Annotated in this window: 50 protein-coding genes, 5 pseudogenes and 2 riboswitches (1 of these 57 only partly in view); of the genes and pseudogenes, 25 read left to right on the top strand and 30 right to left on the bottom strand. The window is 68.7% G+C overall.

The window, feature by feature from the left end:
* The 19 genes and pseudogenes from JL106_RS00275 to JL106_RS22310 form a co-directional block, all read right to left on the bottom strand.
* Positions 1-741 carry the 5' portion of an LLM class flavin-dependent oxidoreductase gene (locus JL106_RS00275; protein ID WP_205258668.1) on the bottom strand. It extends 438 nt beyond the left edge of the window, so 741 of the gene's 1,179 nt are visible here — the first part of the coding sequence; its start codon is at positions 739-741; its stop codon lies off the left edge, out of view.
* Positions 742-926: 185 nt separating this feature from the next.
* Positions 927-1,733 (bottom strand): citryl-CoA lyase, encoded by an 807-nt coding sequence (locus tag JL106_RS00270; protein WP_205258667.1) that lies wholly within the window; start codon positions 1,731-1,733, stop codon positions 927-929.
* A gap of 74 nt (positions 1,734-1,807) precedes the next feature.
* On the bottom strand, positions 1,808-3,064 hold the full coding sequence (locus JL106_RS00265) for a cytochrome P450 (protein ID WP_205258666.1): 1,257 nt from the start codon (positions 3,062-3,064) through the stop codon (positions 1,808-1,810).
* A 30-nt stretch (positions 3,065-3,094) separates the two neighbouring features.
* Entirely contained in the window at positions 3,095-4,300 is a 1,206-nt protein-coding gene (locus tag JL106_RS00260; protein ID WP_205258665.1) for a CaiB/BaiF CoA transferase family protein, read from the bottom strand.
* A gap of 25 nt (positions 4,301-4,325) precedes the next feature.
* On the bottom strand, positions 4,326-5,150 hold the full coding sequence (locus JL106_RS00255; RefSeq protein ID WP_205258664.1) for an SDR family NAD(P)-dependent oxidoreductase: 825 nt from the start codon (positions 5,148-5,150) through the stop codon (positions 4,326-4,328).
* Positions 5,147-7,051, bottom strand: coding sequence for an AMP-binding protein (locus JL106_RS00250; protein ID WP_205258663.1), 1,905 nt, complete (start codon positions 7,049-7,051; stop codon positions 5,147-5,149). Before JL106_RS00250 ends, JL106_RS00255 begins: the two co-directional genes overlap by 4 nt.
* 6 nt (positions 7,052-7,057) lie before the next feature.
* Positions 7,058-7,813 (bottom strand): SDR family NAD(P)-dependent oxidoreductase, encoded by a 756-nt coding sequence (locus tag JL106_RS00245; RefSeq protein WP_205258662.1) that lies wholly within the window; start codon positions 7,811-7,813, stop codon positions 7,058-7,060.
* The gene (locus JL106_RS00240; protein ID WP_205258661.1) at positions 7,803-8,546 is read right to left on the bottom strand and encodes an ABC transporter ATP-binding protein; all 744 of its coding nucleotides are present in this window, start codon (positions 8,544-8,546) and stop codon (positions 7,803-7,805) included. The genes JL106_RS00245 and JL106_RS00240 overlap by 11 nt, the downstream gene beginning before the upstream one ends.
* Positions 8,530-9,282 (bottom strand): ABC transporter ATP-binding protein, encoded by a 753-nt coding sequence (locus tag JL106_RS00235; protein ID WP_205258660.1) that lies wholly within the window; start codon positions 9,280-9,282, stop codon positions 8,530-8,532. Before JL106_RS00235 ends, JL106_RS00240 begins: the two co-directional genes overlap by 17 nt.
* Complete coding sequence (locus tag JL106_RS00230; RefSeq protein ID WP_205258659.1) at positions 9,279-10,340, bottom strand: branched-chain amino acid ABC transporter permease; 1,062 nt, start codon at positions 10,338-10,340, stop codon at positions 9,279-9,281. Before JL106_RS00230 ends, JL106_RS00235 begins: the two co-directional genes overlap by 4 nt.
* Positions 10,340-11,212, bottom strand: coding sequence for a branched-chain amino acid ABC transporter permease (locus JL106_RS00225; RefSeq protein WP_205258658.1), 873 nt, complete (start codon positions 11,210-11,212; stop codon positions 10,340-10,342). The genes JL106_RS00230 and JL106_RS00225 overlap by 1 nt, the downstream gene beginning before the upstream one ends.
* 45 nt (positions 11,213-11,257) lie before the next feature.
* On the bottom strand, positions 11,258-12,448 hold the full coding sequence (locus tag JL106_RS00220) for an ABC transporter substrate-binding protein (protein ID WP_205258657.1): 1,191 nt from the start codon (positions 12,446-12,448) through the stop codon (positions 11,258-11,260).
* Positions 12,449-12,604: 156 nt separating this feature from the next.
* On the bottom strand, positions 12,605-13,366 hold the full coding sequence (locus JL106_RS00215) for an enoyl-CoA hydratase/isomerase family protein (RefSeq protein WP_205258656.1): 762 nt from the start codon (positions 13,364-13,366) through the stop codon (positions 12,605-12,607).
* Positions 13,363-15,198: an acyclic terpene utilization AtuA family protein gene (locus JL106_RS00210; RefSeq protein WP_205258655.1), complete on the bottom strand. Its 1,836-nt coding sequence runs from the start codon at positions 15,196-15,198 to the stop codon at positions 13,363-13,365. The genes JL106_RS00215 and JL106_RS00210 overlap by 4 nt, the downstream gene beginning before the upstream one ends.
* 208 nt (positions 15,199-15,406) lie before the next feature.
* Complete coding sequence (locus tag JL106_RS00205) at positions 15,407-15,637, bottom strand: ferredoxin (RefSeq protein WP_205258654.1); 231 nt, start codon at positions 15,635-15,637, stop codon at positions 15,407-15,409.
* Between the two features lie 2 nt (positions 15,638-15,639).
* The gene (locus tag JL106_RS00200) at positions 15,640-16,878 is read right to left on the bottom strand and encodes a cytochrome P450 (protein ID WP_205258653.1); all 1,239 of its coding nucleotides are present in this window, start codon (positions 16,876-16,878) and stop codon (positions 15,640-15,642) included.
* 39 nt (positions 16,879-16,917) lie between these two features.
* Positions 16,918-18,162, bottom strand: a complete 1,245-nt coding sequence (locus JL106_RS00195; protein WP_205258652.1) for a cytochrome P450 — start codon at positions 18,160-18,162, stop codon at positions 16,918-16,920.
* A gap of 662 nt (positions 18,163-18,824) precedes the next feature.
* Positions 18,825-18,947, bottom strand: a pseudogene (locus JL106_RS00190) (transposase); the annotation flags it as partial.
* A gap of 39 nt (positions 18,948-18,986) precedes the next feature.
* A pseudogene (locus tag JL106_RS22310) lies at positions 18,987-19,243 on the bottom strand (transposase); the annotation flags it as partial.
* Between the two features lie 1,126 nt (positions 19,244-20,369).
* Between JL106_RS22310 and JL106_RS00180 the strand changes: the two are divergent.
* Together JL106_RS00180 and JL106_RS00175 are read left to right on the top strand one after the other, a co-directional pair.
* The gene (locus JL106_RS00180; RefSeq protein WP_205258651.1) at positions 20,370-20,771 is read left to right on the top strand and encodes a hypothetical protein; all 402 of its coding nucleotides are present in this window, start codon (positions 20,370-20,372) and stop codon (positions 20,769-20,771) included.
* Between the two features lie 57 nt (positions 20,772-20,828).
* Positions 20,829-21,326: a hypothetical protein gene (locus JL106_RS00175; RefSeq protein WP_205258650.1), complete on the top strand. Its 498-nt coding sequence runs from the start codon at positions 20,829-20,831 to the stop codon at positions 21,324-21,326.
* A 176-nt stretch (positions 21,327-21,502) separates the two neighbouring features.
* Here JL106_RS00175 and JL106_RS00170 read toward each other — a convergent pair whose 3' ends face one another.
* The 3 genes and pseudogenes from JL106_RS00170 to JL106_RS00160 form a co-directional block, all read right to left on the bottom strand.
* Entirely contained in the window at positions 21,503-21,961 is a 459-nt protein-coding gene (locus JL106_RS00170; RefSeq protein ID WP_205258649.1) for a hypothetical protein, read from the bottom strand.
* A gap of 576 nt (positions 21,962-22,537) precedes the next feature.
* Positions 22,538-23,056 (bottom strand): annotated as a pseudogene (locus JL106_RS00165) (lyase family protein); the annotation flags it as partial.
* 213 nt (positions 23,057-23,269) lie between these two features.
* Complete coding sequence (locus JL106_RS00160) at positions 23,270-25,042, bottom strand: oleate hydratase (RefSeq protein ID WP_205258647.1); 1,773 nt, start codon at positions 25,040-25,042, stop codon at positions 23,270-23,272.
* Between the two features lie 285 nt (positions 25,043-25,327).
* On the opposite strand from JL106_RS00160, the gene JL106_RS00155 reads away from it, so the two are divergent.
* A complete protein-coding gene (locus tag JL106_RS00155; RefSeq protein ID WP_205258646.1) occupies positions 25,328-26,986 on the top strand; it encodes an NAD-dependent malic enzyme in 1,659 nt (552 codons plus the stop codon).
* 44 nt (positions 26,987-27,030) lie between these two features.
* On the opposite strand, the gene JL106_RS00150 is transcribed toward JL106_RS00155, so the two are convergent.
* On the bottom strand, positions 27,031-27,921 hold the full coding sequence (locus JL106_RS00150; RefSeq protein WP_205258645.1) for a helix-turn-helix domain-containing protein: 891 nt from the start codon (positions 27,919-27,921) through the stop codon (positions 27,031-27,033).
* Positions 27,922-28,082: 161 nt separating this feature from the next.
* Between JL106_RS00150 and JL106_RS00145 the strand changes: the two genes are divergently transcribed.
* Positions 28,083-29,147: an NAD-dependent epimerase/dehydratase family protein gene (locus tag JL106_RS00145; protein ID WP_407940059.1), complete on the top strand. Its 1,065-nt coding sequence runs from the start codon at positions 28,083-28,085 to the stop codon at positions 29,145-29,147.
* A 112-nt stretch (positions 29,148-29,259) separates the two neighbouring features.
* Here the strand turns inward: JL106_RS00145 and JL106_RS00140 are convergent, their stop codons facing one another.
* Positions 29,260-30,075, bottom strand: a complete 816-nt coding sequence (locus JL106_RS00140) for an SDR family NAD(P)-dependent oxidoreductase (protein WP_205258643.1) — start codon at positions 30,073-30,075, stop codon at positions 29,260-29,262.
* 70 nt (positions 30,076-30,145) lie between these two features.
* Here JL106_RS00140 and JL106_RS00135 point away from each other — a divergent pair, with 70 nt between their 5' ends.
* Positions 30,146-30,772: a TetR/AcrR family transcriptional regulator gene (locus tag JL106_RS00135; protein ID WP_328840822.1), complete on the top strand. Its 627-nt coding sequence runs from the start codon at positions 30,146-30,148 to the stop codon at positions 30,770-30,772.
* Positions 30,773-31,459: 687 nt separating this feature from the next.
* Here the strand turns inward: JL106_RS00135 and thiG are convergent.
* From thiG to thiO, 3 genes are all read right to left on the bottom strand, one after another.
* The gene (gene thiG, locus JL106_RS00130) at positions 31,460-32,254 is read right to left on the bottom strand and encodes a thiazole synthase (protein WP_205258642.1); all 795 of its coding nucleotides are present in this window, start codon (positions 32,252-32,254) and stop codon (positions 31,460-31,462) included.
* Between the two features lie 62 nt (positions 32,255-32,316).
* Entirely contained in the window at positions 32,317-32,517 is a 201-nt protein-coding gene (thiS, locus tag JL106_RS00125) for a sulfur carrier protein ThiS (RefSeq protein ID WP_205258641.1), read from the bottom strand.
* Positions 32,514-33,587, bottom strand: a complete 1,074-nt coding sequence (gene thiO / locus JL106_RS00120) for a glycine oxidase ThiO (RefSeq protein WP_236006412.1) — start codon at positions 33,585-33,587, stop codon at positions 32,514-32,516. The genes thiS and thiO overlap by 4 nt, the downstream gene beginning before the upstream one ends.
* A gap of 72 nt (positions 33,588-33,659) precedes the next feature.
* Positions 33,660-33,769, bottom strand: a riboswitch (TPP riboswitch).
* Between the two features lie 82 nt (positions 33,770-33,851).
* On the opposite strand from thiO, the gene thiE reads away from it, so the two are divergent.
* From thiE to JL106_RS00105, 3 genes are all read left to right on the top strand, one after another.
* On the top strand, positions 33,852-34,580 hold the full coding sequence (gene thiE / locus JL106_RS00115; protein ID WP_205258639.1) for a thiamine phosphate synthase: 729 nt from the start codon (positions 33,852-33,854) through the stop codon (positions 34,578-34,580).
* 832 nt (positions 34,581-35,412) lie between these two features.
* Entirely contained in the window at positions 35,413-35,733 is a 321-nt protein-coding gene (locus JL106_RS00110) for an ArsR/SmtB family transcription factor (protein ID WP_205258811.1), read from the top strand.
* Complete coding sequence (locus JL106_RS00105; protein ID WP_205258638.1) at positions 35,733-36,572, top strand: cation transporter; 840 nt, start codon at positions 35,733-35,735, stop codon at positions 36,570-36,572. The genes JL106_RS00110 and JL106_RS00105 overlap by 1 nt, the downstream gene beginning before the upstream one ends.
* A gap of 264 nt (positions 36,573-36,836) precedes the next feature.
* Here the strand turns inward: JL106_RS00105 and JL106_RS00100 are convergent.
* Together JL106_RS00100 and JL106_RS00095 are read right to left on the bottom strand one after the other, a co-directional pair.
* Positions 36,837-37,126, bottom strand: a pseudogene (locus JL106_RS00100) (IS3 family transposase); the annotation flags it as partial.
* Between the two features lie 170 nt (positions 37,127-37,296).
* Positions 37,297-37,980, bottom strand: a complete 684-nt coding sequence (locus JL106_RS00095) for a GntR family transcriptional regulator (protein WP_205258637.1) — start codon at positions 37,978-37,980, stop codon at positions 37,297-37,299.
* Positions 37,981-38,279: 299 nt separating this feature from the next.
* Positions 38,280-38,388, top strand: a riboswitch (SAM riboswitch).
* Positions 38,389-38,698: 310 nt separating this feature from the next.
* On the opposite strand from JL106_RS00095, the gene JL106_RS00090 reads away from it, so the two are divergent.
* The 13 genes and pseudogenes from JL106_RS00090 to JL106_RS00030 all read left to right on the top strand — a co-directional run.
* Positions 38,699-39,685, top strand: coding sequence for an ABC transporter permease (locus tag JL106_RS00090; protein ID WP_205258636.1), 987 nt, complete (start codon positions 38,699-38,701; stop codon positions 39,683-39,685).
* Positions 39,682-40,566 (top strand): ABC transporter permease, encoded by an 885-nt coding sequence (locus tag JL106_RS00085; protein ID WP_205258635.1) that lies wholly within the window; start codon positions 39,682-39,684, stop codon positions 40,564-40,566. The genes JL106_RS00090 and JL106_RS00085 overlap by 4 nt, the downstream gene beginning before the upstream one ends.
* Entirely contained in the window at positions 40,563-42,299 is a 1,737-nt protein-coding gene (locus JL106_RS00080; protein ID WP_205258634.1) for a dipeptide ABC transporter ATP-binding protein, read from the top strand. Before JL106_RS00085 ends, JL106_RS00080 begins: the two co-directional genes overlap by 4 nt.
* Entirely contained in the window at positions 42,296-43,885 is a 1,590-nt protein-coding gene (locus JL106_RS00075) for an ABC transporter substrate-binding protein (protein ID WP_205258633.1), read from the top strand. Before JL106_RS00080 ends, JL106_RS00075 begins: the two co-directional genes overlap by 4 nt.
* Positions 43,886-43,951: 66 nt before the next feature.
* A complete protein-coding gene (locus tag JL106_RS00070; protein WP_205258632.1) occupies positions 43,952-45,325 on the top strand; it encodes an NtaA/DmoA family FMN-dependent monooxygenase in 1,374 nt (457 codons plus the stop codon).
* A complete protein-coding gene (locus tag JL106_RS00065; protein ID WP_205258631.1) occupies positions 45,322-46,032 on the top strand; it encodes a class II aldolase/adducin family protein in 711 nt (236 codons plus the stop codon). The genes JL106_RS00070 and JL106_RS00065 overlap by 4 nt, the downstream gene beginning before the upstream one ends.
* Positions 46,029-47,225, top strand: coding sequence for an aminotransferase-like domain-containing protein (locus JL106_RS00060; RefSeq protein ID WP_205258630.1), 1,197 nt, complete (start codon positions 46,029-46,031; stop codon positions 47,223-47,225). The genes JL106_RS00065 and JL106_RS00060 overlap by 4 nt, the downstream gene beginning before the upstream one ends.
* Entirely contained in the window at positions 47,222-48,157 is a 936-nt protein-coding gene (locus JL106_RS00055) for an LLM class flavin-dependent oxidoreductase (RefSeq protein WP_205258629.1), read from the top strand. The genes JL106_RS00060 and JL106_RS00055 overlap by 4 nt, the downstream gene beginning before the upstream one ends.
* A gap of 13 nt (positions 48,158-48,170) precedes the next feature.
* On the top strand, positions 48,171-49,529 hold the full coding sequence (locus JL106_RS00050) for an LLM class flavin-dependent oxidoreductase (RefSeq protein WP_205258628.1): 1,359 nt from the start codon (positions 48,171-48,173) through the stop codon (positions 49,527-49,529).
* Complete coding sequence (locus tag JL106_RS00045; protein WP_205258627.1) at positions 49,526-50,239, top strand: GNAT family N-acetyltransferase; 714 nt, start codon at positions 49,526-49,528, stop codon at positions 50,237-50,239. Before JL106_RS00050 ends, JL106_RS00045 begins: the two co-directional genes overlap by 4 nt.
* Positions 50,236-51,621, top strand: a complete 1,386-nt coding sequence (locus JL106_RS00040) for an NtaA/DmoA family FMN-dependent monooxygenase (RefSeq protein ID WP_205258626.1) — start codon at positions 50,236-50,238, stop codon at positions 51,619-51,621. The genes JL106_RS00045 and JL106_RS00040 overlap by 4 nt, the downstream gene beginning before the upstream one ends.
* Before the next feature lie 136 nt (positions 51,622-51,757).
* Positions 51,758-52,747: an aldo/keto reductase gene (locus tag JL106_RS00035; protein WP_205258625.1), complete on the top strand. Its 990-nt coding sequence runs from the start codon at positions 51,758-51,760 to the stop codon at positions 52,745-52,747.
* Positions 52,748-52,753: 6 nt separating this feature from the next.
* Positions 52,754-52,936, top strand: a pseudogene (locus tag JL106_RS00030) (IS256 family transposase); the annotation flags it as partial.
* A 116-nt stretch (positions 52,937-53,052) separates the two neighbouring features.
* On the opposite strand, the gene JL106_RS00025 reads toward JL106_RS00030, so the two are convergent.
* Positions 53,053-53,709 carry a TetR/AcrR family transcriptional regulator gene (locus JL106_RS00025; protein WP_205258624.1) on the bottom strand — a complete coding sequence of 219 codons (657 nt, stop codon included), beginning with the start codon at positions 53,707-53,709 and terminating at the stop codon, positions 53,053-53,055.
* 121 nt (positions 53,710-53,830) lie between these two features.
* Between JL106_RS00025 and JL106_RS00020 the strand changes: the two genes are divergently transcribed.
* The 4 genes from JL106_RS00020 to JL106_RS00005 all read left to right on the top strand — a co-directional run bounded on the left by JL106_RS00020 (position 53,831) and on the right by JL106_RS00005 (position 57,298).
* On the top strand, positions 53,831-54,841 hold the full coding sequence (locus JL106_RS00020) for a hypothetical protein (protein ID WP_236006387.1): 1,011 nt from the start codon (positions 53,831-53,833) through the stop codon (positions 54,839-54,841).
* A complete protein-coding gene (locus tag JL106_RS00015; protein WP_205258622.1) occupies positions 54,838-55,905 on the top strand; it encodes a GAF and ANTAR domain-containing protein in 1,068 nt (355 codons plus the stop codon). Before JL106_RS00020 ends, JL106_RS00015 begins: the two co-directional genes overlap by 4 nt.
* Positions 55,906-56,448: 543 nt before the next feature.
* On the top strand, positions 56,449-56,883 hold the full coding sequence (locus JL106_RS22305) for a GAF domain-containing protein (protein ID WP_205258621.1): 435 nt from the start codon (positions 56,449-56,451) through the stop codon (positions 56,881-56,883).
* On the top strand, positions 56,813-57,298 hold the full coding sequence (locus tag JL106_RS00005; protein ID WP_205258620.1) for a GGDEF domain-containing protein: 486 nt from the start codon (positions 56,813-56,815) through the stop codon (positions 57,296-57,298). Before JL106_RS22305 ends, JL106_RS00005 begins: the two co-directional genes overlap by 71 nt.
* Positions 57,299-57,402: the final 104 nt, after the last annotated feature.

Raw genomic sequence — 57,402 nt, 5'->3', positions numbered from 1 at the left:
CTCGAGGCTCTCGGCGATGTGCATCGGGCCCATCAACCGCCAGGTCGACCGGTCGGCGGGCTGACCGTACTCACGCGCCTCGGTCTCCAGCACGTCCCAGTGCGTGGCCAGCCGGTCGACGGCGGCGGGATCGGTCGCGGCCAGCGACAGCAGGCTCAGCCCGAGGCGCCCCGCGAGCTTGGGGCCGGTGGGTGAGATCACCGCGGTGACGGCGATGTCGAACTTGGAGTAGGGACGCAGCTGCAGCGCACCCTCCCGGAGGGTGAACCAGTCGGACTCGTGGGTGACGGTCTCGCCGGCGAACAGCCGCAGCATCACGCCGAGCGCCTCCTCCATCCGATCGCGCTGCGTCGCCGGATCGATGCCGAGCATGGCGGCGTCCTGGAGGAGCTGACCGGGTCCGACACCGAGCATGACTCGGCCACGGGTCATGTGGTCCAACTGGACGATCCGGTCGGCCAGCACGAACGGATGGTGGTAGGGCAGGGACGACACGCCGGTGCCGAGCATGATCTGCTTGGTCCGCTCGGCCGCGGCCGCGATCATCAGCTCAGGAGAGGCGATGGTCTCCACGCCACTGGAGTGGTGCTCCCCGAACCAGACCTCGTGGAAGCCGAGGGCATCGAGGTGGTCGACCAGCTCGAGGTCACGACGCATCGCCAACGTCGGATTGATGCCGACCAGGTGGTACGGACCGAGGAAGACGCCGAAGCGCATACCTTCCGCCTTCGCGAACCCCATGTTCCAGTCTCCTCACGGCACGCCCGGTGACCACCCACGCTGGCGGCCCGAACATGCACGAACGTTCGTTCATCTTACGCGACTGTGCTACTCCCGTCAAAGTGCCCTCCGACGGGACCGGCCGGGCTGCGTGATACCCATCCGGTGTCGTGGATCGAGATCGTGCGCCGGGCACCAGACCCGGATCAGGCGGACCGGGTCACCGCACGGGCTGGCGCCCCCTGGTAGCTGACCTCGTCGTCGGTGGCCAGCAACCGGAAGCCCTTGGCCGTCTCGAGCTCCTCGAGGGCATGCGCCGAGAGCCCGGCGGCCCGGGCGACGAAATTGATCGCCCGGATGATGTCCGGCGGCATCCCGATGTCGATCGCCACACAGGCGATGGCGCCGTCGACGTTCATCGGGATGGGCCGGCCCTTGCGCTCGGCGATGACGGCCTCGGCGGCAAGGCCGACAGCCAGGGCATTGCCGTCGACACCCAGCTCGAAGGCGTACTCGATCAGCCGGCGCGCCCGTGGGTCGCCCTCGGGGTGCAGCGGCTGGCCGTAGCCGGGGATCCGCTCGCCGCGCTGGACGTAGTGCTCGACGAACGACTCGGCGGCTTCCCGGGCCTGCGGTGCATCCACGGTCACCGGGCCCTCGAGTCCGGCCATCGCCCGGAGCAACCCGTTGCCCATCTCGATGCCGACGCCGCCCTGGACGTCGCCGAAGGTCAGGATCCCGGCCGCGACCGCCGCCTGCAGCGGACTCCCACAGGAGGCGACGGTCCGGGTGATGGCCGAGGACGGCGTGATCCCGCGATCACACGCCGAGATCATCAGGGCGTTCAGCGCCCGGCCGGCCGCGGGTGACGGCAGCTCCCCCACCGTCAGCAGGTAGAAGACCTCGGCGAAGTCGACGTTCCTGGACAGGTCGGACAACTCGTATCCGCGGATCCGCACCCCCTCGGCGGATGCCTCGGTGATCTTGGTCTGCCAGCGCGGTTGCGTGGTCATCGACCGTGGACTCCCTTCGCGTGGATGGGTCGGGGCGCACGCGGCGGTGCACCCAGGACGAGAATTCGCGCCGGTCAACGGCGTTCGAGCCCGACCGGATCGAGCGCCACCGGGTAGGCGCTCCAGTGCATCGGTCGCGTGTGGGTCGTGGCGGGCACCGGGACCAGGTCGGGATGCGGGCGGACGCCGGCCTGGAACAGTGCGTGCACCATTGCGGGCACCAACCCGTACGGCCGGCCCCGCCGGTTCTCGGCACTGGCCAGGATCCCCGCCGCGACCCGCTGACCCATGCACTGGTGCATCCCGAGGCCGAAGCTCAGTCCGACCGGCCGGGCGCCGTTCGGCGTCGGACGGTAGGGATCGAACCGGTCGGCGTCGGCACCGAAGATGGCCGGGTCGTGGTTCACCTTGGTCGCGTCGATGTGCACGATGGTGCCCACGTCCAGCGTCGAGCCACCGCGGGTGACCACCGGCTCGGTGACCTGCCGCAGGATGTCCGGCGACGGTGGGTACAGCCGCAGCGCCTCGAGCACGAACCGCTGCACCAGGCCTTTGTCGGCGACGAGCCGGTCACGGTCCTCGGGATGGCGCTCCAGCCAGTCGAACGTCAGGTGCATGGTCCGCAGCAACGTCGAGGTCGAGCTGTTGCTCCCGGCCATGACGTAGACGGCGATCTCGTGCAGCACCGTCTCGTCGTCGAGACCGATCCCGTCACCACGGGCCAGCACCGCGGTGAGCACGTCAGCGTTGGTCCTCGGGTCATCGGGACCGTCGTACCCGGCCAGCAGCCGGCGGCGGCGCTCGATCGCCGGCTGCAGGAACTCGATGTCGAAACATCGCAGCGCCTCGGCCGCGTCCCGCCGGACCTCCTCCGGGTCACGGGTGGTGTGAGCGATCACCAGCGCCTCGGAGAAGGCCCCGATGAAGCTCGAGAGTCGCTTGATGTCAGCCGTGTCCGCGACGTCGACGCCAGCCGCGGCGGCCGCCGTGGTGATCATCCATTCCACACCGGTGACGGCCAGGTCGGCCTCACCGTCATCGATCCGCGGCGCGAGGATGATGGGGATGGTCCCCGGGAAGATGTCGTTCTCGAAGGCGCTGATGGCCGCGAGCGAGAACACGGGGGTCTCGAGCTGCCGCCGAGCCCGGTGTTCGTCGCCGTGCAACGTGACCAGGCTCCGGTCCATCAGGTAGGACCCGTCGTAGAGGGCCTGGCGCAGCGACGGTGTCTGCAGCAGCTCGCTGGCCTCGGCCCACGTGTCCACCTCGTGGACCGGCGGTCGCGCCGCGGATGGATCGGTCCGGATCGACGCAGCATCGTTGCTCGTCATCGCTCGTCTCCTCAGCAGAACCGGTGTCGGTCAGATGATGCCGCGGGCACGGAGCTCGGCGAGCTCGGCCGGGGTCCGTCCAGGGAGCTGCAGGAAGACCTCGTCGCTGTGTTCCCCGAGGGAAGGCGGCGGATCCTGCCGCGCGGCGTCATAGTCGGACCACAACAGCGGCGTACGCACCGACCGGACCGGTCCCGCAGCGGGATCCTGCAGTTCGAAGAAGATCTCACGAGCGGCCGCGTGTTCGGCGTCGTCGACCTCGTCGATGGTCTGGATGGAGCCGGCCGGCAGGCCCTGCGCGGCGAAATGGGCCACGACCTCGTCACGGGTCCGCTGCATCGTCCACTGCTCGGCCTCCACCTTGATCAGGTCGTGGAAGCGCTGCGCCCGTTGCAGGGTCGTGGCCAGCCGTGGATCGGTCACCAGATCGTCCCGGCCGATCGCTGCGCAGAACCGTTGCCACATCGCGTCGGTCGGAATCACGACCGAGACGGCCCCGTCCTTGGCCCCGATGATGCCCAGCGGCGAGTACAGGTCGACACCGGGCTTGGGCACGTACCCGGTGAGGGCGTGCAGCAGCAGCGGGCGCTCGACGAGCGAGACCATGGTGTCGTACATCGCCTGGTCGATGAACGTCCCGTGCCCGCTCGTCGCCCGGCCGACCAGCGCGAAGCCGATGGCCAGTGCGCCGAACACCCCTGTGTAGATGTCGGCCATCGCCGCGGACCCGAGCGTCGGCTCCCCGCCGGGCTGGCCCACCACCGAGGCGAAGCCCGACATCGCCTGCACGGTGGCATCGAAGGCCCGCAGGTCGGTGTACGGACCGGCGTGGGTGTCCATCCGCCCGTACCCGCTGATCGCGCAGTAGATCAGGCCGGGGTTGGAGGTGCGAAGGTCGTCGTATGCGATGCCGTACTTCTTCATGGCACCGGGATGCAGATTCTCGATGATGACGTCGGCGGTGTCGGCCAGGTCCCGGAACAGCTGCACGCCCTCGGATTCGGCCAGATTGAGGGTGACGCTCTTCTTGTTGCGGTTGTACCCGATGAAGCCGCCGCTGGTGGTGCGGCCGTCCTTGACGTAGAGCGGGTCGTAGTGGCGGCGAGGATCGCCGACCCCGACCCGTTCGACCTTGATCACCTCGGCGCCCTGGTCGGCCAGCACCATCGCACAGTAGGGCGCGGCGATGTACTGCCCGACTTCGAGCACCCGGATCCCGGTCAGTGGTCGTGCCATGAATGACTCCCGTGGGTGGACATGATCAGTCCTCGTCGGAACTGCGGATGGGGCTCGAGGTCAATGCGCCGCCGTTGACGAAGATCGTCTGACCGGAGACGTAGGAGGCGTCCGAGCTGGCCAGGAACGCCACCACGGCCGCCAGTTCGGACGGTCGGCCGACCCGGCGGAGCGGCGTCCTGGCAGCGACCGCGCGGTGTTGCTCGTCAGGATCGCGCCCGTTGCCGGACGCGATGGTGTCGGTCATGGGCGTGGCGAAGAATCCGGGACCGACCGCATTGACCCGGATGCGTTGCGGGCCGAGTTCGATCGCCAACGTGGCGGTGAGGCCCATGACGCCTGCCTTGGCCGCAGCGTAGTTGGCCTGACCAGCGCTGCCCAGAGCGGACCGACTGGCGATGTTGACGATGGAGCCACCGCCGAGCTCGATCATGCCGGGCACGAACGCGCGGGACAGGTAGAACATCGCGGTCAGGTTGACCTGCACCACCGCATCCCAGGCTTGGTCGGTCAGCTCGAGCAACGGTGCGTCGCGCAGGATTCCGGCGTTGTTGACCAGGACGTCGATGGGGCCGCCATCGCGGAGCACCCGGTCGCGGAGGTCGGCGACCGCGGTCGGGTCGGACACGTCGCAGGTCAGCGCGACGGCGTTGCCGCCGGTCCCGACGATGCGCTCGCGGGTGTGCGCGCCGGCCGCGCAGTCGCGATCGACGACCAGGACCTGCGCGCCCTCCGCGGCCAGCCGCTCGGAGATCGCCGCGCCCAACCCACTCCCGGCCCCGGTGACCAGGGCCCGTCGCCCGCGGAACCGCGTCGCCTGCACCGGCTGGTGATCGATGGCGACAGTCATCGCGTGTGCAGCTCCTGACGGATCCGCTCGAGCACCGCCGGGTCCTCGATGGTGGGCGGGACGTCGACCGCCGCCCCGTCATGCAGGTCCCGCAGCACCTTCCGCAGGATCTTCCCCGATCGGGTCTTGGGCAACGCCTGATGCACGGTGGTGGTCCGGAAGGACGCGACCGGCCCGATGCGGTCGCGCACCAGCGCGACCAGCTCCGTCCGCAGTTGTTCACGGTCGACGGCCGGCTCCGAACGGATCGTGATGAATCCGTGCGGCAGCTGCCCCTTGAGCTCGTCGTGCACGCCGACCACCGCGGCTTCGACGACAGCAGGATGCCCGGTCAACACCGCTTCGATCGCTCCGGTCGAGAGTCGGTGGCCGGCAACGTTGATCACGTCGTCGGTCCGACCCATGACCTGCAGGTAGCCGTCTTCGTCCACGAACCCTCCGTCGCCCGTGGCGTAGTACCCCTCGAAGGCGCTCAGGTAGGACGAGCGGAACCGGTGCTCGTCGCCCCACACGGTGAGCAGGCAACCCGGTGGGAGCGGGAGCTTGAGGCAGATGGCACCCTCCTGCCCGGGACCGACCTCCCGCCCGTCGGTGTCCAGGATCCGGACGTCGAACCCCGGGACGGGCACCGTCGGTGATCCCGGCTTGATCGGCATCGGCGCCAGTCCACGCAGGTTCGCGGCGATCGGCCACCCGGTCTCGGTCTGCCACCAGTTGTCCACGACCGGGACGCCCAGCACCTGCCCCGCCCACTCGTAGGTCGCGGGGTCGAGTCGCTCGCCCGCCAGGAACAACGTCTGCAGACTGTCCAGTCGGGCGACGGCCGCCCCGCTGCCGTCGGGGTCCTCCTTGCGGATCGCCCTGATCGCGGTGGGGGCGGTGAACAGTGCCTTCACGGCGTGCCGCTCGACGACGCGCCAGAACTGCGCGGCGTCCGGAGTACCGACGGGCTTGCCCTCGTAGAGCACCGTGGTGGCGCCGGTCAGCAACGGCGCGTAGACGATGAACGAGTGGCCCACCACCCAGCCGATGTCCGAGGCCGCCCACATCACCTCGCCCGGCCCGACGTCGAAGATGTTCGGCAGCGCCCAGGTCATGGCCACCGCGTGACCGCCGTTGTCCCGCACGATGCCCTTGGGCTTCGCGGTGGTCCCGGAGGTGTACAGGACGTACAGCGGGTCGGTCGCGGCCAGCTCGACGCACTCGGCCGGCTGGTCCGCACCCAGGGCCAGGAAGTCGTGCCAGTCCAGGTCCCGGGCCGGGTCCAGCGCCGCGGTCTGCATCGGCCGCTGCAGCACCACACACCGAGGTGGGACGGCGGTACTCATCGCGACGGCGGCGTCGAGCAGCGGCTTGTACGGCACGATCCGGGTCGGTTCGACACCACAGGACGCCGACAGCACCAGCGTCGGCGCGGCATCGTCGATCCGGGCCGCGAGCTCGTTCGCCGCGAAGCCACCGAAGACCACCGAGTGGACCGCGCCGATGCGGGCGCAGGCCAACATGGCCACGACCGCCTCGGGCACCATCGGCATGTAGATGAGGACGGTGTCACCCCGGGCCACGCCGAGCCGACGCATCGCACCGGCACAGACCGACACGGCCCGCAGCAGGTCCGAGTAGGTCATGGTGGTCGAGGTCTCGGTGACCGGGCTCTCGTGGATGATCGCCGGCCGGTCGCCGTGGCCGTCGCGGACGTGACGGTCGACCGCGTTGAAGCAGGTGTTCAGCGTGCCGTCGGGGAACCACCGGTGCAACGGCGCCTGTGAGGCGTCCAGGGCGACGGTCGGTGGCTGGATCCAGTCCACGGCGCGCGCGGCGTCGAGCCAGTAGCCCTCCGGGTCCTCGGTGACCCGGAGGCGCGCCCGCAAGTACGGGTCATCCGCGGTGTCGGTGGGCATGTCTGCTCACCTCCCCTCGAGCGGTAGGCCGAGGATGCTGGCCCCGCCGTCAACGGCCAGCACGGTCCCGGTGATGTAGCTGGCGCGATCGCCGACGAGATAGCAGACGGCGTCGGCGACCTCGTCAGGCCGGCCGTAGCGGTCCATCGGGACCCGGGCCCGCACGGTGGCCTCGGACTGCAGACCCAGCGCACGGGCCCGCTGGGCCAGTTCCGTGTCGATGAACCCGGGCGCCACGGCGTTGACGCGCACGCCGTCCGCGGCCCACTCGACGGCCAGGTGCCGCACCAGGGAGTTGACTCCGCCTTTGGCTGCCCCGTACGCGGTGCGGTTGGCCAGTGCCATGCTGCCCGAGTACGACGACACGGCGACCACGCTGAGGGGGCCGTCGCGGTGCTCGTACGCGACCCGGGCGCTGCGCATCACCGCGGTGAGGTCGACGGCGAGCACCGCATCCCAGTCGTCGTCCGAGAGCGTGGCGATCGGGCCAGGCCGGTTCATCCCGGCGTTGGCCACCATCCCAGCCAGACGGGCACCGGACTGCTGGGCCGTGCGGACCGCGCGACGCAGGTCGTCGGTGGACGTGACGTCGCCGATGACGGTCGTCACGCCCGGGACCGGCCGGTCGGCCCGGGTCAGGTCGAGCGAGACGACGTGGTAGCCGGCGGTGACCAGCGCCGCCGCGGTCGCAGCCCCGATGCCGCGACCACCACCGGTGACCACGACGGCCTGCCCCTGTGGGGACACGGGTTCAGAGGGCATGAGCACTCCCGGCATGTCCGAGGTAGGCGGCCATCACTTCGGGGCGGGACAGGTCCCGGGGCTCGACGGTGAGCTTGATACCGCCGCCGTCCAGCAGCTTGACCGATGAGCACACGTCCTCCAGCAGTCCGCGGTTCTGCTCCATGAGCAGCAGACCGACGCCACTGTCCCGGATGGAGCCCAACACCCGGGCCAGCACGTCGATCGCCACGGGAGCCAGGCCCAGCGACGGTTCATCGCACACGATGATCCGCGGTGACTGCACCAGGGCGCGGGCGATCGCCAGCATCTGCTGTTCGCCGCCGCTGAGGCTGGCGGCGAGGTCGGCCTCCTTGGTCCGCAGCACCGGGAAGTGCTCGGTGACCGCGTCGAAAGCGGCCGGGGTGAGCCGCTGGCCGACGCCGTACGCGGCGACGACCAGGTTCTCCCGCACGGTGAGCTGCCCGAAGACCTGACGACCTTCGGGCACCAGCGCGATGCCCAGGCCGGCCCGCGCGCGGGACGACAGCGGGGCGATGTCCGCACCGCCGAAGGTCACCCGGCCGGCTTGGGGCCGGAGCTGCCCGGCGATGGTCAGCGCCAGGCAACTCTTGCCGGCGCCGTTGCGACCGATGACCCCGACGGCCTGGCCGGGTTCGACGTGCAGGTCGATGTCCTCGAGGACGGCGACGTCGGAGAGGTACCCGGTGGCGACGGACGTCAGGTCCAGCGCCGCGTCACGGGGTGGCGTCATGGGTGCTCCTTGTCCCGAGGTAGGCCACCTTGACCGCCTCGTCGGCGAGGACGGTCTGGGTCGGCCCGTTGGCGATGAGACGTCCAGCACTGAGGACGGCGAGCTCGCTGCACAGCGAGGCCACCAGTCCGACGTCGTGCTCCACCAGGCACAGGGTGAGGGTGGGCCGGTGCCGTCGGATCTCCTTGAGCGCGGCCACCAGGTCGACCCGTTCCCGGGCGCTCAGCCCGGCCGCAGGCTCGTCGAGCAGGAGCAGCGACGGCGCCGACATCAGGGCCCTGGCCACCTCAGCCAACTTCTGCACCCCGTAGGGCGCCTCCGAGGGCAGGTGCTCGGCGTACTCGTCACATCCGAGGCGCCGCAACCACTCTGCGCCGGAATCGCTTGCCGGCGGCGACGGCGCCTCCGCTGTGGGGCGGTGCGCTGCGCCGACCATGACGTTCTCCAGGATCGTCAGGCTGGCGGCCAGCTGCGGGTGCTGGAACGTGCGGCTGAGTCCCTGCCGGATGCGGTGCCGGGCCCGGACTGCCTGCAGATCGTGGCCGTTCATCACGACCGATCCCGCGCGGGGTCGGTACAGGCCGGACAAGACGTTGAGCATCGTGCTCTTGCCGGAGCCGTTCGGGCCGATGAGGCCGAGCCAGACCCCTTCACCGATCGAGAAGCTGACCTGCGCCAAGGCGTCGACGCCCGAGAAGGTCATGGTGAGGTCACGGACCTCGAGTCCGGTGGTCACGATGCAGCCCTCCGACGTCTGATCAACTCGGTCATCTTGGGCGCGGCCCGCTCGATCCATTCGGCCAGACCCCGGCCCCCGGCCAGCAGCGCGATCAGCAGGATGGCGCCGAAGATGATGCCCGTGGCCGCCGGTGGCACGACGGACTGCAGCTCGACCGGGAGCAGTCCGACGAACAGACCGCCCAACAGGGCACCCCAGACACTGCGCGGCCCGGCGATGACACCCCCCACCAGGATCCACACCCCCAGCATGAAGCTGAACCCTGTGGGTCCGATGAATCCCACGGCCAAGGCGTACAGCACTCCGGCGATGCCCCCCAGCGTTCCGGCCCAGGTCCACACGACCACCTTCACGGTCCGGTGGCTGATGCCGGTCGTGGTTCCGGCGAGCTCCGCCTCGCCCACCACCAGTGCGGTCGTGCCCGGACGAGCGTTGAACAGGTAGAGCGAGAGCGCGCCGAGCAAGACGAAGATCACGACCACCGTAGTCAACATGTCCCAGGTCGACCCGGACAGCTCGAGCCCGAACGGCGCGAAGTCGTACGGAGCGGACGTACCCTCGTCGCCCCCGGTGATGTCCTTGAGGTAGATCGCCAGGGTCGGGATCGCGTAGGCCAGCGCGAAGGTGGCCAGCGCGGTGAAGATGCCCCGCAGCCGGGTGGTCGGGATGGCGATGACCGCCGAGACCAGCGCGGTCAGCAGCACCGCCGTCACCGCCGCCAGCGCCGGGTTCATCCCCTGGGCCGAGAACCAGCAGAACCCGTAGGCACCCAGGGCCATCGTGACGCCGCCGCTGAGGTTCATCTCGCCCAGCAGACCCAGGACGGCATTGTTGCCCAGGATGGCGATCGCGTAGATGACACTGAGGATCACCGCGTACCGCACTGACGGCGCCGACGCGAACCCGAACGCCAGGACGGCGACGGCCACCACCGCCAACGTGAGCAGGCGGGCCGGCACCCGGCCGCGGCCGGTCGACGCTGCGGCTCGCGCACTGAGCCGGCGACGCGGGCGCCGGGCCGACTCCTGCGTCTCCACATCCTTCTGGAGCGTCATCACACCCTCACCAGGCGACGGCGACCGAACAGGCCGTTCGGTCGGATCAGCAGAACGAGCAGCATCGCCGCCCACAGCACGGTGGGCACCAGGTTCGGATCGACGTAGGCGCTGGTCAGGTTGGACAGCACACCGATGCTGACGCCCGCCACCAGAGCCCCGAAGATGCTGTCGAACCCGCCGATGACGATGGCGCAGAAGCCGAACACCAGCAGCGTGTTCACGCTGACCGGGGACAGCGACAGGATCGGCGCCACGAACAGGCCGAGCACCCCGGACAGCGACCCGGCCACGATCCAGCCCACCAGCTTGAGCCGCTTGTCCGGCACGCCGAGGATCTGTCCGGCGAACCGGTTGTCGTTGACCGCCCGCATCGCGATCCCGATCCGGGACCGCCGGAAGAAGAATCCCAGTCCGATGAAGATGGCGGCACTGGCCAGCATCCCGACGATGTCGGACCAGCCGAGGCGGACGCCCGCGAAGTCGAACGCGGCCGCCGAGCTCACCTCCGGGAACGCCCGCGGATCGCCGCCAACGGTGACGTTGAGGATCCCACCGATGATGAGCCCGACACCGATGGTCGACAGTGCCGCCGGCAAGTGCCCGTGACGTTCCAGGGGGATGGTGATCAACCCACCGACGAGCCCGCCGAGCACAGTGCTCACCAGGATGACGGTGACGGCAGTGAGACCGTATCCCCCGCCCGCCTTGTACGCGGCCAGGCCGACGAAGAGGCCGACCGCAGCGATGTCCCCCTGGGCGAAACTGATGTATCCGGACGTCCGGAAGATGACCACGAGTCCCGCGCCCGAGAGCGCGTAGACGATTCCGACGACGACACCCAAGACGATGCTCGCCTGGAGCAGGTCCACGATCGTCCCCTCCTTCCTCGTTTCAGATCCTGTGCCGGTGATCGGTCACTCGGGCAGCGGGCTGTAGTCCTGGTCGGTCTCGAACTTGCCGTCCACCAGGGCGAGGATCTGGGCGGAGCGGGCGCCTTCGTGCCCATCCGTGGTCCAGTTGATGCCCTTGATGTAGTCGTTGTCGATCGACATGTTGTTCATGACCTTCTGGATGTCCTCGGAGCTGGGGACATCGCCGCCCGCCTCGTCCACCGCGGCCTGCAGCACGGTCAAGCACACCTCGCCGATCGTGTATCCGGCGATCGTTGCGCCCGAGGAGGTCTCGACCTCGGGGAAGTACTTGTTCAGCGTTGCGACGTAGTCCTGGCCCACCGCAGACTCGGGACTGATGTACGGGGTGGCGAAGAACGCCCGCCCGTCCAGGGCGCCGCCGGTGAGGTCCAGCAGCGTCTGGTTCTGCGAGGCGTAGGACAGACCCCACTTCGGCTGGTAACCGATCTTCTCGGCCGCGTTGATCAGCTGGCCCGCGACGTTGGCCTGGGCACCCGGCATGATCACGAAGTCCGCATTCGTGCCCTTGAGCTGGATGGCCTGAGCGCTGAAGTCGGTCGCCGAGACATCGAACTTGACTTCACCGGCCGGCTGCGCACCGACCTCGGAGAGCGCCTTCTTCGCTCCCTCCAGGGCTGAGGTGCCCAGGATGTCCTCGCTGTAGGCGATCGCGATGTTCTTGGTGCCCAGCTCGTCCATCGCGTAGTCGGCCAGCAGCCCACCGAGTCCGTCGAACGGCGAACTCACCAGGTAGGAGTACTCACCGGCGAGTGTCGGCGCGCCGGCGTTGACGATCGACGGAACCTTCCGCGCCGCCAGGTAGTCCTTGACCGCGCCGAACGGCACGGAACCCTGTGGGCCACACATCATCGCGACGTTGTCCGACTCGACCAGCTCGCGGGTGACGCCCGGAGTCTTGGCCGGATCGTACTGGTCATCCTTGACGATGAACTCGAGTTTGTGACCGTTGATCCCGCCGGCGTCGTTCAGTTTCCTGATCGCCGCCTCAGTGGCCTTGACGCCCGACGAGGAGGAGACGGCCGGACCGGAGAGCGGCGAGAAGGCACCCAACTTGATGGTGCCGCCTCCGGAGCCCTGGTCACCGCCACCGTCGGCGGTCCCGCCGCCACAGGCGGCGAGGGTGGTGGCCACCAGTGCGGCGCACAGCGTGATGCGAAGTGACCGTGTCGACATAACTCTCCTTTGAGTGGGGTGTCGGCGACGACAGCTCACGAATTCCTCGCGAGCGGGCAACTGCAGTGGTTCATGGTGAGCAGCGGAACGAGAGCGCTGACGCGCCCTCGGGGGTGAGGAGCGGCCGTACTGACGGAGTCATCGGCACCTCGTGGATCAGCGACCCAGCCAGTTCGGTGCACGGCGCTCACGGAAGGCCCTGGGCCCTTCTTGCGCGTCATGACTGTGATAGATCGGCTCGAAGATGGCGTCCGCAGCGTCTTCGGCCGCGGCCTCCCCCATCTCGTACGCGAGCTTGACGACCTGGAGGTGTCCCTTGACGGTGAGCGGCGCGTTGGCACAGATCACCGACGCCATCTCTCGCGCGACCTCGAGGGCGCAGCCCGGCTCGGCCAGGCGGTTGACCAAGCCAAGGTCGTACGCCCGTTGCGCCGAGATCGGCTCGGCCAGAGTGAGCAGCTCGACGTACACCCGCCTGGGCAGCATCGACGCCAGCCGGACCGACCACGGCGCACCGCGACCCACTTTCGCCTCCGCGATGCAGAAGCTGGCATTGGTCGACGCGACGCACAGGTCAGCCATCTGGGCGAGCAGGAAGCCGCCGGCGTAGGCCGCACCGTTCACTGCTGCGATCACCGGCTTGCTCAGGTGCACATTCCGTCCGAGCCGTGGCGTGAAGTCCCGCGGCGGGACCGTGAGGTTCAGCTCAGCCATCTCCTTGAGATCTGCACCCGCTGAGAACGCCCGGTCACCCGCACCAGTCACGATGACGACCCGACAGTCGTCGTCCGACTCCGCTTCTCTGAAGGCGTCGAACAAGCCGGTCCTGACCTCGCCATTGAGCGCGTTCCGGCTCTCCGGCCGGTTGATCGTCAGTTCGAGGACAGCTCCGCGACGCTCGACCAGCAGGGCAGTCACGACACTTCCACCTGCTCACGCGAAGAGTCGCCCGCCTCGATCCGTCCATGGCTACGATCGGCGATCACTGACGGTACGTGCGCCACCCGGGCCCGGAAGTACTCGCCGAGACCCTTGGCCTGCGCGTCGAACCGGAGAGTGGCTGACACTCCGCGTCCCAGGAAGTCGTAGACGACGAAGTTCAGCGCACGCAGATTCGGGAATTCGTGACGCGCGACCCTGTGCTGACCCACCTCGGGCAGCAGTGCCGCCAAACGCTCCGTGGTCAGCCAGTCCGCGAGCCATCGGTAGGTCTCATCGTCCTGCGCCCAGACGCCGAGGTTGGCGATGCCCGCCTTGTCGCCGCTGCGAGCACCCAGCAGGTTCCCGAGCTGGATCGGTCGAGAGGGTTCCTCGGGCTTCGTGCGCGCGGGGGAAGGGACGCGAGAGCTCGTGTCGCGGGCGGGCTGTGCAGCGGCGTCGAGGGTCCATGCCGCCCACGGGACCGAAACCTGCTCCCCGTCACCGAGATCGACGGTGATGTCCACCGACTCCTTGCTGATGAGGCACGGCCATTGGATCCCCACCTGACGAGGCCCGGTCGGTGGTGAGGTGAAGTACAGCCCGGGGACGCTCGAGATTCCCAGCTCGACGATCCTGTCGGAGAACTGCTCACGGCCCACGCGCTCACTGTTCGAGTCACGGGCCGCGACCACCAGCCAGGACGTGGCACGGCCGTAGCTGTCCGGATCGAACCGCTCACCACCGATCACCGAGATGTCGAACTCGTCGAACTCCGAGACCTCACCGAGCTGGACCCTGAGCTGATCGGTGATCCACGCGATCTTCTCGCCTTCGTTCGGACCCGTCAGCCCGAGCGTCATCTGGTTGCGATAGCCGCCATGGTAGGACAACGACAACTTCGTCCACGGAGTCGGCGGCAGACCGCGGACACCGAACATCCTGACGCGATCATTGCCGAGATCGTCGAGCTGGACCGAGGTCAGGTCGACGACAACATCCGGATTGTGGTACTCGCTGGAGGTCACCTCGTAGACCATCTGAGCGGTCACGGTGTCGCGGTTGACCACGCCGCCGGTCTCCGCCACCTTGGTGATGACCGAAGAACCGTCTGCGGAGATCTCGGCGATCGGCATGCCCGGTACGCCGAGCTTGCCTTCCCGGTCGAAGAAGCAGTAGTTGCCTCCGGTCACCTGGGCGCCACACTCGATCGCATGGCCCACTGCAACTGCGCCGGCCAAGGCGTCGTAGTCGTCCGTCGACCACTCGAAGTGGGCCATGGCCGGGCCGAGCACCAGCGCCGCATCGGTGACGCGACCGGTCACCACGATCTGAGCGCCGCCGCGCAAGGCGGCGACGATACCGCCGGCGCCGAGATAGGCATTGGCCGTGATCACCTGGTCGATGGCAACCGGCAATCCTTCGCCCGTGTCGAGGTTCACCAGTCGTTCACCGGAGTCCGCCAACCGGGAGAGCTCGTTCTTGATGTTGTCGCCGTAGACTGCAGCCACCTTCATCTCGACACCGGCATTCGCGCACAGGACCCGGATCGCGTCGGCACAGCCGACAGGGTCCAGACCACCGGCATTGGTGACGACGCGAACGCCGTTGGCGTGGATCCACTGCAGGTTCTTCTGCAGCTCCTCGACGAAACCGGTTGCGTAGCCGGGTTTCCCGCGGGCCATGTTCTTGCCGAGCACCAGCATGGTGAGTTCGGCCAGGTAGTCGGCGATCAGGAAGTCGGTGGACTCCCGCTCGAACGTACTGAGCGCACCGCGCCGATCGCCGTAGTAGCCGCCGAACGCGCCGATGCGTAACGGAGTGCCAGTCACTTGACTCCTCGTCTGGATCATCGATCCGGCCTGCAACCCGTCGTCAACGGTGGGGCGGTCGGGAAATTCACGGTTGGGACAGAGCACTGTGCCCGGGTCGGGCATCAGGGCCGGTGGATGTTCTTGGGCACGCGACATCATCGCAAGAGCAGTGACTCTCGTCGGTCGCGTCTCCCCGGGGGAGGGAGCGCACGCCTGCGGACGGTCGTCAGTCGGTGGTGGTCTGGTGGAGCCTCAGCGAGATCGCCCTGGTGGGGCAGAGTTCCTCGGCGGCGATCGCCGCGTCGGTGGCTTCCTGACCGTCGACCGAGGCCGGCGCGACGGCGAGACCTGAGTCCTCGTCGACGTGGAAGATGCCGCCAGCGACGCGTTCGCAGTAGCCCAGACCCTGGCACATGGTCGTGTCGACGTCGATGTCGGCGGCGCGATAGGTGGCCATGATCAGACCTTCCGGAACAGGACGGGGACCGAGGAGTAGGCGTCCTCGACCGAGTTGCGGTTGCGCTGCGGCGCACGGTCGGGGTCGAGCTCGATCCCCCGCTCGTACAGGGCGCGCAAGATCTTGACCATGGTGCCGTCAGTCGCCTGCTCGGGATCCACCTTGTTGGCCAAGCCCGTGACCAGCGGCCGACCGATGCACATGTGCACACCGTTGCCGAAGTTCAGCCCCCAGGGCTGGGTGCCTCGCGGCAGTTCCCGGTTGATGTCGAACACGTCCGCGTCGTCACCGAACTTCTTGGTGTCCAGGTTCGAGTGGGTGAAGAACAAGCAGACCTCCTCACCGGAGGCGATCACCCGGCCGCTCTTGAGGGTCACCTCCTGCACGGCCTTGCGGGACAGCGCAGGCGCGGGCAGGTGCAAGCGCAGCGACTCGGTGGCGATGCGCCGGAGGAACTCCGCGTCCCCCAGCCGCGCCCGGTCCTCCGGGTGCGCGACCAGCCACTCCTCCAGGTGCACGAAGGCGTGCGGCAACGCCTGGGTGGTGGTGGCGCTCGCCGCTACCAGGGCGAGCACGCACTCCCGCCAGATGTAGTCCTCCCCGAAGCCCTTCTCGTCCTCGTGCAGCGCGAGCAGCATCAACAGGTCCGTCGGGCCGTCGGCGACCTGACGCTCACCGGACCGGATCGCGGCGGCCAGTGCCCGCCGCCGCTCCAGAGCCGGACGCAGGAACTCGGCGACGCACTCGTCGAGCGTGCGGATCCCATCGGCCAGGACCACCTCGTGGGGGCGGTTGGACCACTCCACCGCCGAGGCCTCGGCCAGGATCGCCACCTGCGCGCGGAACCGCTCGGTCTTCTCCTCGGTGTCGACGCCGTCAACCCCGGTGACCAGGGCGGTGATCCGGGTCAGCATCGCCCGGACCAGCGGCACGAGGTCCGTCCGGACGATGCCGTCGTCGTCCTGGAACGCCTTGAGATCGTTCATGAGTCGTTCGATCGGCGGCATCAGCGCCTCGGACTCCAGGAACTGCAGGGCGCCTCGCGAGAACAGCGTCGAGATCATCGCGCGGCGTTCCATGTGCTCAGCACCGTCAGTCAGCAGCAGAACGTCACCGTAGACGGGAGCGCTCTCCTTGTGGGAGTTCTGGATGAAGTGCGGGGAACGCAGCACCTCCATGACCTCGTCGTAGTCCTCGATACGGGTCTGGTCGGCATAGGGCGGAGCTTCGAACCGGAGCAAGGTCGTCTCCTCAGGACGGCGGTCGTCGGCTGGCGGCGGTCACAGACTCCGCAGGATGATCGGCATGGACTCGTACGTGTCGTGGACGGAGTGCGTCTGTCGGCGGGGCGGACGGTCCGGGTCGAAGCTGAAACCGGCGGCGTAGATCGCCTTGACGATCTTCACCATGGTGCCCTCGGTGCTCATCGACTCGTCAGCGTTGTTGACCTGACCGGTGACCAGCGGGCGACCCAGGCACATGTGGATGCCACTGCCGAAGTTCAGTCCCCACGGCTGGGTCCCCTTGGGGATCTCCCGGCTCAGGTCGAATCGCTCGGCGTCGACCCCGAACTTCTGCTCGTCCCGGTTGGCCGACGTGAAGAACAACGCCACCTGCTCGCCGGCGGCGATGGTGCGTCCCGACCTGAGTACGACGTCCTGGGTGGCGATCCGGGTCAGCGCCGGCGCGGGCTGGTGCAGCCGCAGACTCTCGGCGACCGCTCGCCGGACGAAAGCAGACTCGGTGACACGGGCCCGGTCCTCCGGATGGTCCTGGAACCATTCCTCAAGGTGCATCAGGACGTGGGGCAGCGCGTGAGTGGTCGTCTGAGACGCCGCCACCAGAGCGAGAATGGCCTCTCGCCAGAGGTAGTCGCCGTCCAGGTCCGACCACTGGTCGGCGTGCAGGGCCAGCAGGGTGAGCAGGTCGGTCGGCAGATCGGACCGCTCGCCCTCCCCGCGCTGGACCGCGTCGACGAGCACCTGGCGTCGCTGCATCGACGGCCGCAGGAACTCGTCGATGATCCTGCCCTTGGCGTCCACACCCTCGGCCACGACCTCGTCGTGGTCCCGCAATGACCACTCCACCGACGCGGCCACCCCGAGCCTGGCCACGTAGTCCTGGAAGACGGCCGTCCGCTCCGGGGTGTCGACACCGTCCACACCGACCACCAGCGCGGTGATCCGGGTCAGCATCGCCCGCGCCAACGGCACGAAGTCCAGGCGGACGATCCCGTCGGCGTCCCGGGACGGGACGAGGTCCTGCATCAGCTGCGAGATCACGGGCAGCAACGCGTCGCTCTCATAGACCTGCAAGGCAGCGCGCGAGAAGAGCGCCGAGATGAGACCTCGGCGACGCAGGTGAGCCTCGCCATCCGTGAGCAGCAGCGAGTCACCGAAGAACACCAGACTCTCGCCGTGGGAACCCTGGCGGAAGCCGGGGGAACGCAGGATCTCGTCGACGTCGGCGTAGTCGTCGAACCGCTGGAGTCCGGCGTAGGGCGGAGCTTCGAACCGAGTTGCCATGAGCTCTCCGTTGAGTCGGCGGGCGCTTCCGAGCGCCGGTGTGGCGGCTTAGATGAGCGATCGATCGTTCACTTTAGGGAGTGGTCGCGAGCTCGTCAATCCCCGCGGCTCGAAGACTTGACCCGCGAACTGGCCCTGTTTGGGCTCGATGGGCCGACACGGTCGGCGGGTCGAAGTTTCGACAGCATGTCGAATGTGGACGATCGTTCGTTCTGGTAGGCAACCATTCACGCCGACGGACCTGCCGATCGGGAACGACTCGAGCCGGACGGAGGGTTCCCGGCCCGGCGGACATCCCGACGCTCGGAGAACCGGCAGTGACGGTCGCGGGCCAGACAACGCCCCTCCCTCATCGCGGATGATGGTCGGACGACTGACTCACGCTGCCGGTGTTCGCGGACAGCTTGCCGCGCGTCCGACCGCTCCGCACGTCGAGTTCGAGTGGCCACGTCGGCCGACGCGCGGCTTCCAGCCGGGCCCTGCCGGCATCGTGACCCGGTCAAGCCCGCTGACGTGGTGTGTGGCGGTCGCCGCGCGATCTTCGGTCCGGGTGTGGCGCCGGGATGGTGGTGTGGGTGACCACCTCCTGGCCGATGTCGGTGGTGTCGCCGACAGGCGGCAGCGGGCCGGGACCTCCACGCCGACGGAGCGGGCCTGGAGGTCCACTCGTCGTGTCGTTCGGCCAGGACTGCGCCGATCAGGCGGATCACAGCGTTCCGGTCGGGGAAGATGCTGACGACGTCGGTGCGGCGGCGGGTCTCGCGATCGAGCCGCTCCCTGGGGTTGTGGACCAGATCTGTCGCCATTCCCTCTGGTCGCCCACGGGCGTGCACGTTCACGACGCGGCCGCCCTCGCGGACCGTGAGCACCAGGGCGTTGGTAGCGACGAACGTGCACGGGCCGGCATCCAGCAGGCGGTGCCGGAAGGCCTCACCTACCCGTCGAGGTCCGTGGCCATCTCGGAGACCTGCAACTTGGGCAGCCGGGTGATCCCGAATCTCTCGACCAGCTCCTCCATCCAGCGGGTGGACACCCCCAGCAGGGAGCAGGTGGCGACCACGCTGGTCAGCCGACTGCGAGCTGGCCACCCGCAGCGGCCGGATGGCTTCCACCCGGCCGTCCGGGACATCGGCGCCGGCAGCGACCCCGCTCACCACCGACCGCGCGGCCCCGAAGGCGTCAATGGGGTCGGACTCACCCCCGGGCACGCCGCGCCCTGCGGTCCGGCAGGTCGACCTCGATCACGCACACCTCCCGGCTGCGCACCCACCTGGCCAGGCCGGCACCGGAGGCGCCGGTGCCCTCCGCGCCCACCTGACGCAGCCAACCGAACCCGCCCAGCCACGCCAGCAACGGCCGCTGGCCCGCAGGCGGAGAGGAAACCCAGCGTCACCCAGCTCGCGTCCGACCTCGTCGATGACGGCGGCTTGGTGGGTCACGAGATGGGTGTCGACGCCACCGGTGACAAGTCGGTTCCCGGAGCCATGCTGGTCATGCCGTTCCTTGCGCTCGCACCGGACAGTTCGGCACGCACCCGCTCCGGCGAGTCGGACGAAACAGTGATGCCGAACAGCGATGAGGCCTCTCGCACAGGCTCCTGTGAGGTCACGAACACCGGCTCGGTCGCGTGCAACGGCTCACCGGCCGGGCCGACGGACCTCCTGGCAGGACAACCTGCGGCGTCTGTCCGAACTCGAGGCAGACCTGGCCGGTGGAACCACTCCGGGAGGACCGTGAGGGCTCTCGACATGATCACGCGACGGCCGACCTTTTCGTCGCCGGCCCCGCTGGTCACCAGGGCCGTCGCACACCACCTTGATGGACGCGACTCGGAGGCCCGAGGGCGGGCCGGAGCGGTTCGACCCCTCGATGTGAGGATGTCTGGATCCTTCGCGGTTGATCGGTCGCTCAGCGTGCTCGCTCCCGGCCGCGAGTACGCCCGTTCGTGCAATTGTCACAACTGGTCCCTCGTGCCGACTGATCCACGTGTCATCATCGCCAGAGGCGCAATGCTCTTGCTGTTCCGCGCACAGCAATCATCAGGTTACGATGCCCCCAGGGGAGGAACGGGCTGAATGGAACTGCCAGCAGGTGCACGAGGCCTGCGCTGGCCTTCCTTCTTTCCGGGAATGACGCGGCAACGGCACTCCGGTCGTGTTCGTCTGGGGTGGGTGACGATTCGCGGCTATGACTGTTGGACGGGGACGATGAAGCTTCGATTGCGGATCGCGTCGGTCTGTGTGGTCGTCCTGTGCGTTTCCTGTTCGGGCCGCACTGCAGAGCAGTCGGTTGACGAAGCATGTGATCTGGCGGGCACGGGGATGGTACAGATCGCCGGGCTGATGGAGGCAGGTCATGTCTTGTTGGCCAGCGGGGACGCCGACGCCGCCGATTATGGGCGTGAGCTGGGGATACAAGCTGAGGCCACCGGCGACCAACTGACCAACGATTCGGTGGGCGATGCATATTCGCCCGTGAAGGAAGCACTCGATCGTGTGGCGAACACCCTGACGGAAGCGGGATCATCACAGGCGCTTGCCGATCAGGCCGCGGCGGCGGATGTCGCCGCAGGAGCGCTCTTGGAACTGTGCGATGAATCTACGACCTGACTACACGCTCTCCGTCGAAGTGATGCTCCGGAGATGAGACCGCCGGGAGGGAAGGCCGTGGCACAGGATGGTCGGTCGGTCCGGGAGTTGTCAGAGTCGGGCGGGAAGTCGATGAACCTGGCAAGATCAATGTTGGCGGTGTTGGTCGCGGTCATGCACCTGAGCGGCACAACGGTCGCGGTACATGCTCAGGAACGGCCGAGTTGCCCTGACAGGATTCTCCCGTACAACGTCGATCCATACATTCACGAATTCACGCCGCCGTTGGCGCCCGGGCAGAGCCTGCAGGTGTCCGGAAAGATGCCCCGCGGAACCCAGGTCGAACTGCGTGTTGGAATGGAACGAGTTCAAAGATCTGTGTTCAATCCGATGTCCTGGAAGTACGACTGGAGGATCAGCGTCGACACCGGTTCCCGGGTCAACAATCTCGAATTCTGCGACGAGAGCGAAGATTCCTACGATCTGAGCACCTACACCTCGGGGAACCACACCGTCTATTACAACAGCAACCGACCCAACCTCACGCGAGTGTGGGTATGGACCAAGGACGATTAGTCCGGTCGGAGCCGACCGGCCCGGCTGGGATCGGTCGGCGATCAGGCAGTGGGTCGGACGGCGGTCTCGACTGGGCGGGACCGGCCGATGGGCCGGCGATGGTGCCGAGGGAGCGCACCGGCTCCGAACGGGAGACCGGAGCGTCCTCAACCGGGGTCGGGAACGAGACGGCGTCCTCACCCTGCCTGCCAGTTGACCCGGGTGAATTCGGACATCGACGTGATGGAGGTCGCCACGTCGGTGCCGGTGGTGTCCAGTGACGCGATCCCGCCGGTGTTGTCGAACGGCTCCACGCTGACCCGGGCCTCGGCGGCGATGACGGTCCGGCCGCCGCGCTCACCTTGGCGCGGATGGTGTTGGTGTTCCCGCGCCGGGCGAAGGTCATCCACACGTCGGCCAGGACCGGCCTGGAGAAGCTGTGCGGGCCCATGCCGATGCACTTGGACGGAGTGAGGAAAGGTCATCGACACCGTCGGTTCGCCGAGCGGCTCGAGCTCGCGCGGCAACACCTCGAGCAGGGACTCGCGGGTCACGGTGTCGTTGACCATCGCGACCATGCCGTTGGTGTAGTCGTACGGGCCTGAGCCGTACAGCGGCGCGAGGAAGGGCAGCCCGCGGAAGCCGGGAGCCGACACGTCACCACTGGGTCGGCGGCCGCTCCCCCGTCGGTCGACTGCGATGCGGGCTCGAGATCAGAAGTGGTGGGCTCGGCGTCAGAAGTGGTGGGGTCGCCACGTGGTGACCTCCGGTCCGCCGGCGGCCTCGTCGCCACCCCGATCCGCACGACCGGTCCGACGCCACCGGACGATGATCAATTGCGTGACGGTCAGGACGGTGGCCAGATGCTCGGCGCCCCCCGCTGGCTGTCACACCCGTCCGGCCCGGTCACAGCGACCCCGCGACCACGGGCGGGCTGTACCAGCTCCCGTTCGACGTCCAACTCCGCCGCCGCCGGCGGCCGACCCTCCGGCTCATCCGATGATGGCTCCACGAACACCAGAGTCCTCGGTCATCACAAGCCTCTGCACCTCGACCAGGCCGGGCCGATCTGGCGAGGTGAGGCTGGTCTGTCTGCGATGGCGGTCGGCTCGCACACCGCCACACATCCAGTCTGGCCCCGTTGTCCGGAAACGACGTGTGTGCTGATCGCAACCTGGTGACGGCCGCAGTGTGTGACGGGGTTTCGAAGAGCGCGGGGCGCTCGAGGTCGGTCACGCGCCCTGCACGCCGTGCCCGACGAGGGCGGCCGGGACCACGATGGAGTCGAACTGTTGCTCGGTGAGGTGGCCGGAGGCCAGTGCTGCCTGCTTGAGCGTCTGGTCGTTGGCCAGGGCGTTCTCGGCGATGTGGGCGGCGTTCTGGTAGCCGATGACCGGGCTGAGCGCGGTGACCAGCATCAGGCTCTCGCCCACGTAGCTCTCGATCTTGGGTCGGTTCAGCTCGGTCCCGGAGACGGAGTACTTCACGAACTTCTCGATACCGTCGCCCAGGATCCGCGCCGAGTGCAGGAAGTTGTTGATGATCACCGGGCGCATGGCGTTGAGCTCGAAGTTGCCCTGGGAGCCGGAGAACGCGATGGCGGCGTCGTCACCCAGCACCTGGATGCTGATCATGACCATGGCCTCGCACTGGGTCGGGTTCACCTTGCCCGGCATGATCGAGCTGCCCGGCTCGTTCTGCGGCAGCAGCAGTTCCGCGAAGCCGTGCCGACGGCGGTGCCACCGGCGGTCAGCTCGAGCAGCCCGCCGCGACTGTGCTCGATCTCCTGGATGCAGGAGCGGATCTGGGCGGGCGTAGCCGGACCACTCCTGGCCGAATGCGAGTCGCCACCCTCCGCAACGATCACTCGATCGAGTGACGAAGTGCGGAGCGGTCTGAGGAGCGGCGCCCACGGTCCACTGGTGGCCGACGGACGGAGTCGCGGAGATTTCCGACCCGCCGGTTCAGGTCAGGTTCGCCTCGTGCAGGAGTTCCTCGATGTAGGTGCCCTTGAGGTGCTTGAGGCCCCACTTCTCGGCCAACGAGGAGAGCCATGGCAGCTCGATCTCGTTGAGGTCCTTGCGGTCGTTGAGGTAGTACACGGTGCGCAAGAGCATCCGCACGTCGAAGGAGGAGGCGAAGACCTCGGGGACGCCACGGTCGACCTCCAGCAGTGTGTAGACGGCCTCCATCGCGGTGCGCACTGAGTACTCGGTGGTGAAGACGGTGTCCCGCTCTGTTTCGGCGAAGTTGCCCAAGAAGGCGAGGTTCTTCGAGCCGTCTGGGACGACCTTCGGCCGGTCACCCAGCGCTCGTGGCATGAAGTACGAGGTGATGTAGGGCATCGAGCATGGGATGGTGCGCGCCGAGTTCGTCGCGATGTCCAGGATCTCCTCCTCGGGCACCCCGAGGTGGTAGAGCCACTCCTGGCACAGCTCCGAACCGGTGCACTCGGTGATCGGCTTGGTGATGTGGTTGCCCGGGCGGTCGGAGAACAGGCCGTACAACCACACGATGACGTCCTGGTCCGGCTGCGCGGCGAAGTGCGGTTGCCGGCTGATGCTGAAGCCGTACAGCCAGTTCGAATCGGTGACGTTCACCGGCCCGCTGGTGACCAGCGAGCCGCTGTGCGGATCCACCTTCGTGATTCGCTCGAGGTAGGGCAGGACGCGATCGTCGGTGAGTGTCACGGTGGCCGAGATGACCCAGTTGGCCTCGGGAATGTTGTCGCAGAACTTTTCTGGACGACCGAAGGCGGGGTGCTGCGCGGCCAGCCGCTTCCACAACTTCCAGCTGCTTCCCAGGTCCCGGCAGATCGGGGCGGGCGTGTCGTTGTCGCCGAACGACGTGCTCTCGGTGATCGACCCGTTCGTGACGAACACCAGATCGTCCTGCGTGAGCTCGAGCGTCTGTTCCTGGCCGTCGACCTGCAGGACCAGCCCAGTGGCGACTGCTGTGCCGTCGATCTGTTGCACGACCACGTCAGTCACCTGGGTCCGGTACTGGATGGTGACCCCGTGGCTCTGCAGGTACCGGGTCAGCGGCAGGATCAACGACTCGTACTGGTTGTACTGCGTGAACTTCAGCGCGCTCATGTCGGACAGGGTGCTGATGTGGTGGACGAACCGCATCAGGTACCGACGCATCTCCATCGCGCTGGCCCACGGTTCGAAGGCGAACATCGTCGCCCAGTAGGTCCAGAAGTTCGAGTCGAAGAACTCCTGGGTGAAGACCTCGTCGATCCGGGTGTCCTGCAGGTCCTGTTCCCGGGTCAAGCAGAGGTGCAGCACCTCCTGGATGGCCTTGCGGCTCAGCAGCAACTGTCCGTCCGTCGGGATCCGCTGCCCGCGCCGGTGGATCAGGCGGGTCTTGGACAGGCTCGGGTCCTGCTTGTTGAGCCAGTAGAACTCGTCGAGCACCGAGATCCCCTCGGTCTGCAAGGAAGGGATCGAACGGAACAGGTCCCACAGCGTCTCGAAGTGCGCTTCCATCTCGCGGCCGCCCCGGATGACGAAACCCTTGTGACGGTCGAAGATGCCGTCCATGCTTCCGCCGGCCACGTCCAGCTCCTCGAAGAAGTGGATCCGCTCTCCCGGCATCTGCGCGTCCCGGACGAGGAAGGCAGCCGCTGCGAGGCCCGCGAGGCCCGAGCCCACGATGTACGCCGACTTGCCGTCCACCCCGGCCGGCTTCTGCGGCCGTGCGAACGCTTCGTAGTTGCCGTTGCTGTGATACACGCGGAACTCCTTCGGCTTGTGCTGGCTCGGTGTCGGACCGACGCTCGGACGGGCGGGCCACACCGGAGCCGCCCGCGTATCCCACCGAGGGTGTTGCTGTCACTGCCAGGCGTCTCAGCGCATCGAGCCGTGCGTCGCCCCCCCTCCCCCGGCACAGTGCCGTTCGGTCTGCGCAAGCGGGAGAACTTCGACCATCCGCCAGTCACCATAACAGTGAGTATTGACGCCAGCACTCTGAGTAATACAGGCTGACAGCGGCATCCGGTGAGACGGAGGAGACATCTGATGAGTGCGCGTCCTACGGCGTTGACCGACCCGCTGCGCAACCGCGGCACTGCCTTCACCCTGGAGCAGCGGGCTCGACTCGGCCTGACCGGTCGTCTCCCCGCTGCCGTGGAGACCCTCGAGGAGCAAGCCGCCCGCAGCTACGCGCAGCTGCGGCGCTACGACACCGATCTGGAGAAGTACGTCTTCCTGGACTCGCTGCACGACCGCAACGAGACTCTTTACTACAAGGTGATCGGCGATCACCTCTCCGAGCTGTTGCCGGTCGTCTACGACCCCACCGTGGGCGAGGCGATCAAGAAGTGGAGCACGGACTACCGCCGCTCCCGTGCGGTGTACCTGTCCATCGATCGGCCGCAGGACATCCGCGCGTCGTTCGAGTCGCTCGACCTGAGTCCTGACGACGTCGACCTGCTGGTGGTGTCCGACGCACAGGAGATCCTGGGCATCGGCGACTGGGGGGTGAACGGCACGGACATCTCGATCGGCAAGCTCGCCGTGTACACCGCCGCAGCGGGGATCGACCCCAAGCGCGTCATCGCGGTGAACCTGGATGTCGGAACGGACAACGAACTGCTGCTCAACGATCCGACCTACCTGGGCAACCGGCATGCCCGGATCACCGGCGAGCGGTACGACCAGCTCATCGACGCCTACCTGACCACCGCCGCCGAACTCTTCCCGAACGCCCTGCTTCACTTCGAGGACTTCGGTCCGGGCAACGCTCGCCGGATCCTGGAGCAGTACCGGGAGAAGTTCCGCATCTTCAACGACGACATGCAGGGCACCGGCGCGATCGTCATGTCCTGCGTGATCTCCGGCCTGAAGGTCACGAAGCAGACCTTCGCCGAGCAGCGCCTGCTGGTCTACGGAGCGGGCACGGCCGGCACCGGCATGGCTGACCAGATCTCAGCGGCGATGGTGCGTTCCGGTCTGACCACCGAGCAGGCCCGCTCCCGGGTGTGGCTCATCGACCGCCACGGGTTGGTCACCGACGACATGTCAGGCCTGCCCGACTACCAGCAGGCCTACGCCAGGCCGGCCGCCGAGGTCGCCGACTGGACACGCACCACCGACGGCAGACTCGACCTGGTCACCACGATCCGGCAGGTGAAGCCGACGATCCTCATCGGCACCTCGACCGACCACAACGCCTTCACCCCGGCGGTGATCGACGCCATGTGTGCCGGGGTGGATCGACCGATCATCCTGCCACTGTCGAACCCGACCGAGCGGATCGAGGCCATGCCGGTCGACATCGTCCCGCAGTCGAAGGGCCGGGCTCTGGTGGCCACCGGCATCCCGGTTCCTCCGGTCCCCTACGACGGCGTCGATCACGTCATTGGACAGGCGAACAACGCACTGCTGTACCCGGGTCTGGGCTTGGGCACCATCGTCTCCGGCGCCACCCACGTCACCGACGGGATGCTGCTCGCGGCCGCCGAAGCGGTGGCTGGTCAGGTCGACCCGACCCCTCTCGGAGCTTCGCTGCTGCCCGACGTGGAGAACCTGCGCGCCTCGTCGGCCACGGTCGCGCTCGCTGTCGCCCGGGCCGCCGCCGCCGACGGCGTCGCCACCCATGCCCACGATGACCTCGTCCAAGCCGTCCAGGACGCCATGTGGCAGCCGGTCTACCCGTCGGACATCGACCCGACCTGAGCCTGTCGAGGTTCGCGTCTCAATCAGGCGCTGCCCTGTCTCAATCAGGCGCTGCCAGATGGTCCGCGTCCTTCCTGTTGACGGTCGTGCTGCCGATCCTCGGCAGGCTGCTCGATTGCGCCGGAGGCGGTGATGGACCCGAGAAGTGCGAGCCGCTCGGCCGTCTCGGTGCCGGGTTGGGCGTGATAGATGACCACCATGATGCCGTCGGTACCGCTGACGGCGAGCTTCTCGCGGTCGAGGCGAAGCAGGCCCACGACCGGATGGTTCAGAGCGACCGCGGCGCCAGTCCGTTCGGCGACGTCGTGTCGGGCCCAGAGCTTGCGGAACTGGGGGCTGGCCAGAGACAACTCGCCCACAAGCTGGATCACGCGGGCTTCTTCAGTGCGCCGTCCGACCGCCCGACGGAACCCGGCGAGCAGGGCCGCAGCGGCGCGCTCCCAATCTTCGAAGAGGTCCTGTTCGGCCTCGTCGAGGAACACGTCTCGCAGCCGATTCGCCCCTGGCACGAGCCGTGGCGAGATGGCGGCAGCGAGAGGGTTCGCGGCGAGGACGTCGAGGTACTTGCCCTCCGCGAACGCGGGGAACGGCAGCTGCTCGATGAGCCTGACCGTGGTGTGCGGAAGCATCTCGCGGCGGCCCTGTGAGCGCCTCGGGCGGGGCTGCTCGGCTGCGAGGCTGAGGAGGTAGGTGTCGTCGTCGAGTTGCAGGACGCGACCGATGGCCTCGAGGACCTGGACCGACGGCCGGCGATCGCGTCCTTGTTCGAGGCGCAGGTAGTACTCAGCGCTGATGCCGGCGAGCATCGCGACCTCTTCACGGCGAAGGCCGGGCACGCGTCTGGTGCCCAGGACGGGAATTCCCACCCGATCGGGGGTGACGAGCTCGCGCCTGGCTCGGAGGTACGCACCGAGCGTGTTCGGCTCGTCGGTCATGCCGATGACTCTAAGAGCCGTTGGGGGCTTCCTGGTGCCCCTGCCGGTACCAGTGTCAGCAGGGCTCTGGATGGGTGCTGACCGACGGGCGACGCTCGTCACCACAGCGCACGCTGCTCGCAGACTTCCTGACGAAGTTGCTCACCTCTGAGAGGGTCTTCATGTCGCACGTTCTCGTCACCGGCGGCTCCGGCTTCATCGCCGGGCATGTCATCGTCCAACTCCTGGGACAGGGACACACGGTGCGCACCACCGTGCGCTCGCTGGCCAAGGAAGACGCCGTTCGCGCCGTGCTGCGCGAAGCCGGTCTGACTCACGATGAGGCGTTGAGCTTCGTCGAGGCCGACCTGGTGAGCGACGCCGGCTGGGCCGAAGCCGTTCGCGCGACGGACTTCGTCATCCATGTCGCCTCACCCATCCACACCGGCAAGGTCAAGGACGAGGACGAGGTCATCGCCCCCGCCCGCGATGGGGCCCTGCGAGTTCTTCGCGCAGCCCGGAACGCCGGGGTGCGACGCCTCGTGCTCACCTCCGCGTTCCACGCCGTTGGGTTCGGCCACGGACACATCGATCATGTCTTCACCGAGGACGACTGGTCCCCGCTCGACGGTCCTGGGGTGGATGTGTACGGGCGCAGCAAGATCCTCGCTGAGCAGGCCGCATGGGACTTCATCGCACAGCCCGGCTCCGAGATGGAACTGACGACGATCCTGCCCGTCGCGGTGATGGGTCCGGTCATGGGCAGCGACATCTCGGGTGCCAACCACATCATCCAGAGCAGCCTCAACGGTGACATGCCAGGCTACCCCAACATGTTCGTGCCGATCGTCGACGTACGCGACGTCGCAGCCGCCCACGTCGCGGCGATGACCGCTCCCGGCGCGGCTGGCCAGCGATTCCTGATCGGCACCGGTGAACCGGCGATCGCGATGAAGGAGATCGGCGCGATCCTCCGAAGCGACCTCGGCACGAAGGCATCGAAGGTCCCGACCCGCTCGATCCCCGACTTCATCGTCAAGGCGACCGCCCTGTTCCGCGACGAGTACAAGTCGGTCGCCGCCGACCTCGGCTACACCAAACGTGTCTCCAACGACAAGGCCCGCACCATCCTCGACCTGACCCCCAGGCCGGCCCGCGAAGCGATCACCGCCGCCGGCCGCAGCATGATCGACCGCGGACTCGCCGGCCGAGTCAGCGCGCGGGGACAGTGTCACAGGCGAACGTGACCGGAACGAGGCAGCGAGGCCCGTCGACCAAGTCCTCACGAAGGCCTTCCACCGTGCCACATCCGACGCACGACTTGGAGAGTGCCGTCAACGCCGGAAGTTTCGATCGCAGCTATCGTTGTGCGGCGTTCGACAGGTCCGCCCACTCGTCCCACGTGTGGATCCGGCTCGCATAGACGTCCTTGATCCGGGGAAGAACCCAGTTGCCGAGAACGAGCCGCAGCGGAGGTTCCTCGGCGTCGACCACGGTCATGATCGCTTGCGCGGTGGCAACGGCATCCCCTGTCGTGGAGGGGTCGAAGGATGAACGGACCGCGCTTCGGACGGCGTCGTACTCCGGCATCGCTGTCGCAACCTTGGTCGCGGAGCGGAAGCCGGTGGTGTAGCTGCCTGGCTCGAGGATGGTCACCTTGATGCCGTGGTGGGCGACCTCGCCGGCGAGCGCTTCGCTCATGGCCTCGACGGCAGATTTCGTTGCCACGTAGGCGCCGCCGGTCGGGAAGCTGGCGATCCCACCGATGCTCGACACGGTCAGGATGCGTCCCGCGCCTTGTGCCCTGAGGAGGGGAAGAACGGCCTGGATGACGGAAAGGGTGCCGAACACGTTCGTGTCGAAGTTCGCCTTCGCTTCCTTGAAGTCCAGTTCCTCGACCGCTCCGGTGTAGCTGTAACCAGCGTTGCTCACCACCACATCGAGTCGACCGAAGTGGGCGTGCGCCTCACCGACAACCCTGAACACGGCGTCACGGTCCGTCACATCCAGTGTCCGGACGAGCGCGGCGGCACCGAAGCGCTCCTGCAGATCGCTCAGCGAGTCGACGCTGCGTGCGGTTGCCGCCACCTTGTCGCCGCGCTCGAGGGCCGCCTCGGCCCACAGCCGACCGAACCCACTCGACGCACCGGTGATGAACCACACCTTGCTGCCCATGCCCTACTCCCCAAGTTGCACTCAGTGCGAATTCTGCCAACGATACACTGGGTGCAAGGATCAGGTGGCAGTGCCGATCGACTGGAACGTGCGGGGAGGCGGCGACGTGGTGAGCGCCACTCGCGAGGACAAGAAGACGGCAACGCGCGCCCGCATCGCCAAGGCGGGACTCGAACTCTTCGTTGAGCGCGGCTACGACGCAACGACCGTCGACGAGATCGCCGAAGCCGCCGGTATCGCGCGCCGCACGTTCTTCTACTACTTCAAGACCAAGGACGAGGTGCTGTTGGCGTGGCACGGGGCAGGAGCGGTCTCCTCGGGGCTGGTATCAGCGATGCTCCGACAATCGACCGAGCAGGCACCGTTCGATGCCGGCAAGGCCTGCATCATCGACTTGGCCGCTCGGTACGAGACCGAGGAATCGAAGGCCATGGACGCGCTGATGCGGTCCTCTGCCTCCCTTCGCGCACGCAAGGACGCCACCGAGGTACAGCTCGAAAGTGACATGGCGGACGCCATGGTCATGATGTGGCCGGACCCGGCACGGCGTGCCGAGCTACGCATGGCCTCGATGATCGCCGTTGGCGTCCTACGACTCTCTCTTGAGGAGTGGCGCGGTGACGACTCCGCGAACACCCTCACAGCAACGCTGGAGCGACACTTCTCCGACCTGGAACGTCACATCCTGCGCACCTGACTGTCCATCGAGGTTCGTGGGCGTCCCCTCGGGCCTGCCCGGGTGGCGCGTGACGCACTGTGACACGGAAGGCGGCCACGTTGGCGTCCGTGCCATTCGCTCCCCCGGTGTCGTGCATGAACTCCTCCAGGACGGCCAGCCCATGCGGTCCCCACTGTGGAGTCAGTGCTCAGCGACACTCAGCTGGCACTCAGCTGGCACTCAGCGCTCCGCTCGGCGGGCATGTCGTCGGGCAACTCCTTCGGCGCGCCCTGGCGATCGGCGTCGACGGTCCAGGTGACCTCTTGGCGCGAGGGACCACTCCGTCAGGGGCTCTGCACTCGCGGCGGATGAGGTCGGACAGCTTCCATGGGATCCGGGCCGACACGCTCGTGATGCGCGCTGTGGCTCAGGAATCTCTTGCGATGCGGCGGCTCGTCCGCCCCGACGATCCGGCCGCGACTGACGGGGCTGGAAGCCCAGGAGCCGCATGACTGTGGGCGCCTCGGTCGAGATCTCCTCGCACATGCACTGTGCTCGAGCGCCGCCGTCCAGGACCACCGGTCGGTCAACGTCTCCAGCTGAGTTGCCGATCCAGTGCAGTGCAGTGCAGTGCAGTGGTCATCTCGAACTCGTTCTCGACACACTGGGGACGCGACCGAGCAGGACGAGTGATCGTCGTATCACCGGGTCGACCGAGCAGCGATGTCAGCACCGGGCCGGTGAGGACGCCTGCGCCCAGAACCGCTTCGGGATCCGGCCCGCACGCCGGGCGTGGAAGCCCGCCTCGACCGCCGCGGCCATGGCCTGCGCCATGCGCACCGGGTCGTCGGCCCGGGTCACCGCGGTGGCCAGCAGGACCGCATCGCAGCCGAGCTCCATGGCCAGCGCGGCGTCGCTGGCCGTGCCGATACCGGCATCGCAGATCACCGGGACACCGGCCCCGGCCACGATCATCTCCAACGCGTGCGGGTTGGAGACGCCCAACCCAGACCCGATCGGCGCGCCCAGCGGCATGACGGCCACGCAGCCGACATCCTCCAGTCGGCGCGCCAGGATCGGATCGTCGGTGGTGTACGGCAGCACCACGAACCCATCGTCGACCAGGCGCTGCGCGGCCCGCAGCAGTTCCACCGCGTCGGGCAGCAGGGTGTGGTCGTCGGCCACCACCTCGAGCTTGATCCAGTCGGTGTGCAGCGCCTCGCGGGCCAGCTGGGCCGTGAGCACCGCCTCGGCGGCCGTGTGACACCCGGCCGTGTTCGGCAACACCGAGATGGCGTGCCGCCGCAGCACTTCCAGCACGCCCGATCCACCAGCGGGATCGACGCGGCGCATGGCCACCGTGGTCAGCTCGGTGCCGGACGCCAGCAGCGCCGCCTCCAGCACCGCCTGGTTGGGGGCGCCGCCGGTGCCCATGATCAGGCGCGAGTGCAACGTCCGCCCGGCGATCACCAGATCCTCGGTCGAGGGTCCGGCGGCCACCGCAGCCACGGTGTCGGTCATGTTGGTCCTTCCTGGGCACGGGCACTGTGTCGGGTCGGGAATGGACGGCGGCTCCGCGGTGGTCAGCCGCCGGGAACGGCGGACAGCACTTCGACCTCGGCGCCGTCGACGACCTCGCTGGCCCATCGTGCGCGAGGCACCACGGCGGCGTCGATCGCGACGGCCACGCCCTCGGTCGGCAGGTCGAGCACCGCCAGCAGGCCTGCCACGGTGATGCCCCGGTCGAGCTGGTGTCGCTCGCCGTTGACGGTCACGGTGATCATGCGAACCTCCCGGGTGCGGCCGCCGCCACCTCGGCCAGCGGGGACCGGTGGAGGTCCGCCAGGACGGCGTCCGCGGTGAGCGGTGCGAGCAGGATGCCGTTGCGGCCGTGACCGGTGGCCAGGACCACCCGGTCGTCGAGCCGGCCGATGAACGGGACGCCGTCCGGGCTCATGGGCCGCAGACCGGCGGCATGTTCGGCGAACTCGAACTCGGCCAGGCCAGGCAGCACGGCGGTGGCGTCGGCGAGCAGGTCCCGGACACCGCCGACTGTGACCGTGGTGTCGGCCCCGACCTCGTGCTGGGTGGCGCCAACCACCAGGCCGTCCGACCTCGGTACCAGATAGACCGACCGGCCATGGACCAGGGCCCGGACGGTGTGACGCGGCCCAGGCACCGCGCCGGGACGTGCTCGCAGCCTGAGAATCTCGCCCTTGACCGGGCGGATCGGTAGTGCGCCGGTGGACCGGAGAGGGCCGGTCAGGGTTGGACTGCCGGTGCCGGCGGCGATCACCACCTGATCGGCGCCGCGGACGCCGTCGTCGTCGAGGTCGGACACGGCCCGCTCGACCGTCCTCACACCAGCCCGATCCGCGGCCGCCCGCAACGCGGCCAGCAGCGCCCGGTTGTCCACCGATCGGTCCTGCGGGACGGACACCCCAGATCGCAGAGCTGGGGCGAGACCCGGTTCCAGCACTCGGAGCTCGTCGTCATCGAGCTGGGTCACGAGCCGGCCCCGACCCGCCAGGTACGCGACCGTGCGAGCCAGTTCGGCGCGGTCCCCGGCGTTCCATCCGACGACGATCGTGCCCTCGGCGCTGAGCCCGCAGGGCCGGCCGGCCGCGGCCGTGAGCTGCTCGGCGAACGCCGGCCACCGCCGCAGCGACTCGCTGCCCAGCTCGAGCAGTGCATCCTCGCCCGGATGTCCTTCCGTCAGGGGCGCCAGCATGCCGCCCGCGACCCAGGACGATCCGCGGCCGGGACGCGGATCGAACACGGTGACGGACCACCCTGCGACCGCCGCCCGCCAGGCCACCGACCACCCGATGACGCCGCCTCCCACGACGGCCAGCTGCCCGTTCCCCGGTCCGCCCGTCGGTGGGTCGGTCGGCGGTGGGCTGGTCGGCCCGGATGGATGGTGCGACACGACGCTGGAGCCCCTTCCTTCGCCGGCATGACCCGGATCAGGTTCGACGGTCGGGGCCGAATGCCCCCTCTCAGTCCCGCCGCTCCGGGACTCCCGTGGTTCGGCGTCACTTTACCCATCGCTGCGCGGGTCCGACAGGCCTGTCGACATCGGGTGCCGGCGAGCCGGTCTGGGGTAGCGTGCTGCCGCATGTCCATCACGAGCCGATCGTCCGACGATCTCCTGGAGCCGCGCGCGGCCGGTGCGGACACGACGGGCCGCCGGGCGCGGCTGGCTGCAGCCCGGCTGTACCTGTGCACCGATGCGCGCCGTGAGCGCGGCGACCTGGCCGATTTCGTGGACGCCGCCCTCGCCGGTGGCGTGGACGTCATCCAGTTGCGTGACAAGGGCTCTCGGGGTGAGGCCCGGTTCGGTCCGCTCGAGGCAAGACAAGAACTGGCGACGTTGGCCGTGCTCGGGAACGCCGCCCGGCGGCACGGATCCCTGCTGGCGGTCAACGACCGCGCCGATCTGGCGCTCGCGGCGGGGGCGGACGTCCTGCACCTCGGGCAGGACGATCTACCGGTGCCTCTGGCCCGCCGCGTCGTCGGACCCGACGTGCTCATCGGCCGCTCCACCCACGACGCCGACCAGGCCGACGCGGCCGCCGCCGAGCCCGGCGTGGACTACTTCTGCACCGGTCCCTGTTGGCCCACGCCGACCAAACCGGGCCGGCCGGCACCGGGCCTGGACCTGGTGCGCAGCACCGCGGCCCGGCGGCCGGACCGGCCGTGGTTCGCCATCGGCGGCATCGACGCCGACCGGGTCGCGACGGTCCGGGACGCCGGCGCGACCCGCATCGTCGTCGTCCGGGCGATCACCGAGGCCGACGACCCGACGGCAGCGGCCCGCGGGCTGCGCGCCGCCCTGCTCGACTGAACTGACGTGTTCGTCGTTCGAGGCATGGCAGTCACGGTCCACACCGGCCCGGTACGGCAACGGGGGTCAGACTCCCTCAACGGCAGGGCGATCAGCACTTTGGGTACAGCACGGACTGCCTCGCCGGGCTCTTGGTACCGCCGCCGAACAGGTCGCCGACTGCCATTGATACCGAGGACGGCTCGACGAGCGCTGTACGTCCGACCGCCATCCGTGGACGTGCAGCGGCTTCCCGGCCATCGCGAGCATCGTCTCGTACTGCGACGGGTGCCAGTGGATCAGGGCTGTGGATCCTCGACCCACCTGGCGTATCTTGCTCCCGCAACTCTGGCGCTGTCGGGAACCTCACTCGGGCCTGCGAAGCGCAGAGCTGGTCGTGGTGCACCGTCATCCGCGCTCGCCGGCTCGGGCGTGGGCTGGCGAAGCCGAGTCGGCAGGCCAATCAGGCCGCCAGTTGGCTCCAGCAAGCTGCGGCACCGCCCGAGGACCGACACGACCGACCATCGCTGCGCGTCCGCAGCGGAACGCCCGCCCGCTTGGCCGCCACCGTCAACGGCACCCCATCGAACACGTGCGGGCCCAGCACCAGCGCACGATGCGCCACTCACCGTCGGGAGTGACAACTCAACGGGATCTAGATCGTGGCCGGAACCAGTGGCGGGTGGAGCTGGTCAAGCTCGAGGAGTTCATCGAGGAGGCCTACCGGCGCACGGCCGTGAACCTGTCGTCGCTGCCGACAACGCCCCGAGGACGTACAGCCAGCGGCATCCTGCCATCCCGATACAGGGTGGCATGTATTCAGCCGTCGCTGTACCGTTTCGTCGTGCAGACGATGACCCATGGTTCGGTGCTCGCCCGTTTCGGGCACGCACTGTCCGACCCGACCCGCACCGAGATCCTGCTGTCGCTGATGCAGGCTCCCGGCTACCCGGCCGAGCTGGCGGACCGGCTTGCCGTCTCTCGGCAGTCCCTGTCCAACCACCTGGCCTGTCTGCGTGGGTGCGGCCTGGTCGTGGCCGTCCCGGAAGGCCGGCGGGTCCGGTACGAGCTGGCCGACGCCCGGTTGAGGCATGCCCTGGCTGACCTGATGGCCGTGGTGCTGGCGGTCGACCCCGAGCACTGCGCCGCCGCCGGCCAGTCAGGCTGCTGCTGATGCCCACCGACCTCACCCTCACGAAGGGGCCGTCGGCGGACGGAGCCGGCGCGCAACGGCAGCAGGTGCTGCAGCGGCGGGTCCGTTGGTTCGTGGCCGCCACGATCGCCTACAACCTCATCGAGGCGGTGGTCGCGATCACCGCCGGGACGATCGCGTCGTCGGCTGCGCTGGTCGGGTTCGGTCTGGACTCGATCATCGAGGTGACGTCGGCGGCCGCGGTGGCGTGGCAGTTCGCGGGCCGGGATCCGGAGCAGCGGGAACGGATGGCGCTGCGGATCATCGCCTGGTCGTTCTTCGCGCTCGCGGCGTACGTGTCCATCGATGCCGTCCGGACGCTGTTCGGGGCGGCCGAGGCGCAGCACTCCACGGTCGGGCTGGTCCTGGCCGGTGCCAGTCTGATGATCATGCCGGTGTTGTCCTGGGCGCAGCGGCGCACCGGTCACGAGCTGGGCTCCCGCTCGGCGGTCGCCGACTCCAAGCAGACGCTGTTGTGCACCTACCTCTCCGCAGTGCTGCTCGTCGGCCTGGCCGTGAACAGCCTGTTCGGCTGGTCCTGGGCGGATCCGATCGCGGCGCTGGTCATCGCGGCCGTCGCGGTCAAGGAAGGCCGGGATGCATGGCGGGGCGATGCGTGCTGCGCCCCCGGAGCCGACCTGCACCACCATGACGGCGACGTCTCTCCGCCGGGTTCCAGTGGTGGTTGCGACGGAACCTGCAGCTGCTGCGCCCGGACGACGCAGGCGGTGTCCCTTGATCCGGTCCCACTGCGCCGCGGGCGATCGGCGGTCGAAGACCCCGATGGCCCTGCGGACGGCCGCGGTCGGTCGGCTCGGTAGTCCAGTACCGGCCAGCAGCACACCCAGGGTGGTGCTGGCGATCAGCTGGTGGGCGTCCCGAGTCGCAGGGTGCGCAGCTCGCCGTACAGGACGGCGAGCTGCGCTCGCCGGTCGGCGCTCTCGGTGGTCAGCGTCCGGTTCCGGGCGCTCGCCAGCGACAGCCGATGCAGCGCATCCCGTTCAGTGGCTCACTCCCCGGTCGGCGCCGCCGGCGGTGATGGTGGCGGTGGTGATGGTGGTGCCGGTGAGCGGGGCTGGTCGACCAGCGAACAACAGCTCCTGAGAACACCACCAGTGCACACACTTCCGGCTGGCCACGGAACCAGCGGCGGCGAACTCGCCGGTGATGAACCGGTAGCCGAACTCGCGGTCGTCGTGATGGATGTCGATCGCGGCGTTGATCAGGTGCGCGTCGCCCCAGTTCGCGTTGGCTGACCGGGTCGGCCTGCCACCGGGAGAACTCCTGCTCGGAGCAGCCGAGCACCCGGCAGGTCACCGCGACCGGGATCCCGATCAGCGGCCAGGTCTTGAACCAGCGGGTACATCCTCTCGGGAGGACATCCCGAGCGTCAGAGGCGGATCCTTCCAGCAAGGCCTGAAGCCTCACACTCAAGGAGTCAACCGAAAGTCTGGGCAGTCCGAGGTGCCCAAGAAGCGGGTCAGGCTCCCCTTTTCTGGTGGCTGCCACGGCGAACGGCCGAGCTCGGGTCACGCGGTGTGCGAGTCAGTCGGTCGCGGCCATCCTGGCGATCCGCCGGTCACGTGCACGGCGGAGATGATTCATGGCGGCTGTCCGGGCGGCCTCTGCGTCTCTGGCATCGATGGCGTCGACGATGAGTTGGTGGTCGACCGAGTTCAGTCGGGCGTCCTTCGCGGTCAGCTCCTCGTGGTGCGGCACCATCGAGGCCATCGCGTGCAGTCGATCGGTCTCGTCCACCAGGGTCGGGTTGTGCCAGCAGCGCTTGAGCACCTGGTGGAACTGACGGTGGGTGTCCTTGAGGTTTGCGGCCGTGTCGGCGACCTCGGCCGCGGCGTGGGCCGCGTGCAGTCGCGCGAGGTCGACGGAGGTGCGCCGCTCGGCGGCAGTGGCCGCACCCCAGCCTTCGAGCACGATGCGGGCGTCGTAGATGTCGACGATCTCGTCCACCGTGCGGATGCGGACCTCGAACCCGCGGCCGCGACGCTGCAGCAGGCCGTCCTGGGTCAGCCGGACGAGCGCCTCCCGAGCCGGCGTGCGAGAGATCTCCAGTTCGGCGGCGATCGCGGTCTCCAACAGCACGCTTCCCGGCCGATGGCGCCCGGCCAGCAACGCTGCCCGCAGCTCCGCGTAGGTGCGGTCACCGATGCTGGGGGCGGCCCCCTCGAGCCCGGGCGAGCTGGTTCGGTCCACCACCGGGGACTCGGTCACCGCATCACGTTCTTCCTCTTGTGTGCCGTCCCGACCACTCTAGGTGTCCCGCCACGACCCTGCTATCGTATGCACCAGAGTTTGGATGTGTTGGTTCGGATGCTAACGTATCCACTGGCGCGAAGCGTGAGGCGAGCGAGGATCGCTGGCCGCGCCTGCATGACATTCTGCTGTTCGCAATACGTTTCATGTGTCGATACTCGACGGAGCTTGCCCCGCCGCCTGTGTCGAGGACCAGTGATAGGACTCGCAGTCGCCCGGATTGACCGGGTGGCGACCACGGCCCTAGCATCGAGATCGGTCAAGAGTTCCAGCGACAAGCACCGGCTTGCTGGACGGCAACCCTTCACTGCGATGGGGTGCCCCGGAACGAGACCCGGCGTCGCGCCCGCGACGCAAGCGCTGACGAAAGGCACGACGCGATGACTCACGAGCCCAGAGGCCTGCTGACCTCTCGACGACGTGTGGTCGACCTCCTGCAGACGGCCAGCAGTCTCTGTTGCCAGCACCGTTGGTGATCCGCCGCAGCTGAGCCGATCCACGCCGCGCCGGTCCGGGCGGCGATCCCGACGGCGTCCGGACTTCCGGTTGACACCACTGTTGTGCCCCGTATCCGTCGTGTCCGGCCAGGTCGTTGCGGCGACTCGTCGTCGGCTCGGCCCGCCCTGCGCACCCTCGGTGCCGGTCCCCCGTCAGCACACCTCTCGCAAGGATCCCCGTGTCGAACGCCACGGCCTCCACGGCACCCGCCGGTCGACCGTCGGGCCAGCTCCGTTCACCCATCGGTGTCCGACATCTGGTCCGCCGTCTGCTGACGGGACTCATCGCCGTCTGGGGCGCGATCACCATCGTGTTCTTCGCCCTGTACTCCTCGAACAACCCGGTGCTGCTGCTGGTCCCGCCGGACGCGCCGCCCGAGGAGACCGCCCGCCTCACCCGGTTGTACGGCTTCGACCAGCCCGTCCCCGTGCAATACGTGAAGTTCCTGGGCAACGTCGTCACCGGAAGCTTCCCCGATTCCCTGCGTTACGGGCAGGATCCGCTCACCATCGCGCTGCAGAAGGTGCCGGCCAGCCTGCTCCTGGGCGCGGCCAGTCTCGTCCTGGGCGTTCTGGTCGGCGGGTTGATCGGCTACGTCGCGGCCACGGCACGGTACGCCTGGCTCCGCCGGGTTCCGTTGAGCATCGCCACCGTCGCGGACGCCGTGCCCACCTTCTTCGTCGGCATGGTGCTCATCCTGGTCTTCGCGGTCACCCTGCGCTGGGTACCCACCATGGGGCGCGGCGCCGGCGGTGTCACCGGCATGATCCTGCCGACCATCACCCTGGCCATCGCCTTCGTCCCGGCCATCTCCCGAGTGTTCCGCACCGCGCTGCTCGAGGCGCTCCGGGCCGACCACGTCCGAACCGCGATCGCCAAGGGAGTCAGTCGGCCGATGGTCGCGCTGCGCCATGTGGTGGCCAACGCCGTCGGTCCGACGCTCAATGTGGTCGGCATCCAGGCGGGAGTCCTGTTGGGCGGCGCCGTGGTCACCGAGTCGGTGTTCGGCTGGCCGGGGATCGGCCAGCTGTCCATCAACGCCGTGCAGAACCGTGACTACCCACTGGTCATCGTGTGCGTGCTGATCATCGCCATCGGCTTCGTGCTGATCAACCTGGTGGTCGACGTCCTGTCCGTGCTCATCGAACCGAGGCTGCGCGCATGAGTACCGCCACCGCCGTCCTGCCCGAACTGGACGAGCGTCCCGCCACTCGCGTCCGCCGACCCAGCATCGGCTGGGCTGGTCGGATCGGCGCTGCGCTGCTGGTCGTCATCGTCGGGGTGAGCCTGTTGGCGCCGCTGCTGGCCGGCGACCCGCTGCAGCAGGACCTGGCCAGCATCCTGGCCGCGCCGTCCAGGGCCCATCCCCTCGGCCTGGACGAGGTCGGCCGGGACGTGCTGGACCGCGTCATCTGGGGCGGGCGGACCGCACTGTCCATCTCGCTGACCGCCGCCTTGATCGCCACCGTGCTCGGTCTGGCGCTGGCCCTGGGGTCGGCGCTGTTCGGCGGCTGGGTCGACACCCTGTGCAGCCGCATCGCCGACGTGCAGCTGGCGGTCCCGACCATCGTGCTGGCCATCGTCGTGCTGGCGTTCGTCGGCAACTCCTTCGTTCCGATCGTCGTCGTGCTGGTGCTCGGCTCCTGGGTGCTGACCTTCCGGGTGCTGCGCGGGCACGCCCGCACGGTGGTGGAGCAGCAATACATCGAGGCCGCCATCGTCGCCGGTGCGGGTCGGTCGGCGCTGGCCCGGCGCCACCTGCTGCCCAGCGTCGCTCCCCTGTTCTTCGTTGCCTTCACGCTCAGTGCATCCAGCGCCTTGATGCTGCAGGCCAGCCTCGGGTTCCTGGGGTTGGGTGTGCAGCCGCCGCGCCCCGACTGGGGGGCCATGGTCGCCTCCGGCCGGGATGCGCTGTCCGCAGCCTGGTGGGTCGCCACCGCCCCGGGGGTGGCCATCGTGCTGACGGTGCTGGCCCTGCAGCTGTTCGGCGACGGGCTGGCCGAGCGCTACCTCGGCGGCGCCCGCAACTCCGAGGGTGCACGATGACCGAAACCCTGCATGCTGCCACCGCGGCCCGCGGCCATCGTCCGGACCTCGAGCCCGCCCCGACCGTCCTGCAGATCCGTGAGCTCGTCGTCGGTCCGAGACCGCAGGGCGGCGGGGCGGCGACTCGGAACCTGGTCGACGGTGCGTCCCTGGTCGTCCACCGCGGCGAGATGGTCGGCCTGGTCGGCGAATCGGGCTCGGGCAAGACGCTCACCGCACTCGCCGCGGCCGACCTGTTGCCGGCGGCCCTGCAGATCCGGGGTGGACAGGTCTTGGTCGACGGGGTCGACGTCGCTCCCCTGGGCCGGCGAGCTGCCCGCCGCCACCTGTCGAGCTCGGTCGGCATCATCTTCCAGAACCCGACGTCGTCGTTGAATCCCCGGCTGCGCATCGACGCCCAGCTCCGGGAAGCGCTTCCCCGTGGAACCTCCCGACAACAGCGCCGAGAACTGACCGGCGACCTGCTCGGTCAGGTGGGCGTCCCCAACGTGGTCAAGACGCTGGGCGCCTACCCGCACGAGCTCTCCGGTGGGCTCAATCAGCGGGTCATGATCGCCATCGCCCTGGCGCGCCGGCCCGGTCTGCTCATCGCCGACGAGCCGACCACCGCCCTGGATGTGTCCGTCCAGGCCCAGGTGCTCGATCTGATCGACCAACTGCGAGCGGATCTCGGTATCGGCGTCCTGTTGGTGAGCCACGACATCGGGGTCATCGCGGACCGCACCAGCATCGTCTCGGTCATGTCCCAGGGTCGGATCGTGGAGACGGGGGACACGGCCGAGGTCCTTCGGTCCCCCCGGCACGACTACACCAGAAGGCTGCTGGCCGCGGTGCCGCAGCGGCTCGCTCCCCTGCGTTTGAGGTCCGCCGAGCGGGACGAGTCACCCGTGCACCTGGAGATCACTCAAGCCCGCCGCAGTTTCGTGGTCCGCGGGCCGGCCGGCAGTCGGCATTTCACCGCCCTGGACGGAGTCGATCTCACCCTCCGGCAAGGCCAGGCCATCGGTCTGGTGGGCGAGTCCGGTTCGGGCAAGACCACGCTCGCACGTGCCGTGGTGGGCCTGGAGCGGCTCGACTCCGGAACCATCCGCTACCAGGGCCAGGATCCGGACGAGCTGGACCGAGCCGCCCACCGCCGCTGGCGACGTGACGTGCAGTACGTATTCCAGGACCCCTACAGCTCGCTCGATCCTCGGCTGACGGTGCAGCAGACGCTCCGGGAGCCGTTGGAGCTGAACCACAGCGGCCTGGCCAGGGCAACCGTCAACCGGCGGGTCGAGGAGTTGCTCGACGAGGTCGAGTTGCCCGGGGCGTTCCGCACCCGTTTCCCGTCGGAGCTCTCCGGCGGTCAGCGCCAGCGGGTCGGCATCGCGCGCGCCCTGGCCAGCGATCCGGCGTTGATCGTGGCGGACGAACCGGTCTCCGCGCTCGACCTCTCCGTCCAGGCCAGGGTTCTGGCCCTGTTCGGACGGCTGCGGCAGGAGCGGGCTCTCAGCTTCCTGTTCATCTCGCACGACCTGACCGTGGTGCGGTACCTGTGCGAGGACCTGGTCGTGCTGCGTCGCGGCACCGTCGTCGAACAGGGACCGACCGAGACGGTGTTGCGACAGCCCGCGCATCCCTACACCCGCAGTCTCGTCGACGCCGTGCCCGGACGGGCCTTGTCGACCCTGCCCGCCCCGACCGACGCGCTCGACGGCGTCGACCCAGCCACCCGAGAAGAAGGACCGTGAACACACACCTGCGCCTGCCCCGACGCGGACGATTCCGCGCTCTGGTCGCCACCCTCGCCGTTGCCACGCTGAGCTTGTCGGCCTGCGGTGGCAGCGCCGACCAGACGACCTCCGACGGCACCACCAGCGTCAGCGGGGCGGCGTCCGAAGCCCCCACCCTGCGGCTGGGGCTCACCCGTGCCATCACCAACGTGCATCCGCACAAAGGTGGCTCAGCCGATTCCCAGGGGTCCATCATCGGCTCGATCTACGAGGCGCTGACCAAGGTCACGGTCGACGGCGAAGCGGCCCCGAGCCTGGCCGCCGCGTGGGAACAGCTCGACGATCTGACCTGGACCTTCACCATCCGACCGGACGCGACATTCTCCGACGGCACCCCGGTCACCGCCCAGGACGTGGCCTGGAACTTCGAGAAGCTCCTGGACAAGGAGTATGTCGGTACCGCCGGCGCCTCACTGCGCAAGTTCACCTCGAGTGTCACGGCGACCTCGGACGACACGGTGACCTTCTCGCTCGCCGCGCCGGCCATCGACCTCCCGTCCCGGCTGTGGAACCTGTACATCGTGTCCCCCGCCTACGCCGAGTCCGGCGCGAACCTGGACCTGACCGCGCTGGGCAGCGGCCCCTATGTGCTCGATGACCTCGACCTGGAGAACGGCGCCCGCCTGTCGGCCAACCCGTACTGGACGGGTACCCGACCGGACTTCGACACCGTCGACTACCTCGTCCTGGCGTCCGAGGCGCAGCGGGTCGCGGCCGTGCAGGCGCACGAGGTCGACATCGTCCTGAACCTCGCGCCGCTGTCCACCGACGGTCTGGGCGGTGACGACTCCACGGTCATCCTGGAGCAGGGCGCGCAGCCGTTCGTGCTGGCCATCAACGAGCGCAAGTCGGGGAGCCCGCTGGCCGAGGCCACGGTGCGCCAGGCGTTGAACTACGCCACCGACAAGCAGTCGATCATCGATGCGCTGCTGAAGTCGGCGGTGGTTCCGCTGCCCGGGCAGGTGCTGTTCGAGCCGTACGGGGAACAGAACCCGGACCTGTCAGCGTACCCGTACGACCCCACGAAGGCGCGAGAGCTGCTGTCGGAAGCGGGATACTCCGACGGACTGCAGCTCGAGCTGGACGTTCCGTCCGGCACCTACGTGGCCGCCGAGGCCGCCGCCCAGGCCATCGCTGCCCAGTGGGCCGAGGTCGGCATCACGCTCACGCTCACCGTCACGCCCTTCCCCGCCTGGGTCGAGCGACAGCAGGGCGACGACGACCAGGCCTCCGACCTGGTCTACATCAACTGGGGCGGGTCGTCACCGACCGACCTGAACGGCAAGCTCGGACCGTTCACCTCGACCCACATCCAGGGCCACGTGGACGCACCCAACTACGACGCGTTCTACGACCAGGCGCTGAAGGCGACCACCTGGGAGGAACGTCAGACGGCGATCAACGAGGCGCTGCGGGTGTACCACGACGAGGCGCACACGGTCTTCCTGTACGCATCCCCGTTCACCGGGGTCGTCTCGAAGTCGGTGACCTGGGAGCCGCGCGCCTTCCGCTACCTGTACGCCTACGAGGTCGGCCGGGCCTGATCTGTCTGTTGATCACCGGGTGGACCGGGCCCCGGCCCGGTCCACCCCCCGGTCCGAAGGAGACCCATGTCCGTGCCGTCCGAACCGAGTCACCCCCGTCAGCTGATCCTCGGCGCATTGATCAACGGTGGCGGCAGTCACCCGGCCGCCTGGCGGTTGCCCGACAGTCGGGTCGAGGAGGCGTATTCGCTCTCGTTGTTCGCCGACCAGGCCCGCTGGGCCGAGGAGGCGAACCTGCACCACCTGTTCATCGCCGACGGCCCGACCCACGACGAAGGACGCTTCCCCACCCGTCCGTTGCGCTACCTGGAGGCCCTGACCGTGCTGGCGGTCCTCGGCGGCCGCACGACGAACATCGGTCTCATCCCGTCGATGTCCACCACCTTCAACCACCCGCACACGCTGGCGCGACAGCTGGCCTCGCTCGACCACCTCACCAGCGGCCGGGTCGGCTGGAACATCGTCACCTCGTTCGGCGGCGCCGAGCACTTCGGCCCGGCGCCGCTGCTCGAACATGATCTGCGCTACGAGCGGGCCACCGAGTTCCTCGAGATCGTCCGCATGTTCTGGGACAGCTGGGACGAGGACGCCCTGGTCATCGACCGCAGCACCGGCGTGTTCGGAGATCCCAGCAAGGTGCACGCCGACACCTACGACGGTGAGTACTTCTCCGTCCGAGGTCCGCTCAACCTGCCACGCTCACCCCAGGGGCATCCCGTCCTCGCCCAGGCCGGCGCGTCCGGTCCCGGTCGGACGGTCGGTGCCCGTTTCGCCGACATCATCTACACGGCCACGCCGACCGTGGCGGAAGGGCAGGAGTTCTACGCCGACGTCAAGGCCCGCGCGGCGTCTATGGGGCGCAACCCGGACCACGTCAAGATCCTGCCCGGCTGTTCGCCGACGCTGGGGGGCACCGAGCAGGAGGCCCGGCGCCGGGCCCGTGAGCTGCTGGAGTACCTGGACCACGAACGGTCCCGAGCCCAGGTCGAGTTCATGCTGGGCGGCACCTCCATCGCCCACCTCGATCTCGACGAGCACATCCCGGCCGAACTCCTGCCGGACGTGGGCGCGGTCAACATGGTGCAGTCGCGGTTCAAGATCTTTCGCCAGCTGGCGCTGGTGGAGCGGTACACGCTGCGTCAGCTCATCGAATTCGTCGTCGCCGGCGGTGGCCACTGGTCCCCGGTCGGGTCCGTCGAGCAGGTCGCCGACCAGATCGCGTTCCGCTTCCACCACGGCGCCGCCGACGGCTTCAACCTGCTCCCGGTCTACCAGCCGGGCGGGTTCCGGCAGCTGACCACCGAGCTGGTGCCGGAGCTGCAGCGGCGCGGACTGTTCCGGACCGAGTACGTCGACGGCACGTTCCGCGACAACCTGGGCCTGCCGCGCCCCGCGCAGGATCGCTCCGTCGCCGCCCGGACCGCGGGGAGTCGCGCGTGAGCCCCGGTGCGGTCCCGGCGGTGACCGCCGTGCGGGACGTGCGTTGGGAACTGGCCACCGCGCTGCGGTTCTTCGGCGCCCAGGGTTGGGAATTCGGGTTCAACGGTCACGTCTCGGCCCGGGTGCCCGAGGATCCAGACCTGTACTGGGTCAATCCGTTCGGCGTCTCCATCCGCTCGATCACGCCGCAGGACCTGGTCCTGGTCGACGGTGACGGCGCGGTCGTCGAGCCGCGGAACTCGCACCGCATCAACGGCTTCACCGGCAATCTCACCTTGCACCAGCAGGTTCCCGAGGCCGCGGTGGCCATCCACCTGCACACCCCCCGCGGCTTCGCCTGGTCGGCGCTGGGACGGCCGCTGCTGCCGGTGACCACCGACAGTGCGCTGATCACGCGGCTGCAGGGCCTGACGGCCCGCAACGTCGGGGTGAGCACCGACCCCACCCCGGTGGAACTGGTCCAGCGCGGAGCGCGGGTGTTGCTGCGACGCAACCACGGCTTCTGGACGGTCGGTGGGTCGGTGGCCGAGGCCGCCTTCTACCTGTGCGCCGCCGAACGCGCCGCCGAAGCCAACCTCGCCCTGCTGGGGGTCGACGGCATCCACCTGCTGGACGAGCACTGGGAGCGTCACTGGACGCTCACCCCCGAGGTGGCCGCGGGCCACTTCGAGAACGTTCTCACCGATGCGGAGGCGCACGCCCGATGACGCTCACTCAGCCCCACGGACTCTCCGTCCTGGCCCGAGGCCTGACCGACCCCCGGGGCTTCGGCGATGCCAGTCTGCTGGCCGACGCCCCGCCCGACACCCTTCGCCTGCTGGCCGGCACCGCAGCGGCCGAAGCGCTGCCGATCGAGGACATCGCCCGGGCCTCCGCCGCGGTGTGGACCGATCGGCAGACCGGTGTGGCGGCGCTGCGCTACACCCAGACCCCGGGCTTCCCGGGCCTGCGGGAGTGGCTGGCCCGCCGGGAGGGAGTGGACGCCCGCCGCATCGTCATCACCAACGGTGGGATGCACGGCCTGTCCCTGGCCGTCCTGACCGTCGTCGAGCGAGGCGCCACCGTGGCGGTGGACGACCCGGTGTTCCCGCTGTTCGTCCGCGCTCTGGAGGTCTCCACCGACCGGCTGCTCCCGGTGCCGGTGGTCGCCGACGGGCTGGACGTCGATCACCTGGCGGCCCGGCTCCGGGCCGGGGAGCAGGTCGCGGCGGTCTACACCGTGCCCGACTTCCACAACCCGACGCAGGTGACCCTCTCCGCCGAGAAGCGGGTGGCGCTGGTGGCACTCGCGGAGCGGTTCGGCTTCTACCTGATCGTCGACAACCCCTACCGGGAACTGCGCTTCGCGGGGCAGGACCAAGGGGTCGCCGCGTTCAACCAGTCCGACCGGGCGATCCACGTCAACACCTTCACCAAGACCCTCGGAGCGGGTTGGCGGCTGGGCTGGCTGGTGCTGCCCGAGCACCTGGTGGCGCCGGTGGTCAAACTCCGCAATCGTGGCGACTCGCACACTCCCACCGTCACCCAGACGCTGATCGAGAACCTGGTGACCGACCATCCCGGGTGGTACGACGACGTGGTGGCGCGAGCCAATCTGCTGTACGCCGAGCGGTCACACACCCTGATCGAGGCACTGCACACCCAGCTGCCCGGAACCTTCAGTACCACCGCGCCGGAGGGCGGGCTGTTCCTGTGGCCCCGACTGACCGATCCGACGGTCGACGCCGCCGCCTTGCACCAGCGCGCGGCCGCCCACGGGTTGGCCTATCAGCAGGGCGGGTTCTTCGCCGTCGGGCCGCAGCGGGAGTCGGAGCGACACCTTCGGATCGCCTACAGCAATCACACTCCCGCCCAACTGCAGGAGGCGGTGCGTCGACTGGCCCTGGCGGTGCACGGATGAGTCTCGCCGTCGGGCTCGACCTGCGCGGCTTCGGCTCGGACTCCGCTGATCTCATCCACACCGTCACCGCGGTCGAGGCGGCGGGGTTCAGCTTCGTCACCTTCACCGACTCGCCACTGCCCGCCGACGACGGGACCCCGCTGGTGGAGGCGGGCACCCGGGCGGCGTTCGTGGCGCTGCACACCGACCGGCTGGGGCTCGTCCCCCAGCTGCAAGTGACCACCACCGAGCCGTTCCACCTCAGCACCCAGCTCAGCACCCTGGACCACCTCAGCGCGGGCCGGGCCGGCTGGTGGGTCGGAGCGGTCAACGACCCCGCGGCGCTGGCCACCATCGGGACGACCCCCCGGACCCAGGCGGAGCTGCACACCGAGCTCTCGGAGGTCGTCCAGGTCGCCCGGCTGCTCTGGGACTCGTGGGAGGACGACGCGGCCATCCGGGACACCGCCAGCGGGCGGTACCTGGACGCCGACCGGGTCCACCACGTGAACTTCGTCGGATCGACGTTCTCCGTGGTGGGACCCCTGATCACGCAGCGATCTCCGCAGGGTCAGATCGTGGTCCTCGTCGAGGAGCGTCACCGGCTCGATGCCCAGGCCGACCTGGTGCTGCTGGACGATCTCGACAGCACCACCTTCGCCGACCGGAGCCGGCAGGTGCGTCAGCACGCGGCGTTGCCGCTGGCCCGCATCGACCTCGCGGAGGTCCCCGGGGCCGACGAACTGGTCAGCCTGATCCGTGAGATCACCGCCGGGGGTGCTTCGGGCGTGCTGCTGCGCCCCCGCTCGCTGCCCCACGACCTCCCGGTGCTGGCCGATCGGGTGCTGCCCGCGCTGATCGACCTGGCGTTGTTCCGGCCCCCCGCGGCCGGCGCCACGCTGCGCTCCACCCTGGGCCTGGGCCGCCCGGTCAACCACTTCTCGACCCGATGACGGAGACCGACCGATGACCGCCCTTGCCGTCGACCTGGACCGACGACCGGACACCGGCGCCGCCTACGACGTCGTTGCCCAGGTCCACCTCGGGGTCTTCTACACCGGCGTCGGACCCCAACTGGTGTGGTCCGATCCGGACGGACTCGACCACACCGCGGTCAGCACCTACTTGCGGATCGTGCAGTTGCTCGAGCGCGGGCTCTTCGACGCCTTCTTCCTGGGCGACGGTCAGCGCGTTCGCGAGAACCGGGGCCGCATCCACGACCTCGACCCCTCCGGACGTCCCGATGCGATCACCCAACTGTCCGCGCTGGCCTCGGTCACCCACCGGATCGGGTTGGTGGCCACCCAGAACGCCACCTACAACCACCCCGCCGAGCTGAGCCGGCGACTGGCCGGGTTGGATCTGCTCTCCGGCGGTCGGGCCGGCTGGAACATCGTCACCACCGACAACGCCTGGACCGGGGCGAATTTCCGGGCCGGCGCATGGCTCCCGCACGAGCGTCGCTACGAGCGCGCCGCCGCATTCGCCGCGACCGCCACAGCGCTGTGGCAGTCCTGGGGCGCGGACGTTCCGGTCGAGGCGCACTCGGAGCTGGTCCGGACCACGGCGCGAGCCACCGTCCCCCCCAGCCCGCAAGGTCGTCCGGTGCTGTTCCAGTCCGGCGACTCCAGCGGCGGCCGTGACCTCGCGGCCGCCCACGCCGACGTCGTCTATTCGTTGAACACGGAGTTCGACAGTGCGGTCAGCTACGCCAAGGATCTCCGGACCCGCCTGCGGGCCTGCGGCCGGAGCGTGGATTCGGTGCGCATCCTGCCCGGCGCCACCGTGATCCTGGGCGCGACCGAGGCCGAGGCCACGGACAAGGCGCGGTGGGTGCTCGAGCAGCAGATGTCGCCGCCGCGGGCGCTCGCCTTCTTCGAACAGTTCTGGGGCACCGACCTGTCCGGCTACGACCCCCACGGTCCGCTCCCGGACATCGAGCCGTCCCCGGACGAGCTCGACCCGTCCCGCGGCACCATCACCCCTGAGCGGCGGACGGGAAAGACCGCGCTCATCGCCTCCTGGCGGGCGATGGCGGCCGAACGCCGCTTGTCGATCGTGCAACTGGCCCGGGAGGTCGGGACCCGGCGTGCTCCCTTCGTGGGGACTCCGGGCCGGGTCGCCGACCAATTCGCCCACTACGTCCGGACCCGGGCCGCCGACGGCTTCAACCTGGGCCCGCACACCATCCCGTCCTCCCTGGAGGACGTGGTCAACCTGCTGGTGCCGGAGTTGCAGGAGCGCGGGGTGTACCGCAGTGCCTACACCGGGTCCACCCTGCGCGAGCATCTCGCACTGCCCGCGCCGGCCGGAGCGGCGTCATGAGCACCACCACGCCCGGTGACCTGCAGACCGATGTGCTCGACAACGCCAGCTGGCACTCCTTGACCGGAGGCCACGCGGCCCTGGCCATCGGTCGCCGCCGAGCCCGGCGGTATCCGGATGACCGCGCCGGCTTCGGGGCGGTGGACGACCCGTCCGATCCGGCGGCGTGGGCCGACCTGGCCGACCTGGTGGCCGTCGGGCAGGAGATCTCGATCAGCGGCCCGGCGGTGGTGGCTCCGGACGGCTGGCCGGTGGTGCGGGCGCTCGACGGTGTGCAACTGGTGGGCGACCAGGTGCACGGCGCCGACGACCCGGACATCGCCCGGCTGGGGATGGATGATGCCGCAGCGATGGCCGAGCTGGTCGACCGCACCCGACCCGGCCCCTGGCGACCCCGGACACCGGAACTCGGCACCTATCTCGGCATCCGGGCGGAGGGTCGGCTCATCGCGATGGCGGGCGAACGACTCCGGCCGACCGGCTGGACGGAGATCAGCGCCGTCTGCACCGATCCCGACTTCCGGGGACGTGGGCTGGCCACGCGGCTCGTCCTGGCGCTGGTGCTCGGCATCCGCGAGCGGGGCGAACAGCCGTTCCTGCACGCCTCCGCCGACAACGTGACCGCGATCCGAGTGTACGAGAACCTCGGGTTCCGGCGCCGAATCACCACCCGACACCTGCGACTGCGTCCCCCGGGAGCACCCCGATGACCGATTCCCCCCGCAAGCAGATCCATCTGGCGGCCCACTTCCCCGGAGTGAACAACACCACCGTGTGGACCGACCCCGCCTCGGGCAGCCAGATCGACTTCGCCTCCTTCCGGCACCTGGCCCAGACCGCGGAGCGTGGCCGATTCGACTTCCTGTTCCTGGCCGAAGGTCTGCGACTGCGGGAGCACGCCGGACGGATCTACGACCTGGACGTGGTCGGCCGTCCGGACAACCTCACCATGTTGGCCGCCGTCGCCGGGGTGACCGAACACCTGGGACTGGCCGCGACCGTGAACTCCACCTACCACGAGCCGTACGAGCTGGCGCGGCAGCTCGCCACGCTGGACCACCTGTCCGACGGTCGCGCGGCGTGGAACATCGTCACCAGCTGGGACGCCTTCACCGGCGAGAACTTCCGTCGCGGCGGTTACTTGCCGCACGACGAGCGTTACCTGAGGGCCAAGAACTTCCTCGAGGCGGCGGTCACCCTGTGGCAGTCGTGGACCGACGCCGGCTGCGAGCCCGGGCGGTTCCAGATCCAGAACCGACACTTCGACATCAGCGGACAGTTCAACGTCCCACCCAGCCCTCAGGGCAGACCCGTCATCATCCAGGCCGGCCAGTCCGACGAAGGGCGTGAGTTCGCCGCGTCGTCGGCCGACATCATTTTCTCCCGACACGCCAAGTTCGACGACGGACGGGCGTTCTACCATGACGTCAAGTCCCGCCTGGTCAAGTACGGACGAGCATGGTCCGATCTGCTCATTCTGCCGTCGGCGTCGGTCGTGCTGGGGGACGACGACCATGAGGCCAGGGAGATCTACCGCGAGGTCCGGCTCGCCCAGGTGTCACCGGCCACCGCGGTGGCGTTCCTGGAACAGCTGTGGAACACCGACCTGTCCGGCCACGATCCGGACGGTCCGCTACCGACCATCGACCCCGTGGACACCGATCTTGAAGGGCTGATCACCCAGGGACGTTCCAGCGTCCGATCTCTCATCCAGGACCGAGCGGCAACGGCCAGACAGTGGCGTGAACTGGCCGAGACGCGACAGCTGTCGACCCGCGAACTGGTGATCGCGGTCACGGAGCGGCAGTGTTTCGTCGGCTCCGCGGCCACCGTGGCCGACGAACTGGATCGCTTCGTCCAGCAGGACGCCGCCGACGGATTCGTCCTGGTTCCGCACCTGACGCCCACTGGGCTGGACCGCTTCGTCGACGAGGTCGTCCCGCTCCTGCAGGAACGTGGCTCCCATCGCACCGAGTACCGAGGAGCCACCCTCAGGGAGAACCTGGGCCTGCCGACCCCGCCCGGCACCTGGTCGGGCTCATCGGCGCTCGTTCCCGACAGCAGGTCAGCCGACACCGCTGCCGATCGGTGACCGCGCAGCGACCGGCGCTCCACGCGACCCGCCCGGTGCCCAGGCCCAGCGGATCACGACCACCCCCGCAGCACCGGAGCGCGGCGTTGGTTCCTTACGCTCCCATCCGACAGCACTGCTCCGGGAGGGACCCCACGTGATCACGACAGAACTCGGCGACGGCCTGACGGTCTCAGCGCTCGGCTTCGGTGGCATGTCGCTGACCGACATGTACGGCCCGGTCAGCGACTCCGATGCGCTGCGGACCCTGCACCACGCTGTGGACAGTGGCATCACCCTCCTCGACACCGCGAACGGCTACGGGGACGGCCGAAGTGAGATCACCATCGGGAAGCTGTTGAAGACCCGCCGCGACGAGATCCAGCTCGCCACGAAATTCGGGATCGTCAAGAACCTCGGGCCGAGTCAGCGAGGGGTTCGCGGCGACCGCGAGTACGTCCGCGAACAGGTCGAACTGAGCTTGGCGCGGCTGGGCACCGACCGCATCGATCTGTACTACCAGCATCGGGTCGATCCCGCCGTCCCCATCGAAGAGACGGTCGGCGCGATCAAGGAACTGATCGACGAGGGCAAGGTCCTGCACATCGGGCTGTCCGAAGCCACCGGCGACGAGATCCGCCGCGCCGTCACGGTTCACCCGATCGCCGCCATCCAGTCGGAGTGGAGCGTGGTGTCGCGGGACGTCGAGCGTTGGGTCGTCCCGGCCGCCACAGAGCACGGCGTGGGATTCGTCTCCTACTCCACGCTCGGGCGGAAGTGGCTGACCGGCCTGCTCGACGCCGACGAGTTCGTCGCCGGCGACGTCCGGTTCAACATCACCCGGTACAACCGGACCAACCTGGCCTACAACCAGCCCGTCCTGGACGAGTTCCTGGCCATCGCCCGGGACGCCGACCTGACCGGTGCCCAGTTGGCCCTGGCCTGGTTCTACGACAAGGGACGCCGGCTGGGGCTGCCCGCGGTGTCCATCCCCGGCACCCGCTACCCCGAGCGGGTCACCGAGAACCTCGGTGGCCTGGACGTCGAGCTGTCGGACGACCTCGTCGCCCGACTCGACGCTCTGGCGGTCCAGGTCCGTGGTCACCGTTCGGCTCAACCGGGCTCCGTGTCCTCGGCGCGCGAGTAGCCGCCGGCGGTCCGAGCCCGTGGGTACTTCCCCACCGAGCAGTCCGCCATGAAATGCCTGTACCTGGTCACCCGATCACTGGAGCCCACCCGGACCGATCAGACACCATGGGCCGTGCGCTAGAAGCCAGTGCTCAACGCCCTCGCCATCACCTTGGCAGACCGCATCCCAACGGCACAGGACCGCTGACATGCCCACCGCCAGCTACACCGGAAGAGCGACAGTCTCGGGGTGACAGGCAGGACCGGACTGATGGAGTCACCGGACTCGGCGAACGGAGCGCGGGACGCTGTGGATCAGTGGTGTCATGCCTCGGGATGGGCCTGTTCCTCGGCGGCGTCGAATGCTGGCGCGAGTGGGGCCAGTGCCGTACCGAGCTGGTCAGTCAGTGAGCCAAAGGGTACGACGAGTCCTCCGGTATCGAAACCTTCCGGCGACGTGTCGTCACCGGCCGGCTGGAGCCAGTTCTCGACCGCGATCCGGACCGCAGCGGCGACGCTTGCCGCAAGGACGCGAGCAGTGTGTGCTCCAGCGTCAGGCAGGCGCGCGGCGATCGCCGCCGTGAGAGGGAGCTCGATGCCCGCCGAGGCGTCGAGGAATGCCTTCCGTAGTGGGCTCCAGGTGGTGATCAGGAGCAGTGTTTCGAGTTCATGCTGACCGGTGGTGGTGTACTGCTCGACCACTGCCTCAGTGACGGCGTCCGCTAGGCGGACTGTTGGCGGCCGGCGGGCGACGGCTGCCGCGACTCGCGTCTCCCGGCCCGCGGTCACTGCTGAAACGATCGCCTGCTCCCGGCTGGCGAAGTAGTTGTTGTACGTGCGCGGCGAGACCCCGGCCGCCGCTGCGATGTCCTCGACCCGCACCTTGCTTGCCCCGTGCTCAAGGGCCAGGCGCAGGGCTGCCGTCCGGAGCGCCTCGCGCGTGGCCTGTCTCTTGCGTTCGCGGAGCCCGGGAGTCGTCACTATGACAGCCTCTCAGCCAGGCTGCGAACACGCAAACTTGCGCACACGCAGGTATGCTACCAGTCTCGGCATCTCGAACCCCACAGACCGACAGAGAGACGTCGTCATGCGAGCCAGAGGAATGACCTACGACACCGGCTTCGTCACGGAAGGCCAGATCTCCCGCCAGCCCTTTCATCCGGACGTTGTCCGCCGGGAGCTCGAGATCATCCGCGACGACCTGTACTGCAACGCGGTTCAGATCATCGGCGGCGATCCGGACAGACTGGAGCTGGCCGCCCACGCGGCCGCCGACCTCGGTCTGGAGGTGTGGTTCTCGCCCTACCCGCTGGAACTGGAACCGGAGCAGATCCTTGGACTGTTCCGCGACTGCGCCGTGCGAGCGGAGCGGCTCCGGCAGCAGGGGGCCACCGTGGTCTTCGTGGCAGGGGTCGAGCTCAGCGTGATGAACCACGGATTCCTGCCCGGCGCAACTCCCGAGGAACGAGTCGAGCAGCTGATGAGTCCTCCCGAGCGGCGGGCCGAAGCAATGCGCGAACTCGGTGCTCGCATGAACACCTTCCTCGGCGAAGCCACGGCCAACGTCCGGGAGCTTTTCCATGGTCAGATCACCTACGCGTCCATCCAGTTCGAACAGGTCGACTGGACTCCCTTCGATGTGGTGACGTTCGAACTGATCCGCTCGGCCGAGGTCGCCGACCGGTTCCGAGAGGCGGTGCGCACCCTTGTCCAGAACCCCAAACCAGTTGCTGTCACTGGCTTTGGAACAGCCGCCTACCGCGGCGCCGGGAACCGCGGCGGGCGGGTGCTCGAAGTGGTCGAGTACGACTCGACGACCAAGACTCCCGTACGGCTCAACGGCGTCTACGAGCGCGACGAGGCCGGCCAGGCTGAATATCTGAGCGAACTACTCGGAATCTTCGAGACCGAGGGCGTGGACAGCGCGTTCGTGTACTTGTTCGCTTTGGCGGGCTTCCCGCACCGCCCGGACGGCGACCCACAAGACGACTTGGACCGGGCGAGCGTGGGCATCGTCAAAGTCCTCGAAGGGCACCGGGGACAGACCTACCCGGACATGGAGTGGGAACCCAAAGCCGCGTTCGCGGCCGTAGCGGCACGCTATCAGCGATGACAGGCAGAACGCCCGCGACCACGGCATTGACCGAGCCAGCGCAGACGACTACGACTGCAGACCGACGGAGAACGTCGGCAACGGTGCAACCCCGCGTGCGGCGGCCGAGGGACGCCGCTCGTGTCATGTTCGGTACGGTGCGCCGACGCGCCGCTGGAAGCGGTCACGGAGCGAGCATCAGCGAACGTCTGGTGTCGTGGGTGAAGGGGACTCCCACGATGGTGGACCACAAGCGTCGCAGCTCGAGCGAGCAACGAGGACGGGATAGTCACGGCGAGGATCCCCGCCAGAGTCTGGCTGAGCAGCTCAGTGAGGTGGCCAGGTCGCTGCAGGCCGAACCGGACTTGCATCGAACGTTGCAGGGCATCGTGGATTCGGCCGTGGCGAACGTCGACAATGCGCAGTACGCCGGGATCACGACGGTCAAGGGGCGTGACATGGCGACGCCCGCGTTCACTGACGAACTGGTCGAACAGGTCGATCGTGTCCAGTACGAGACGGGTCAAGGCCCGTGCCTGGATGCCATCAGGACCAACGCGACGCTGCGATCGGAGAACCTTCGGCACGACGAGCGTTGGCCGGAATTCGGCGCCAAGGCCGCCGACCTGGGGGTGCGATCGATGCTGTCCGTGCAGCTGTACGTGGACGAGCACGACCTCGGAGCGTTGAACCTGTACTCCTGGCAGGTCGGTGCCTTCGGCGACGACGACGAACAGGTCGGGCTGCTGCTGGCCAGTCCCGCCGCCATCGCCATGGTCGGAGGCGCCGAACAGCAGGACAATCTACGGACCGCGCTCGTGAACCGCGACATGATCGGCCAGGCCAAGGGCATCCTCATGGAACGGCACAAGATCACTGCCTCTCACGCCTTCGAGCTGCTCAGGCAGGTCTCCCAGGACACCAACCGCAAGCTGCACGAGATCGCCCGGCGCCTCACCGAGACCGGCGAGAACCCCAGCGCCTCGGCGCCACCCCCACTGACCGGCCTCTGTCGGCCGCGCGTCACTGGCCCGGCCGGGGTGATCCGCGGCCGGACCGAGTCAGCAGGGCAGTCGCCGACCTGAGTGACGGGGCCACGTCGATGCAGGTCCGCCGAGTCCGTGACCGGGAACCAATGAGCCGAACGGGTGCCTTCATCGTTCACCGTGCACGAAGCAGCGACGATACGTCCTAGAGTCACTCGGTTGACCGCGTCTTACCACGGCGTAGGTCGACCGGCCGGATGGTCGACAGCGGCCCTCGACGGGGCGATCCGTGACGCACTTCAAGACCTTCGCGCCTGCATCCTCATCCCGGAACGGGACATCGTCGATCCCCGCATCGCAGCCGCCCAGCCCGACAACAGAGGCGAACGACGTCCTGACCGGTGTGGTGGCGCGGCTCGCTCGGACCGCCGTCGAGGACGCGCCCGCCGATGTGCTGCTCGTCGAGTTGTGCCGCGCGGCGATGGCGGCGTTGGACTGCGACGGCGTCGGGGTCATGGCGGCCGACGGTGCCGGCACCCGGTTCATGTCCGCCTCGGATGACGGCCTGCAAGCGCTTGAGATGGCGCAATCGCGGCAGGCCGCCGGTCCCTGCCAGGACAGCTGCAGACCAGCGCCATCGTCTTGGCCGTCGGCCCGGAGCTGCTGCAGCGGTGGCCGGGCTACGGCTCGGTCGCAGTCGACGTCGGCATCCACCGCGTCACCGCTGTCCCGCTGCTCAGTCGCGGACAGTGTTGGGGAGTGCTGGACCTGTACCGCCGGCAACCCGAGCCGTTGGACGCGACCCAACTCGAGCGAGCCCAGCTCCTGGCCGATGTCGCGGTGTCGTTCCTCGTCATGGCGCACGATCGGCAGAAGGCGCGGGCCGCGCAGCACATCCTGGCCAACCGACTGCTGCATGACGAGCTGACCGGTCTGCCGAACCGGGTCCTGGTTCATGAATTCATCACCCACGCACTGACCTCCGCCGAGCGACACGGCACCCTCGGTGGCGGTCCTGTTCGTCGACATCGACCATTTCAAGGGCATCAACGACACCTTCGGGCACCGGATCGGTGACCTGGTCCTGCGGACGGTGGCCCAGCGGATGAAGCGGGCGCTGCGGTCATCGGACACCCTCGCCCGGATCAGCGGCGACGAATTCGTGGTGGTCTGCGAAGACCTCACCGACGCGGTGAGCCCGCTGCGGGCCGTGGACCGTCTCGCCGACCGGCTTCGCACGGCCGTGTCAGCGCCCATCGGCTTCGACGGGGTCGGTGACGGCGCCGCCTCTGTGGCGGTGACCGTCAGCGTCGGCGCCGCACTGAGCCGCGGCGGTGTGGACACAGCCGATCTCCTGCATCAGGCCGACCTGGCCATGTACGCGGCCAAGACCCGCGGCAGCAACACCAACGTCATCGTGCCCGCCGCCGATGCACCCACCGACACGCTCGAGGCGAGCCGCCGCCTGCTGTCGCCGGATCTTGAATCCTGACCCTCTGGGGTTCCGGGAACGTTGACCCCCTCCCGACGCTGGGGAGGTGCTGAACGTGGAGGACTGGGCGGAGATCCGTCGGTTGCATCGGGCCGAGGGCGTGC

This window comes from Nakamurella leprariae (assembly GCF_016918035.1).
Lineage (GTDB): Bacteria > Actinomycetota > Actinomycetes > Mycobacteriales > Nakamurellaceae > Nakamurella > Nakamurella leprariae.
Note: the sequence above shows the minus strand (reverse complement) of the source record. Positions and strands in the feature narration are given on the sequence as shown.

Excerpts from the sequence above, each read along its gene's own strand:
- JL106_RS00060 (WP_205258630.1), top strand. The coding sequence starts at position 46,029 with ATGACGCTCACTCAGCCCCACGGACTCTCCGTCCTGGCCCGAGGCCTG.
- JL106_RS00250 (WP_205258663.1), bottom strand. The coding sequence starts at position 7,051 with ATGCCCACCGACACCGCGGATGACCCGTACTTGCGGGCGCGCCTCCGG.
- thiE (WP_205258639.1), top strand. The coding sequence starts at position 33,852 with ATGTCCATCACGAGCCGATCGTCCGACGATCTCCTGGAGCCGCGCGCG.
- thiS (WP_205258641.1), bottom strand. The coding sequence starts at position 32,517 with ATGATCACCGTGACCGTCAACGGCGAGCGACACCAGCTCGACCGGGGC.
- JL106_RS00230 (WP_205258659.1), bottom strand. The coding sequence starts at position 10,340 with ATGACGCTCCAGAAGGATGTGGAGACGCAGGAGTCGGCCCGGCGCCCG.
- JL106_RS00140 (WP_205258643.1), bottom strand. The coding sequence starts at position 30,075 with ATGGGCAGCAAGGTGTGGTTCATCACCGGTGCGTCGAGTGGGTTCGGT.
- JL106_RS00105 (WP_205258638.1), top strand. The coding sequence starts at position 35,733 with ATGCCCACCGACCTCACCCTCACGAAGGGGCCGTCGGCGGACGGAGCC.
- JL106_RS00055 (WP_205258629.1), top strand. The coding sequence starts at position 47,222 with ATGAGTCTCGCCGTCGGGCTCGACCTGCGCGGCTTCGGCTCGGACTCC.
- JL106_RS00195 (WP_205258652.1), bottom strand. The coding sequence starts at position 18,162 with ATGGCAACTCGGTTCGAAGCTCCGCCCTACGCCGGACTCCAGCGGTTC.
- JL106_RS00180 (WP_205258651.1), top strand. The coding sequence starts at position 20,370 with ATGAAGCTTCGATTGCGGATCGCGTCGGTCTGTGTGGTCGTCCTGTGC.
- JL106_RS00070 (WP_205258632.1), top strand. The coding sequence starts at position 43,952 with ATGTCCGTGCCGTCCGAACCGAGTCACCCCCGTCAGCTGATCCTCGGC.
- JL106_RS00045 (WP_205258627.1), top strand. The coding sequence starts at position 49,526 with ATGAGCACCACCACGCCCGGTGACCTGCAGACCGATGTGCTCGACAAC.
- JL106_RS00020 (WP_236006387.1), top strand. The coding sequence starts at position 53,831 with ATGACCTACGACACCGGCTTCGTCACGGAAGGCCAGATCTCCCGCCAG.
- JL106_RS00080 (WP_205258634.1), top strand. The coding sequence starts at position 40,563 with ATGACCGAAACCCTGCATGCTGCCACCGCGGCCCGCGGCCATCGTCCG.
- JL106_RS00145 (WP_407940059.1), top strand. The coding sequence starts at position 28,083 with ATGTCGCACGTTCTCGTCACCGGCGGCTCCGGCTTCATCGCCGGGCAT.
- JL106_RS00240 (WP_205258661.1), bottom strand. The coding sequence starts at position 8,546 with ATGACGCCACCCCGTGACGCGGCGCTGGACCTGACGTCCGTCGCCACC.
- JL106_RS00110 (WP_205258811.1), top strand. The coding sequence starts at position 35,413 with ATGACCCATGGTTCGGTGCTCGCCCGTTTCGGGCACGCACTGTCCGAC.
- JL106_RS00040 (WP_205258626.1), top strand. The coding sequence starts at position 50,236 with ATGACCGATTCCCCCCGCAAGCAGATCCATCTGGCGGCCCACTTCCCC.
- JL106_RS00220 (WP_205258657.1), bottom strand. The coding sequence starts at position 12,448 with ATGTCGACACGGTCACTTCGCATCACGCTGTGCGCCGCACTGGTGGCC.
- JL106_RS00245 (WP_205258662.1), bottom strand. The coding sequence starts at position 7,813 with ATGCCCTCTGAACCCGTGTCCCCACAGGGGCAGGCCGTCGTGGTCACC.
- thiG (WP_205258642.1), bottom strand. The coding sequence starts at position 32,254 with ATGACCGACACCGTGGCTGCGGTGGCCGCCGGACCCTCGACCGAGGAT.
- JL106_RS00255 (WP_205258664.1), bottom strand. The coding sequence starts at position 5,150 with ATGACTGTCGCCATCGATCACCAGCCGGTGCAGGCGACGCGGTTCCGC.
- JL106_RS00270 (WP_205258667.1), bottom strand. The coding sequence starts at position 1,733 with ATGACCACGCAACCGCGCTGGCAGACCAAGATCACCGAGGCATCCGCC.
- JL106_RS00150 (WP_205258645.1), bottom strand. The coding sequence starts at position 27,921 with ATGACCGACGAGCCGAACACGCTCGGTGCGTACCTCCGAGCCAGGCGC.
- JL106_RS00265 (WP_205258666.1), bottom strand. The coding sequence starts at position 3,064 with ATGACGAGCAACGATGCTGCGTCGATCCGGACCGATCCATCCGCGGCG.
- JL106_RS00205 (WP_205258654.1), bottom strand. The coding sequence starts at position 15,637 with ATGGCCACCTATCGCGCCGCCGACATCGACGTCGACACGACCATGTGC.
- JL106_RS00085 (WP_205258635.1), top strand. The coding sequence starts at position 39,682 with ATGAGTACCGCCACCGCCGTCCTGCCCGAACTGGACGAGCGTCCCGCC.
- JL106_RS00155 (WP_205258646.1), top strand. The coding sequence starts at position 25,328 with ATGAGTGCGCGTCCTACGGCGTTGACCGACCCGCTGCGCAACCGCGGC.
- JL106_RS00260 (WP_205258665.1), bottom strand. The coding sequence starts at position 4,300 with ATGGCACGACCACTGACCGGGATCCGGGTGCTCGAAGTCGGGCAGTAC.
- JL106_RS00050 (WP_205258628.1), top strand. The coding sequence starts at position 48,171 with ATGACCGCCCTTGCCGTCGACCTGGACCGACGACCGGACACCGGCGCC.
- JL106_RS00015 (WP_205258622.1), top strand. The coding sequence starts at position 54,838 with ATGACAGGCAGAACGCCCGCGACCACGGCATTGACCGAGCCAGCGCAG.